At 56.3% G+C, this 57671-nt stretch carries 45 protein-coding genes and 1 pseudogene (1 of these 46 cut by a window edge); 23 read left to right on the plus strand and 23 right to left on the minus strand.

Going from position 1 to position 57671, the window contains the following annotated elements; genetic code table 11:
* A protein-coding gene (locus tag C1A08_RS11360; protein ID WP_101573565.1) for a calcium-translocating P-type ATPase, PMCA-type crosses the window boundary here: on the plus strand, window positions 1–857 show its final stretch. The gene continues 1717 nt to the left of window position 1, outside the view; only the last 857 of its 2574 coding nucleotides appear in the window; its start codon lies beyond the left edge, outside the window; the stop codon is at window positions 855–857.
* 21 nt (window positions 858–878) lie between these two features.
* Here C1A08_RS11360 and C1A08_RS13290 read toward each other — a convergent pair whose 3' ends face one another.
* Window positions 879–1040 (minus strand): hypothetical protein, encoded by a 162-nt coding sequence (locus tag C1A08_RS13290; RefSeq protein ID WP_153497711.1) that lies wholly within the window; start codon window positions 1038–1040, stop codon window positions 879–881.
* A gap of 229 nt (window positions 1041–1269) precedes the next feature.
* On the opposite strand from C1A08_RS13290, the gene C1A08_RS11370 reads away from it, so the two are divergent.
* The 4 genes from C1A08_RS11370 to C1A08_RS11385 all read left to right on the plus strand — a co-directional run bounded on the left by C1A08_RS11370 (window position 1270) and on the right by C1A08_RS11385 (window position 8036).
* Window positions 1270–2517 (plus strand): BT_3928 family protein, encoded by a 1248-nt coding sequence (locus C1A08_RS11370; protein WP_101573569.1) that lies wholly within the window; start codon window positions 1270–1272, stop codon window positions 2515–2517.
* Window positions 2518–2643: 126 nt separating this feature from the next.
* Window positions 2644–3684, plus strand: a complete 1041-nt coding sequence (locus tag C1A08_RS11375; RefSeq protein WP_101573571.1) for an efflux RND transporter periplasmic adaptor subunit — start codon at window positions 2644–2646, stop codon at window positions 3682–3684.
* A 7-nt stretch (window positions 3685–3691) separates the two neighbouring features.
* Window positions 3692–6745 carry an efflux RND transporter permease subunit gene (locus tag C1A08_RS11380; RefSeq protein WP_101573573.1) on the plus strand — a complete coding sequence of 1018 codons (3054 nt, stop codon included), beginning with the start codon at window positions 3692–3694 and terminating at the stop codon, window positions 6743–6745.
* Between the two features lie 13 nt (window positions 6746–6758).
* Window positions 6759–8036 (plus strand): TolC family protein, encoded by a 1278-nt coding sequence (locus tag C1A08_RS11385; RefSeq protein ID WP_101573575.1) that lies wholly within the window; start codon window positions 6759–6761, stop codon window positions 8034–8036.
* An 81-nt stretch (window positions 8037–8117) separates the two neighbouring features.
* On the opposite strand, the gene C1A08_RS13560 is transcribed toward C1A08_RS11385, so the two are convergent.
* The 4 genes and pseudogenes from C1A08_RS13560 to C1A08_RS11400 form a co-directional block, all read right to left on the minus strand.
* The gene (locus C1A08_RS13560) at window positions 8118–8429 is read right to left on the minus strand and encodes an ABC transporter C-terminal domain-containing protein (RefSeq protein ID WP_373419261.1); all 312 of its coding nucleotides are present in this window, start codon (window positions 8427–8429) and stop codon (window positions 8118–8120) included.
* A pseudogene (locus C1A08_RS11390) lies at window positions 8423–10004 on the minus strand (ABC-F family ATP-binding cassette domain-containing protein); the annotation flags it as partial. The pseudogene C1A08_RS11390 and the gene C1A08_RS13560, both read right to left, overlap by 7 nt.
* Window positions 10005–10167: 163 nt before the next feature.
* Window positions 10168–10869 carry an OmpA family protein gene (locus C1A08_RS11395; RefSeq protein ID WP_101573577.1) on the minus strand — a complete coding sequence of 234 codons (702 nt, stop codon included), beginning with the start codon at window positions 10867–10869 and terminating at the stop codon, window positions 10168–10170.
* A gap of 24 nt (window positions 10870–10893) precedes the next feature.
* Window positions 10894–12159 carry an adenylosuccinate synthase gene (locus tag C1A08_RS11400; RefSeq protein ID WP_055203044.1) on the minus strand — a complete coding sequence of 422 codons (1266 nt, stop codon included), beginning with the start codon at window positions 12157–12159 and terminating at the stop codon, window positions 10894–10896.
* A gap of 315 nt (window positions 12160–12474) precedes the next feature.
* Between C1A08_RS11400 and C1A08_RS11405 the strand changes: the two genes are divergently transcribed.
* From C1A08_RS11405 to C1A08_RS11415, 3 genes are all read left to right on the plus strand, one after another.
* Window positions 12475–14475: a tetratricopeptide repeat protein gene (locus tag C1A08_RS11405; protein WP_101573672.1), complete on the plus strand. Its 2001-nt coding sequence runs from the start codon at window positions 12475–12477 to the stop codon at window positions 14473–14475.
* 75 nt (window positions 14476–14550) lie between these two features.
* Complete coding sequence (locus C1A08_RS11410) at window positions 14551–15981, plus strand: MFS transporter (RefSeq protein WP_101573579.1); 1431 nt, start codon at window positions 14551–14553, stop codon at window positions 15979–15981.
* Entirely contained in the window at window positions 15978–16874 is an 897-nt protein-coding gene (locus C1A08_RS11415; RefSeq protein ID WP_055203038.1) for a ComEC/Rec2 family competence protein, read from the plus strand. The genes C1A08_RS11410 and C1A08_RS11415 overlap by 4 nt, the downstream gene beginning before the upstream one ends.
* 160 nt (window positions 16875–17034) lie before the next feature.
* Here C1A08_RS11415 and C1A08_RS11420 read toward each other — a convergent pair whose 3' ends face one another.
* Both C1A08_RS11420 and C1A08_RS11425 read right to left on the minus strand, forming a co-directional pair.
* Entirely contained in the window at window positions 17035–19389 is a 2355-nt protein-coding gene (locus C1A08_RS11420; protein ID WP_257937112.1) for an SLBB domain-containing protein, read from the minus strand.
* Window positions 19390–19462: 73 nt separating this feature from the next.
* The gene (locus tag C1A08_RS11425; protein WP_101573582.1) at window positions 19463–20566 is read right to left on the minus strand and encodes an MraY family glycosyltransferase; all 1104 of its coding nucleotides are present in this window, start codon (window positions 20564–20566) and stop codon (window positions 19463–19465) included.
* Between the two features lie 208 nt (window positions 20567–20774).
* Here C1A08_RS11425 and C1A08_RS11430 point away from each other — a divergent pair, with 208 nt between their 5' ends.
* Window positions 20775–22088 carry a UDP-glucose dehydrogenase family protein gene (locus C1A08_RS11430; protein WP_101573585.1) on the plus strand — a complete coding sequence of 438 codons (1314 nt, stop codon included), beginning with the start codon at window positions 20775–20777 and terminating at the stop codon, window positions 22086–22088.
* 92 nt (window positions 22089–22180) lie between these two features.
* Here the strand turns inward: C1A08_RS11430 and C1A08_RS11435 are convergent, their stop codons facing one another.
* Together C1A08_RS11435 and C1A08_RS11440 are read right to left on the minus strand one after the other, a co-directional pair.
* Window positions 22181–22813, minus strand: a complete 633-nt coding sequence (locus C1A08_RS11435) for an outer membrane beta-barrel protein (protein ID WP_101573587.1) — start codon at window positions 22811–22813, stop codon at window positions 22181–22183.
* Window positions 22814–22856: 43 nt separating this feature from the next.
* On the minus strand, window positions 22857–23504 hold the full coding sequence (locus tag C1A08_RS11440; protein ID WP_101573589.1) for a DUF4136 domain-containing protein: 648 nt from the start codon (window positions 23502–23504) through the stop codon (window positions 22857–22859).
* A gap of 306 nt (window positions 23505–23810) precedes the next feature.
* Here C1A08_RS11440 and C1A08_RS11445 point away from each other — a divergent pair, with 306 nt between their 5' ends.
* The gene (locus C1A08_RS11445) at window positions 23811–25310 is read left to right on the plus strand and encodes a potassium/proton antiporter (RefSeq protein ID WP_101573591.1); all 1500 of its coding nucleotides are present in this window, start codon (window positions 23811–23813) and stop codon (window positions 25308–25310) included.
* Window positions 25311–25321: 11 nt separating this feature from the next.
* On the opposite strand, the gene C1A08_RS11450 is transcribed toward C1A08_RS11445, so the two are convergent.
* From C1A08_RS11450 to hemW, 9 genes are all read right to left on the minus strand, one after another.
* Window positions 25322–25804: a dihydrofolate reductase gene (locus C1A08_RS11450; protein WP_055203025.1), complete on the minus strand. Its 483-nt coding sequence runs from the start codon at window positions 25802–25804 to the stop codon at window positions 25322–25324.
* Entirely contained in the window at window positions 25801–26595 is a 795-nt protein-coding gene (locus tag C1A08_RS11455) for a thymidylate synthase (RefSeq protein ID WP_055203022.1), read from the minus strand. The genes C1A08_RS11450 and C1A08_RS11455 overlap by 4 nt, the downstream gene beginning before the upstream one ends.
* Before the next feature lie 4 nt (window positions 26596–26599).
* On the minus strand, window positions 26600–27346 hold the full coding sequence (locus C1A08_RS11460) for a UDP-2,3-diacylglucosamine diphosphatase (protein WP_101573593.1): 747 nt from the start codon (window positions 27344–27346) through the stop codon (window positions 26600–26602).
* A complete protein-coding gene (locus C1A08_RS11465; RefSeq protein ID WP_101573595.1) occupies window positions 27346–28503 on the minus strand; it encodes a TlpA disulfide reductase family protein in 1158 nt (385 codons plus the stop codon). The genes C1A08_RS11460 and C1A08_RS11465 overlap by 1 nt, the downstream gene beginning before the upstream one ends.
* A 196-nt stretch (window positions 28504–28699) precedes the next feature.
* Entirely contained in the window at window positions 28700–29917 is a 1218-nt protein-coding gene (locus C1A08_RS11470) for a glycoside hydrolase family 57 protein (protein WP_055203018.1), read from the minus strand.
* 25 nt (window positions 29918–29942) lie between these two features.
* Window positions 29943–31232: a glycosyltransferase family 4 protein gene (locus C1A08_RS11475; RefSeq protein WP_316616097.1), complete on the minus strand. Its 1290-nt coding sequence runs from the start codon at window positions 31230–31232 to the stop codon at window positions 29943–29945.
* A gap of 190 nt (window positions 31233–31422) precedes the next feature.
* Window positions 31423–33357, minus strand: a complete 1935-nt coding sequence (locus tag C1A08_RS11480) for an amylo-alpha-1,6-glucosidase (protein WP_180951576.1) — start codon at window positions 33355–33357, stop codon at window positions 31423–31425.
* A 159-nt stretch (window positions 33358–33516) separates the two neighbouring features.
* Window positions 33517–37779 carry an alpha-glucan family phosphorylase gene (glgP, locus tag C1A08_RS11485; RefSeq protein WP_101573676.1) on the minus strand — a complete coding sequence of 1421 codons (4263 nt, stop codon included), beginning with the start codon at window positions 37777–37779 and terminating at the stop codon, window positions 33517–33519.
* Between the two features lie 79 nt (window positions 37780–37858).
* Window positions 37859–38986 (minus strand): radical SAM family heme chaperone HemW, encoded by a 1128-nt coding sequence (gene hemW, locus C1A08_RS11490; protein ID WP_101573677.1) that lies wholly within the window; start codon window positions 38984–38986, stop codon window positions 37859–37861.
* Between the two features lie 87 nt (window positions 38987–39073).
* On the opposite strand from hemW, the gene C1A08_RS11495 reads away from it, so the two are divergent.
* The 3 genes from C1A08_RS11495 (at window position 39074) to C1A08_RS11505 (ending at window position 42106) form a co-directional block, all read left to right on the plus strand.
* On the plus strand, window positions 39074–39490 hold the full coding sequence (locus C1A08_RS11495) for a VanZ family protein (protein ID WP_172970720.1): 417 nt from the start codon (window positions 39074–39076) through the stop codon (window positions 39488–39490).
* Window positions 39491–39649: 159 nt separating this feature from the next.
* Window positions 39650–41257 carry a phosphoenolpyruvate carboxykinase (ATP) gene (gene pckA, locus C1A08_RS11500; protein WP_101573597.1) on the plus strand — a complete coding sequence of 536 codons (1608 nt, stop codon included), beginning with the start codon at window positions 39650–39652 and terminating at the stop codon, window positions 41255–41257.
* 141 nt (window positions 41258–41398) lie between these two features.
* Window positions 41399–42106 (plus strand): hypothetical protein, encoded by a 708-nt coding sequence (locus tag C1A08_RS11505; RefSeq protein WP_101573599.1) that lies wholly within the window; start codon window positions 41399–41401, stop codon window positions 42104–42106.
* Window positions 42107–42197: 91 nt separating this feature from the next.
* Here C1A08_RS11505 and C1A08_RS11510 read toward each other — a convergent pair whose 3' ends face one another.
* Together C1A08_RS11510 and C1A08_RS11515 are read right to left on the minus strand one after the other, a co-directional pair.
* Window positions 42198–42887, minus strand: a complete 690-nt coding sequence (locus C1A08_RS11510) for a zinc metallopeptidase (protein WP_101573601.1) — start codon at window positions 42885–42887, stop codon at window positions 42198–42200.
* A 91-nt stretch (window positions 42888–42978) separates the two neighbouring features.
* Window positions 42979–43758: an SDR family NAD(P)-dependent oxidoreductase gene (locus C1A08_RS11515; protein WP_101573603.1), complete on the minus strand. Its 780-nt coding sequence runs from the start codon at window positions 43756–43758 to the stop codon at window positions 42979–42981.
* Window positions 43759–43891: 133 nt separating this feature from the next.
* On the opposite strand from C1A08_RS11515, the gene C1A08_RS11520 reads away from it, so the two are divergent.
* The 5 genes from C1A08_RS11520 to C1A08_RS11540 all read left to right on the plus strand — a co-directional run bounded on the left by C1A08_RS11520 (window position 43892) and on the right by C1A08_RS11540 (window position 47294).
* Entirely contained in the window at window positions 43892–45142 is a 1251-nt protein-coding gene (locus tag C1A08_RS11520; RefSeq protein WP_101573605.1) for an ABC transporter permease, read from the plus strand.
* Window positions 45143–45151: 9 nt separating this feature from the next.
* Complete coding sequence (gene ubiE, locus C1A08_RS11525) at window positions 45152–45883, plus strand: bifunctional demethylmenaquinone methyltransferase/2-methoxy-6-polyprenyl-1,4-benzoquinol methylase UbiE (RefSeq protein ID WP_101573607.1); 732 nt, start codon at window positions 45152–45154, stop codon at window positions 45881–45883.
* Window positions 45884–45897: 14 nt separating this feature from the next.
* Complete coding sequence (locus C1A08_RS11530) at window positions 45898–46392, plus strand: hypothetical protein (protein WP_101573609.1); 495 nt, start codon at window positions 45898–45900, stop codon at window positions 46390–46392.
* Complete coding sequence (locus C1A08_RS11535) at window positions 46389–46892, plus strand: hypothetical protein (protein WP_101573611.1); 504 nt, start codon at window positions 46389–46391, stop codon at window positions 46890–46892. The genes C1A08_RS11530 and C1A08_RS11535 overlap by 4 nt, the downstream gene beginning before the upstream one ends.
* A gap of 177 nt (window positions 46893–47069) precedes the next feature.
* Window positions 47070–47294 carry a hypothetical protein gene (locus tag C1A08_RS11540; protein WP_172970721.1) on the plus strand — a complete coding sequence of 75 codons (225 nt, stop codon included), beginning with the start codon at window positions 47070–47072 and terminating at the stop codon, window positions 47292–47294.
* A 166-nt stretch (window positions 47295–47460) separates the two neighbouring features.
* On the opposite strand, the gene C1A08_RS11545 is transcribed toward C1A08_RS11540, so the two are convergent.
* Window positions 47461–48642 (minus strand): AIR synthase related protein, encoded by a 1182-nt coding sequence (locus tag C1A08_RS11545; RefSeq protein WP_055202994.1) that lies wholly within the window; start codon window positions 48640–48642, stop codon window positions 47461–47463.
* Window positions 48643–48736: 94 nt separating this feature from the next.
* On the opposite strand from C1A08_RS11545, the gene C1A08_RS11550 reads away from it, so the two are divergent.
* The 5 genes from C1A08_RS11550 to recJ all read left to right on the plus strand — a co-directional run bounded on the left by C1A08_RS11550 (window position 48737) and on the right by recJ (window position 55595).
* On the plus strand, window positions 48737–50293 hold the full coding sequence (locus C1A08_RS11550) for a hypothetical protein (protein ID WP_055202992.1): 1557 nt from the start codon (window positions 48737–48739) through the stop codon (window positions 50291–50293).
* Window positions 50294–50605: 312 nt separating this feature from the next.
* Window positions 50606–51961: an NADP-specific glutamate dehydrogenase gene (gene gdhA / locus C1A08_RS11555; RefSeq protein ID WP_055202990.1), complete on the plus strand. Its 1356-nt coding sequence runs from the start codon at window positions 50606–50608 to the stop codon at window positions 51959–51961.
* A 208-nt stretch (window positions 51962–52169) separates the two neighbouring features.
* The gene (gene lipA / locus C1A08_RS11560) at window positions 52170–53054 is read left to right on the plus strand and encodes a lipoyl synthase (RefSeq protein ID WP_101573613.1); all 885 of its coding nucleotides are present in this window, start codon (window positions 52170–52172) and stop codon (window positions 53052–53054) included.
* Window positions 53055–53061: 7 nt separating this feature from the next.
* A complete protein-coding gene (gene lipB, locus C1A08_RS11565; protein ID WP_101573615.1) occupies window positions 53062–53739 on the plus strand; it encodes a lipoyl(octanoyl) transferase LipB in 678 nt (225 codons plus the stop codon).
* An 89-nt stretch (window positions 53740–53828) separates the two neighbouring features.
* On the plus strand, window positions 53829–55595 hold the full coding sequence (gene recJ / locus C1A08_RS11570) for a single-stranded-DNA-specific exonuclease RecJ (RefSeq protein WP_101573617.1): 1767 nt from the start codon (window positions 53829–53831) through the stop codon (window positions 55593–55595).
* Window positions 55596–55675: 80 nt separating this feature from the next.
* Here the strand turns inward: recJ and C1A08_RS11575 are convergent, their stop codons facing one another.
* Together C1A08_RS11575 and ahcY are read right to left on the minus strand one after the other, a co-directional pair.
* Window positions 55676–56113, minus strand: a complete 438-nt coding sequence (locus C1A08_RS11575) for a hypothetical protein (RefSeq protein ID WP_101573619.1) — start codon at window positions 56111–56113, stop codon at window positions 55676–55678.
* Window positions 56114–56244: 131 nt separating this feature from the next.
* Window positions 56245–57657: an adenosylhomocysteinase gene (ahcY, locus tag C1A08_RS11580; protein WP_257937114.1), complete on the minus strand. Its 1413-nt coding sequence runs from the start codon at window positions 57655–57657 to the stop codon at window positions 56245–56247.
* Window positions 57658–57671: the final 14 nt, after the last annotated feature.

A 57671-nucleotide genomic window follows, 5' to 3' on the forward strand; every position in this document is an offset into this window, starting at 1 on the left:
GCGCGCGGCCGCTGGACAAACAGCGGCTCGTAAGACTGCTGCAACAAAAAGGGGAAGTGGTGGCCGTCACCGGCGATGGCACGAACGACGCGCCGGCGCTGAATTTCGCGCAGGTCGGACTGTCGATGGGTACCGGAACCTCCGTAGCCAAAGAAGCCAGCGACATCACGCTGCTCGACGACTCGTTCAGCAGCATCGCCACGGCCGTGATGTGGGGCCGCTCGCTGTACCGCAACATCCAGCGGTTCGTACTGTTCCAACTGACGATCAACTTCGTGGCGATCATCATCGTACTGTTCGGCTCGATTTTCGGCAGCGAATTGCCGCTGACCGTCACGCAAATGCTGTGGGTCAACCTGATCATGGACACTTTCGCGGCGCTGGCGCTCGCTTCGCTGCCGCCGAGCCGCAGCGTGATGCGCGAAAAACCGCGCAAAAACAGCGACTTCATCATTTCGCGCCCGATGATGCGCTCGATCGTCGGCGTCGGACTGCTTTTCGTCGCCGTACTGCTCGGCATACTGTACTACTTCGGATCGGCAATCACGATCTACGAGCTCTCCGCATTCTTCACGGTATTCGTCATGCTGCAATTCTGGAACATGTTCAACGCGAAGGGATTCGGCACAACCACCCCGATCTGGAAAGCGGTCGGGGGCTGCGCCCCGTTTTTCGGCGTGCTGCTGCTAATCTTGGCCGGTCAATTCATCATCGTAACCTGGGGCGGAAACGTCTTCCGCACGGTCCCGCTCTCCGGCTGCGACTGGCTGACGATCATCGGAGCCACTTCGCTGGTGATGTGGGGCGGCGAGTTGACCCGCGCGCTGAGTTCCCGCCGCAGGCACACAACGAAATAGACCGGGACGCAGAAGGGCAAGCTATCCGACCCCGGCGCACCCGGGAAACAGGCGTGCGAACCACGATTTTCCGGAAGCGATCCGCACCCCATTGCGGTAACAGGCGCCCGCTTCTTCTGCCGGATAATATCCTTCGAACAGGTCGACGATCAGATCGGCTTCGAACAACGTTTCGAAGCCCAATTCAATGGTTTTTTGCACATTGTGGTGCGAACCGACCACGTCGACGATCCACTGCGCGTCGGCAGAAGCGAACGACCCTTTTCAATATCCGATCTACCCTGTTTTCCATACGCTTCCGTTTAGTCCGGCCGGCAATTCCGGCCCTTTCCGCAAAATTAGGAAAAAGGGTATAAAATTGCATATCACCGTTAAAAAACATACATTTGTCAACTAACCAATCACAAACGCCATGAAAAAACATACTTTCCTGACCGGACTGCTGCGATGGATCGTTGCAGGAGTATTTATTTTTTCGGGGTTTGTCAAAGCCGTCGATCCTTGGGGCACGGCCATCAAGTTCGGAGAATATTTCAACGCCTTCGGAATGGGTTGGCTGTCCGGAGCCGAATACGCCTTTTCGATCCTGCTGTCCGCCTCGGAAATGCTGCTGGGATTCTGCCTGCTGTTCCGTATCCGGGAAAAGAGCGTCACGACACTGTTGACGATCCTGCTCGGATTCTTCACGCTGCTGACTTTCGTACTCGCCCTGTGGAACCCGGTGGCCGACTGCGGCTGTTTCGGCGACTTCGTCAAACTGACCAACTGGCAGACCTTTTTCAAAAACGTAATCCTGCTGCTGCTTACCGTCGTCCTGTGGCGCACGGCTTGGAAACAGCCTTTCAGACAGCACAACCGTTACGCCTCGACAGTCGAATGGAGCATGATCTTTTTCTTCGGACTGCTGTCGTCCGGGATCGGACTGTACAGCCTGCGCCACCTGCCTCCGATCGACTTTTTGCCGTTCCGCATCGGCGTGAACATTCCGTCGCAGCTGGAAGGTTACGGCAACGATACGCAGACAACGCTGATCTACAAGGACCGCACGACCGGACAGCAACGCGAATTCGACCTTGCCGATACGACCTGGTACGACACGCTGCGCTGGGAATACGTCGACACCCGAATCGTAGAAAACAACCGCAAGCGGCGAAGCGAAATCCAGGACTTTTCCGTTTTCAACGCCGACGAGAATTATGCGCCGACGCTGCTGGCTTCGACCCGCGAAGTTTTCCTGATCGCGCTGAACCCGATCGACCGGCCGTTGTCTTCGATATGCAGCCGGCAAATCGAACAAACCGTGCGCTATGCCGTGAAATACAACTACCCGGTCGTATGCGTCACCGCCTCGGCGTTACCCGAAGACGGGAAAATAACTTTCGGCGACAGTCGTATCCCGGTTTACAACATGGACGGCACGACGCTGAAAATGCTGATCCGCGCCCGGGCGGGACTCGTACTACTGAAAGAGGGGACGATCCTCGGCAAATGGAACTGCCGCGACATCCCGAATTTCGAACGGGATTACGACGGCCGGACGCCGCTCGAAACGGTCACCGAACGGCGCGACCGCAACAACCGCATCTGGCCGCTGGGCCTCCTTGCAGCCGCCTTGGCGTTCATTTACGTCGCCTATACGTCACGACGCGTCAAAGAATAATTTTTTTCGAAAGTCGATCCGGAATGTCCGCGGCCCGAAAACCGCGGACATTCTTTTCATAACCGTCCGCCGCCGGACGGCATGGCATGATTTTAGCTGAAGGTCAGCCATATCAGACTATCGCTTATGAATGCCAAACTCATTTTCACCGCCGGCATCCTGGTGTCGCTGCAAAGCTGCGGCCATTCCGGGACACAACCCGCGCAACAAGAGATCCGCCCGGTAAAAGTATACGCCACCCAACCGCTCGGCTCGGTCGACAAGGACTTCGCCGGCATGTCCGTAGCCGACGATATTTCGAACCTGGCTTTCCGGATCTCGGGACAGATCCTAAAGATGAACGTCATCACCGGCCAGAGCGTCAAAAAAGGGGATGTAATCGCCGAGATCAACCCGCGCGAGTATTCGCTGCAAATGGAGGCCGACAAAGCCACCTACCTGACCGCCCGGTCGCAAATGGAGCGAAACAAACGGCTGCTCGAGAAGCAGGCGATCTCCCGCCAGGACTACGAAATGGCCGACGCCGCCTACGTCCGTGCGAAATCCGCTTACGAGAATTCTCAAACGACCCTCGCGGATACCCGACTGCGCGCGCCGTTCGCAGGGGCCGTCGAAAAGAAGTACGTAGACAACTACCAGCAGGTGATGGCCGGCGAACCGGTCGTGCGGCTGGTAAACCCGATCACCGAGAGCGTCATGTTCACGATGCCGGAGAGCGGATTGCAGACATTGAAGATCCCCGGCATCCGGTTCTCGGTAAAATTCGACAATTACCCGGGCGTCACGTTCGGCGCGCGGCTGAAAGAATACGTGCAGACCTCGACGCAGGCGACCGGCATCTCCGTCACGTTGACGCTCGAGGGAGAGAACCTGAAAAAATACGACATCGCTCCCGGCATGTCGTGCATGATCAACCTGCGGGTGAACAATCCCGACCGCCCCGGCCTGACGGCCGTACCGCTGACCGCCGTATTCGAACGCAACGACAGCAACTACGTCTGGACGATAGACCGCGAACGCCGCACCCGGCTGAACCGGGTCGAACTCGGCGAGCCGATCGGCAGCGACATGATCGCCGTCGAGAGCGGATTGCTGCCCGGCGACACGGTCGTCACGGCGGGCATCTACCGGATCAATCCGAACGAAACGGTAAAAATCATCAAATAACCGTACCATGAATCTACCCCGCTACTCGCTCGACAACCGCAAGGTTATCTTTTTTTTCCTGGCCATACTGCTCGTCGGCGGCATTGTCGCTTTCACGCAACTGGGCAAAAAGGAGGACTCGCCATTCGTCATTAAAAGCGCGGCGATCGTCACCCGCTATCCCGGAGCGACGCCCGAAGAGGTCGAACAATTGATCACCGAACCGATCGAACGCGAAATCCAGTCGATGCGCCGCGTCTACAAGATCACGTCCGAGTCGTGGTACGGCATGTCGAAAATCATGATCGAACTGCAACCCTCGACGCCGGCCGGCGAGATGCCGCAGATGTGGGACGAACTGCGCCGCAAAATCATGAACGTGCAGCCCGCGCTGCCCGACGGGGCGTCGAACATCTCGGTCAGCGACGATTTCGGCGACGTCTTCGGCATCTATTACGGACTCTCGGCCGACGAAGGATTTACCTACGAAGAGATGCGCGACTGGGCGCAGCGAATCAAGACCGAACTGGTGACGGTGCCCGGCGTGCAGAAAGTCACGCTGTTCGGCGAACAGAACGGGGTGGTGAACGTCTACCTCAGCATGTCGGCCCTCGGCAACCTGTTCATCACGCCCGACGAAGTGATCCGCATCCTCAGCGGGCAGAACACGCTGGTCGGCAGCGGCGAAAAAATGGCCGGCCAGATGCAGATCAAGATCATCGAAACGGGAACTTATAAGAACCTCGACGACATCCGCAACCAGATTCTGACCTCGACCCAGGGTCTTCAGGTGCGCCTGGGCGACATCGCCCGGATCGAAGCGGGCTATGCCGAACCGCCAGGCACACTGATGCGCGTCAACGGCCGGCGGGCCATCGGGATCGGCGTTTCGACCGACCCGGAAAAAGACGTCGTCAAAACCGGCGCGCTGATCGAACGGAAACTGGCCGAGCTGAACCCGCAGATACCGATCGGCATCACGCTACAGACGCTCTATCCGGAAAACCAGATCGCTCGGGAAGCCAACAATACCTTCATCGTCAACCTGATCGAATCGATTTCGATCGTAATCGTACTGATCATGCTGATCATGGGTCTGCGCGCCGGCATATTGATCGGCAGTTCGCTGATCTTCGCCATCGGCGGCACGCTGCTGATCATGCAGTTTCTCGGCGTCGGCCTGAACCGTACTTCGCTGGCCGGATTCATCATCGCGATGGGAATGCTGGTCGATAACGCGATCGTCGTAACCGACAACGCGCAAAACGCGATCCTGCGCGGCGCGCGACGACGGCAGGCGCTGATCGACGGAGCCACCGGACCGCAATGGGGCCTGCTCGGAGCCACGTTCATTGCGATCTGCTCGTTCCTGCCGCTGTACCTGGCCCCGTCGGCGGTCGCCGAGATCGTCAAACCGCTGTTCGTCGTCGTAGCCATTTCGCTGTTGCTGAGCTGGATGCTCGCGCTGAGCCAAACCCCGCTATTCGGCAGCTACATTCTGAAAGAACAAACGCAGGCGGCTCCGCGAGACCCTTACGACCGGAAATTCTACCGCCTGTTCGACCAGTTGCTCGAACGGCTGATCCGCCGGCGCTGGTGGGTCGCGGGGATCATGGTCGCGCTGTTCGCCGGGTCGCTGCTGGTCATGGGAGCCATGCCGCAAAATTTTTTCCCGAACCTCGACAAGCCCTATTTTCGGGCCGACTGTTTCCTGCCCGACGGCTACAATATCCGGGATATGGAACGGAACATAATGCGGCTCGAAGAGTGGTTGTTACGGCAACCGTCCGTTAAGAACGTCTCGGCGACGATGGGCAGTTCTCCTCCGCGGTACTACCTGGCCAGCACTTCGTTCGGCCCGAAACCCAATTTCGGCAACCTGCTGGTGGAATTGACCGCGAAAGACTCGACGGCGGCGGTGGAGGAGCGTTTCAACGCCTATGCCCGCGCCAATTTCCCCGACCTGCTGGTACGCTCGTCGCTGTTCAAACTGTCGCCTGCGGTCGAAGCGGCCATCGAAATCGGATTCATCGGTCCCGACATCGACACGCTCGCCGCGCTGACCGAACAGACCGAAAGGTTGATGCGCGAGATCCCGGAAGTCACCGACACCCGCAGCAGTTGGGGCAACCCGATCCCGGTCTGGGAACCCGTTTATTCGCAGGAAAAAGGGCCCCGGCTCGGCATCACGCGACTCGCGGCAGCCCAGCAGATGACCATCGCCACCTCGGGCTACCAACTCGGCGAGTACCGTCATAAGGATCAGTTCATGCCGATTCTGCTGGTCGACGACGACCGGGCCGATTTCAACCTGAATAACCTGCGATCGGTGCCGATCTACTCGCCGAAAGGCAATGTCTATCCGCTCGAGCAGGTCGTCGACCGTTTTGATTTCGGATTCCGTTACGGCACGATCAAGCGCTACAACCGCGAACGGGTGATGATGGCCCAGTGCGACCCGGTACGCGGAGCCAATACGAAAGCGGCTTTCGGCAAGGTGCTCGAACAAGTGCGGTCGCGGATCGCGCTGCCCGAAGGCTACGACCTGAAGATCTTCGGCGAAGAACAGGGACAACAGGAGTCGAACGCTGCGCTGGCCGCCAACATGCCGCTCACGTTCATACTGATATTCATCACGCTGCTGCTGCTGTTCCGTACCTACAAAAAACCGGTCGTCATCGTGCTGATGGTGCCGATGATTTTCATTGGCGTCGTCGTCGGCCTGTTGGCTACCGGCAAACAGTTCGACTTTTTCGCGATGCTCGGCCTGTTGGGACTCGTCGGCATGAACATCAAGAACGCCATCGTACTGGTCGACCAGATCGGCGCCGAAACGGCAGTCGGCAAAAGCCCCTACGACGCCGTTCTGTCGGCGACCCGATCGAGAATCATCCCGGTCATGATGGCCTCCGGCACCACGATTCTCGGTATGCTGCCGCTGCTGTTCGATTCGATGTTCGGCGGCATGGCCGCCACGATCATGGGCGGACTGCTGGTCGCTTCGCTGCTGACCATTCTGGTACTGCCCGTCGCTTACTGCCTGTTTTTCGGAATCCGTAAACCGGCGCCTGCAAACCCTTAAAACAAACCCCGCAATGCGTACGAAATTCATATACCTATTACTGATCGCAGCCGTATCCGGCTCCGCCGCCGCCCAGGACACGCTCTCGCTCGACGACTACCGACTCCGCGTCCTGCAATACAGCTACACGCTGAAACAGGCCGCCGAGCAGACCCGCGCCGCAGAGGCCGCCGTCCGGGGCAGCTACACCGGTTTCCTGCCTCAACTCAGCGCCGACGGCGACTTTTCGATCAACTTCCGAAAACGTTTTCAGAGCGACCGGCTGCTGAAACCCTATTCGTTTTCGTTGCAGCCGGCTCTGGTACAGCAAATTTACGTCGGAGGAAGCGTCCGCGATAGTTACCGACAGGCGCAGGTGAATCAAGATCTGTTCCGGTTGCAGGAACAGCAATCGGAGCTGGACGTCGCCTACCTGGCCGAATACAACTACTGGAATCTGGCTTCGAACAAAGCGCTGCTGGACATCACGACCCGCTACGAAGCGATCGTCCGCGAAATGTTCAACGTAGTGCAGACGCGTTTCGACGACGGCTACGTAGCCCGCAACGACCTGCTGATGATTCAGACCCGATTGCAGGAAGCTGAATTCAGCCGTATACAGATCGAAAACGCCTACCGTATTTCGCTGCACAATTTCAACATCCTGATGGGAGAAAAACCCGACGCGCCCCGCCATGCGGCCGACTCGATCACGCAATCCGTTCCGCCGTTGCAGGAGATAGCCCCGGAAGAGGCCGTCCCGTCGCACCCGTCCTACCTGATCGCCGGCAAACAAATCGACCTACAACGGTACAACGTCAGACTGGCGGCTTCGCGGTTCAACCCGCAGCTCTCGGCCGGCGTGCAGGGCATTTGGAACACCCCGTCGCCGAACTATCACGGACAGACCCGGATCGACGGGCTGGCATTCCTACGGCTGAACATCCCGATTTTCCACTGGAACGAACGGCGTCACACGGTCCATGCGGCCGAAGCGACGCTCCGCTCGTCGCAGTATGCGCAGGCCGCCGTCGCGGACAACCTTTCGGTAGCGATCTCGAACGCATGGACAAACATCACCGAAGCGAATTTGCAGATCGCGACCGCCCGCTCAAACCTCGACGTCGCACGCGAGAACCTGTCGCTGAACACGTTCAGCTACAACGAGGGGGTACTGACCATCCTCGACGTCATATCCGCGCAACTTTCGTGGTTACAAGCTTATACGAACGCCGTAACGGCCCATTTCAACGAAAAGGTCGCCATTTCGGCCTATAAGAAAGCGATCGGCCGCTACGATTTTTCCAGATAATCCGCACGACCGTCGCCACCGCACGACCGCGGCTTACAGTGCGATTTCCAGAAACAAAGCGGCCATCCGTTTACGCCTTCTCTACCCCGCGATCTCGCTCAATTCGAGCCACCGCATACTTTTTTCGTCAATCAGGGCGATCACCTCGCCGATCCGCACCGATTTGGCGGTAAGCTCCCCGACAGATAGGCTACCGCTGCCGAGCAGTCGCTCCAGCTCGGCCTTTTCCTGCTCCAACTGCGGAATCTCCTGTTCGAGCCGTTCCATCTCTCGGTTTTCCTGATACGTCCGCTTGCGTTTGCCGGACGGCGCGGACGACTGTTTCGGCATTTGCTTTTCCTGTATCTTCTTGTTCTCCCGCGATCCGGCCGCCCGTTCTTCGGACTCTTTCAGCCGTTTCCACTCAAGGTAATCGCTGTAATTCCCCGGAAAATCTTTGATCTGCCCGCCGCCCTGGAAAACCAGCAGGTGATCGGCTACTTTGTCCATGAAATAACGGTCGTGCGAAATTACGATCAAACAACCGCCGTAACCCTGCAAGAACTCTTCGAGCACTTGCAGCGTCATAATATCCAGGTCGTTGGTCGGCTCGTCAAGCACCAGAAAATTCGGATTGCGCATCAGCACCGTGCAGAGGTACAGCCGTCGCCGTTCGCCGCCGCTGAGTTTTTCGACATAATCGTACTGCGTCTGCGCCGTGAACAGGAAATACTGCAAAAATTGCGACGCGCTCAACCGGCGCCCTTCGCCCAGCTCGATATGTTCGGTGATTTCGGTCACCACGTCGATCACCTTCGCGCCATCGTCGAACGACAGCCCGTCCTGCGAATAGTAGCCGAAACGGACCGTCTCGCCGATATCGATCGTCCCGGCATCCGGCTGCACCAGCCCCATCAGCATCTTGATAAAGGTCGATTTTCCGGTGCCGTTGTCGCCGACGATACCCATTTTTTCGTAACGGGCGAAACGGTAGTCGAATCCGTCGAGAATCACCTTGTCGCCGAAACGTTTGGAAAGCCCCCGCACCTCGAAGATCTTTTTCCCGATGTAAGCCGCTTTGACGTCCAGCCGCACATCTCCGCTCTCGCGGCGCTTGCGCAGCCGTTCCTCGAGTTCGCCGAACGACTCGACCCGCGAACGCGCTTTCGTCCCGCGCGCTTGCGGCTGCCGGCGAATCCACTCCAACTCGGTACGGTACAGATTGTTATCGCGCTCGCGTTGCGCATCGGCCGCATCGAGCCGCTGCTGCCGCTTTTCGAGATAAAGGCTGTAATTGCCGTGATACACGTACGCCTGCCGGTCGTCGATCTCAACGATGTCCGAGCAGACCCGGTCGAGGAAATAACGGTCGTGAGTCACCATCAGCAAGCTCAGTCGGGTATGAGCCAGATATTCTTCGAGCCATTCGGTCATCTCAAGGTCGAGGTGGTTCGTCGGTTCGTCGAGGATCAGCAGGTCGGGTTCGGCGATCAGCGCATTGGCCAGAGCGACCCGCTTGACCTGACCGCCGGACAACTGTCCGGTCGGCTGATCAAAATCCTTAATTTTCAACTGCGTGAGGATCTGCTTGACCCGCGATTCGTAGTTCCAGGCATCCTGCGCGTCCATTTCGGCCATCGCCCGGTGCAAAACGTCTTCGTCTGCCGACGCCACCGCCTGTTCGTAGGCGGCAACGGCGCGCAACGCGGGCGAATCGGCCAGGAAACAGGCGTCCAGCACGGTCGTTCCTTCGGGAAACGCGGGATTTTGTTCCAGATAAGCCACTTTCAGATCCCGGCGGAACGTGATCCGCCCCGCCTCGTAATCCTCGCGCCCGGCAATGATGTTGAGCAGAGTCGTTTTGCCCGTCCCGTTCTTCGCAATCAGTCCGATACGCTGACCTTCGCCGACTCCCAGCGACAAATTTTCGAAAAGCACCCGGTCGCCGAACGATTTGACGAGCCCCTCCACCTGAAGATAACTGACCATAAACTCCCTTTTTTCGTACAAAGATAAAAAGTTACGGCCGATTCATCCGGTTTTTCATAGTCAGGTCCGGAAAAATGCAACGGAAAAGAAAACCGGAGAGAAACCGTCGCAAAAAAATCCACCCGTTTCGGAGTGGATTTTAAATCGAACGTTTCCGGCAGAACTACTTCGCAACTTCCTGCTGAGCCTGCTGGATCATGTTATCGTTGGCCGTAATCAGGATCTCCACGCGGCGGTTCTGCGCACGCCCTTCCTCGGTCGAGTTGTCGGCGATCGGCGCATCGTAAGCCAGTCCGCGCGTAGTAATCCGGTTCGGATCGATCTTCTGACCTATCAAATAGTTAGATACGGCCTGCGCACGTTCCTCGGACAATTTCTGATTGATCTCGCGGCTGCCCGTATTGTCCGTATGACCGTAGATCGCCACGTCCGTCTCGGGAGATTGGGCCAGCGAAGAAGCGAATTTCTTCAGCGCCGAACGCGAAGCGTCGCCCAGTTCGCTCTTTCCGGTGGCAAACAGGATCTTGTCGTCGAATGTCACCTTGATGGCGGGCACGTTGTTTTCGTCGGTCACGGTTTCGACCTTCGCGCCCTCGATTTTTTCGAGTTCGGCTTTCTGCTTGTCCATCCGCTTACCGATCAACGCGCCGACTCCCGCGCCGACTCCCGCGCCGACCAGCGTACCGATCGCGGCGCCCTTACCGCCTCCGGCCAACGCGCCGATCCCGGCGCCGGCAACGGCTCCGCCGCCGCCGCCGATCGTAGCGCCTTTACCCGTAGAACTCATGTTCTGAAAAGCCGCGCAACCGGTCATCAGCAATGCCGCCGACAACATGGCGGCCATCGAAAATTTTCCTGTTCTCATATCCGTCGCAATTTACTCCGATACTTATCGGATAATAGTCTCCTCACGGTCGGGTCCCACCGATACGATCTTCACCGGCACGCCCGTCTCTTTTTCGATAAATTCGATATATTCCTTCAGTCGGGTGGGGAACTGATCGTAGTTCCGTATCCCGTTGATGTTGCAGTTCCATCCTTCGAACTCCTTGTATACCGGAACGATCTCCCCGTTGACCTCATACGGGAATTCGGTCGTCTCCTTCCCGTCCACCTTATAGGCTACGGCGACTTTCAGTTTTTCGAAATCGTTCAGCACGTCCGACTTCATCATGATCAGCGCGGTCACCCCGTTCATCATCACCGAATAACGCAGCGCCACCATGTCGAGCCATCCGCAGCGGCGCGGACGCCCGGTGGTAGCACCAAATTCCATGCCGATCCGGCGCATCTTCTCGCCGTCCTCGTCGAACAGCTCGGTCGGGAACGGACCGCTGCCGACCCGCGTGCAGTATGCCTTGAAAATCCCGTACACATTGCCGATCCGCGACGGAGCCACCCCGAGACCGGTGCAAACCCCAGCGCAAAGCGTATTGGAAGAGGTCACGAAAGGATAAGTGCCGAAATCGATATCCAGCATCGACCCCTGAGCCCCTTCGGCCAGGATCGCCTTGCCCTCGTCGAGCAACCCGTTGATTACGTGCTCGCCCTCGATAAAACGGAAACGCTTCAGGTTTTCGATCCCTTCGAGCCACTCCTTCTCGTAATCGGTGATATCGAACTGGAAATCGTATTGCCGCAGCAATTCCAGATGTTTCGCTTTCAGTCGCTGGTAACGCTCTTCGAACGCGGGAGAGAGAATATCCCCTACGCGCAACCCGTTGCGTCCGGTTTTGTCCATGTAGGTCGGGCCGATTCCTTTCAGCGTCGAACCGATCTTGGTCTTGCCTTTGGAAGCTTCGGAAGCCGCGTCGATGATCCGGTGGGTCGGCAGGATCAGGTGCGCCTTTTTGGCGATCAGCAGCTTGCTCTGTACGTCGACGCCGTCGGCCTCCAACGTGGCGATCTCGTCGGACAGGATCACCGGGTCGATCACGACGCCGTTGCCGATGATATTGATCGATCCGTCGCGGAAAATCCCGGAAGGAATCGTGTGGAGCACGTATTTTTTGCCTTCGAAATGAAGGGAATGTCCGGCGTTCGGCCCACCCTGGAAACGGGCGATCACCTGATAGTCGGGGGTCAGTACATCCACCACCTTTCCTTTACCTTCGTCACCCCATTGCAAACCTAAAACAACATCTATTTTTTTCATTGGTACGGTTAGAATAATTTCACAACGCAAAATTGCTTTCAAAGGTACGTAACTTTTTCATAACATAAAAGACGTCCGCAAAATTTAAGCGCTATTTTCGCGCCCGGCAAGAACGCTGGAACGAAGGGCGGTACCGCCCCGGAAACAAAAGCGCGTCAAAAGCGAAATCGGCGAACGCCCGTCCCGCAGCACGGAGCCGCGACGGTTCGATTGCGGACGATACTACTTTCGCCCGTCCGTCCGTTAATTTAACCGGAAAACACTCGGGGGTTTTCGGTAAAATAATTAACTTAGCACCTTAAAACGGGAATGCGAATGCGAAAAATACTGCTGATTCTGTTGTTGCTGGCAGCCGTCGGGCCGCACCGGGAAACAAAAGCGCAACTCAACAAGGCCTACTTTTTCTACGTGGGACAGAACTTCCTGATCGACAGCAAGTATCAGGATGCGATCGAGGTGCTCAATATCCTGCTGCGGGTCGACTCGACCGCCACCGAGGGTTATTTCCTGCGCGGCATCGCCAAATACAACCTCGACGACCTGCTGGGCGCCGAACAGGATTTCACGCTCGCCATCCGCCAGAATCCGGTTTTTACGACCGCCTACCAGTACCGCGCCATCACCCGTTCGCGGCTGGGCAATTACGACGACGCCCTGAAAGATTTCCAGGAAGCCATCGACCTGCGTCCCGACCGTCCCGGCCCCTATTACAGCCGCGGAGTCACCTTCCTGCTGAGCCAACAGTTCGAAAAAGCCATCGCGGATTTCACGACTTTCATCCGCTACGACAACAAGGTCTCGGACGCCTACCTGAACCGCGGCACCAGCTACCTGTACATGAAGGACACCACGCGCGCCCTGGAAGACTACAACCAGGGCATCCGCACCAACTACTACGACCCGAACGGCTACAACCGTCGCGGCTCGCTGTACCTGAGTCAGAAAAAATACGACCTTGCGAAACAGGATTTCGACCGGGCGATCGGCTACGACTCGACTTTTATCCCGGCTTATTTCAACCGGGCGCTGGTCTACTCGAACACCCGGCGGCCGGTCGACGCCATCGAAGATTTCAGCCGGGTGATCGAACTCGACTCGACCAGCGCGCTGACCTATTTCAACCGGGCGATCTTGCGTACGCAGATCGGGGACTACAACAAGGCGCTGGAAGACTACGACCGGGTGGCGCTGTACTCTCCGAACAACGTGCTCGTCTACTATAACCGGGCCGGCCTGTACGCCCAACTGGGCGATTACGACGCGGCCATCCGCGACTATTCGCGCGCCATCGAGCTCTATCCGGACTTCGCCAACGCCTACCTGAATCGCTCGTCGCTGCGTTACGCGACCAAAGACCTGAAAGGTTCGCGCAGCGATAAGGAAACCGCCGACCGGAAAATCGCCGAATACCGCTCGAAGCTGAACGACAGCACCTTCTCGATCTACGCCGACACGAGTCGCCAGTTCAACCAACTGCTATCGTTCGAAAATAATTTCACCGACGAAGAATACCAGCAGGTCAATGCCAAAAGCGCCGACATCGCGCTATTGCCGCTGTTCAAATTCTCGTTAGCACAACCCGACAGCACCCGGAACGCCGAGATTCCGCAGCAGTTCCAGCCCTATTACTCGGAAGAAGCCGAGCGTTTCAAAAAGCAGATCGGCCTGCCGCTGTTGAAATGGGTGAACCGCGACAGCGACGTTCCGCCCGATTCGCTGATCGCGTTCGATGCGGCGAACGGCGATTCGATCCGGACGGGAAGCGACTCATGGCAGATCTATTTCAAACGGGGACTCTCGCAATCGCTGATCAAGCAGTACACCAGCGCCATTTCGAACTATACGGCGGCGATCGACCGCAACCCGTCCAACCCGTTCCTGTACCTGAACCGCAGCACGACGCAAAGCGAGATGATCGACTTCGTCTCGTCGATCGACAACAGCTTCCAGCGGATCGCCATCGAAAGCGACCCGGCCAACCGCCTCAAGACTCAATCGACCCGTACGTACAATTACGACGAGGCGATCGGCGACCTGAACAAGGCGATCAAGCTGTTACCCGATTTCGCCTACTCGTATTACAATCGCGCCAACCTGTACTGTCTGTCGGGACAAATGTCCGAGGCGTTGGAGGATTACACGCGGGCCATCGAGCTGAACCCGCAGTTCGGAGAAGCGTACTACAACCGGGGACTGATCCAGATCTACCTGAAAGACACCCACAAAGGATGTCTCGACATGAGCAAGGCCGGGGAACTGGGTATCCAGCAAGCTTATAAAGTATTGAAAATATACGGGCAGCCGGGCAACAAATAGCCCGGCTACGACGACACCGGCAGCGAACGCGCCGCTTCCGGATCGACGGAAAAAGACTAACAGCAAACCGATCCGATGAAAGAGATCATACGGAAAAAAACGGCCGCGTCGCCCGTCCTGCGCTGGACGGTACTGGGACTGGTATCGTTCACGATGCTGACCGGCTACGTCATCGCCGACGTCATGGCGCCGCTGAAAACCCTGCTCGAACAGCAGCTCGGATGGGACAGCTCCGACTACGGGCTGTTCACGAGCGGTTACGGCTGGCTCAACATCTTCCTGCTGATGCTGATTTTCGGCGGTATGATCCTCGACAAAAAAGGCATCCGTTACGCCGGCGTCCTGTCGGTCGGGCTGATGATCGGGGGCACCCTGCTGAAATACTGGGCAATCACCGCCGACCTCGGCGGAGCGGTCTCGTCGTTTTCGATCGGAGGGCATTCGCTTTTCTCGGTCAAATCGCAGGTGCTGTACGCGACGCTCGGATTCGCCGTTTTCGGCGTCGGCGTCGAAATGATCGGCATTACGGCCAATAAAGCGGTCGTCAAATGGTTCCGCGGACGGTCGCTCGCGCTGGCCCTCGGCATCAACGTAGCGGCGGGACGAATCGGAACCGCGATCGCGATGTTCGGGTCGCTGCCGCTGGCTCGGATGACGGGCAATCCGGGCGCTCCGCTCGCCGTATGCCTGTTGCTGCTTTGCATCGGTCTGCTGAGCTTCCTGGTTTTCTGCGTGCTGGACCGGCGGGAAGACCGGGAAACGGAAACGCTCCCCGGCACGGAAAAAGAGGAAGAATTCAAACTGTCCGACATCGTCAAAATAGCGAAAATCAAAGCTTTCTGGTACATTACGATCCTTTGCGTGCTGTTTTATTCGGCCGTTTTCCCGTTCCTGAAATACGCCACCGAACTGATGATCCAGAAATTCCACGTATCGCCCGGATTCGCAGGCGCGATACCGGCCCTGCTGCCGTTCGGAAACATCTTGCTCACCCCGTTGTTCGGCAGTATTTACGACCGACGGGGACACGGGGCTACGATCATGCTGATCGGCTCGGCGCTGCTGGTCTGCGTATACACTCTGTTCGCAATCCCGGCGCTCACGGCAAACTGGATGGCCGTCGTGCTGGTACTGGTACTCGGAGCCGCCCTTTCGCTGGTGCCGTCGGCCATGTGGCCTTCGGTGACGAAAATCGTCCCGTACCGGATGCTGGGCACCTCCTATTCGATGATTTTCTGGATACAGAACTGGGGCCTGGCCTTCGTCCCGCTGTTGATCGGCGTCGTGCTCAAGAACCATTGCATCGCCGGCACCGTCGTGATCGACGGCGTGGTATCCACGCGCTACGACTACACGCTGCCGATGCTGATCTTCGCCGGATTCGGGGCGCTATCGATCGTCTTCGCGCTGCTGCTGCGCCGTGAAGACGCCCGCAAAGGATACGGACTTGAAAAACCGAACGACGAATTGCAAACGAACTCAACCACTAAAACTCAAATACCATGAAAAGAAGAGATTTTTTACGCGTCACACTGGTCGGAGGCGCCGCAGCGGCGGTAGCGCCGCTCGATTTATGGGGAAAAGGAACCGGCAAATCGGGTTTTACCCTCTGGCAACTTCCTTCTCAGGTAGACACGATCGGAAATTCGTTCGTTTTTCTGACGGACAAAGGGCGCGTCGTCGTCATGGACGGCGGAATGAACGACGAAACGCTTTTCCTGCGGGGATTCATCGCCGCACTCGGCAACGAAGTGGAAGCATGGTTCACGTCGCATCCGCACAACGACCACGTCGGCGCGCTGACCAAGATCCTGCAAAAACCCGACGGCATGAAAATCAATAAGGTATACCACTCCCGTTTCTCCGACTCGCTGCTCGCCTGCGAGGCCCCCTATCAACAATATGCGCTGGACTATTACGAAGCGCTGGACAAATCGGGCATCGAGGTGGCGAACCAGACCGAACCGGGGCTGACCGGACAGATCGACGGCCTGAATTTCAAGATCCTGGGAGTGACCAACGAAGAGTTCCGCACGAACCCCTATAACAATTCCAGCATGATCATCCGCGTGTGGGACAAAGCCAAATCGCTCGTATTCCTCGGCGATGCCGGCGTCGAGTGCGGCAACAAAGCGCTGAACGGCCCCTACCGCAAAGACCTCGACTGCGACTACCTGCAAATGGCCCATCACGGGCAGCAGGGTTGCGACGAAAACTTCTACAAAACGATCGATTTCAAAGCCTGCCTCTGGCCCACGCCGACTTGGGTATGGAACAACGACCAGGGGAAAGGTTTCAACACCGGCCCGCTGAAAACGATCGACACCCGCCGCTGGATGGATGAAAAGGGAATCAAAGAGCACCACGTCAGCTGTCTGGGACTGTTCAAACTCGGGTAACCGAACCCAAAAACGGCATTTTTTAAAGTCCCCGGAATCTTATCCTTCAGATTCCGGGGATTTGCCGTCCGGCCAATCCCGGAACCGAAACAACACCAATCAAAAAAGGGAACCGGAATTTTCTAATTCCGGTTCCCTTTCTGAATTTATATCGCAACTTTTACTTGCTCAGGTTGATGATCGAAGCAACCATCGCCGCCAGAGACGCCGTCGAGGACATCATTCCCATCACGTTAGCCAGCCCGTTCCCCTTGCGCTCCTGTTTCATCGGAACGATCACTTGACAGCCGGGCTCCACTTTCGGATAACGCTTGCAGAGGAATCCGCCGCGGGTAGCCGCCACTTTGCCGTTCATGTAGACGACGAAAGGACGCCTGCGCGCCTCCTGCTTGTAACCGCCGGCCTGATAAATATAATCCTTCACTTTCGACCGGTCGTACACGACGGTATTCTGGTACAACACGGCTCCCGACACGCGCACCGTACTATTGAATTTCGGAATAAAGATGCGGTCGCCGTCCTGCAGGATGATATCGTCGTTAGAACCCGGATTCTTAACGGCCGCCATTACGTCGATCCCCACCGGATAATAATCGGGAATCTCGACGGACTGCGTCGATACGGAATCCTTCCCCTTGTTCGTATTGGCAATCGCCATCACGGCTGCGACTTTGGCGCGGTCGTCGGCAGTCAGCCGCCGCTGCACGCTCGCCCCGACGACATAAGCTTCCGGCGTAAAACCACCCGCTTTCTTGATGATATCGGACAGCCGTTCCCCGGCCGAAGCGAGCACATACTCGCCGCCGAAAAGTATTTCGCCGGTAATCGCCACGCTTTGCTGCTCGGAATATCCCGGAGACCGGCGGATATAGATCTCGTCGAACGGCTCGATCAGAAACCGGCTGTCTTCCGGCGCGATCTTCAAATCTTCCGATATCTCGAAAGAATAATTTTCCGCGATTTTAGGCGAATAGGAAGTCGATTGGGGATCCTTGATCCGGCGGGCCACCTCGATCTTGGCCAGCGAGGCCGATTCCCGCAAACCGCCGCAGATCAGGACGACGTCTTCCACGGTCATCCCCTTGCGGAAAGTAAACGTATGCGGGTTGTTGACCTCTCCCTTCACCGTAACCGTATATTCTTCCCGCAAATCGTAGATATTCGGAATGTAAACCCGATCCAGGTTTTGCAGCGCGATGTCCGTCTGTCCGCCGACGATCTCCCGAACGTCGAACGGGATCACCGTATAATTGTTCGCCATATCCACCCGGGTGATCTGTCCCCGCGAGGCGAACTCGCTGCCCTTCAACCCTTCGGCTTTTGCGATCAACTGCGACAATGTCGCGATTTTTTCGGAAAATTCGTACTCGCCCGGACGCCATACGGCTCCTTCGATCGCAACCATGTTCGCATACATCGGCAGCACCTTCCCGATGCTCACGCTATCGCCGTCCAACAGCTCGAACGTCCCGAAATCGGCTTTATCCACCGTCAGAATGGTCAGCATCCGGCCGCTCTTGCGGTGCACCGTCACGTTGTCGCTGTAAGCATCCCCGGTAAAACCACCCCCGAAATCGATCAGCCGGGCCAGCGTCTCGCCGTCTTTCATGTCGTAAATACGCTCCCGCTTGATCTTTCCCCCGATCGTCACGTGGTTGTCATAAGGCGGCACGATGATCATATCGTTGTCTTCCAGCCGGATATTCGTCTCGTATTTCCCGTTGATCAGGTAGTCGTACACATCCAGATCGGCGATTTGCTTGCTGTTCCGGAAAACCTGAATATGCCGGAGCGACCCGATCCCGTTGACCCCGCCGGCCGAATAGATCGCATTGAACAGCGTCGCCAGCGAAGGCAGCGTATAAGTCCCCGGAGTAACGACCTCCCCGGAAATATTGACCTTGATGCTGCGAATCTGCCCCAGCGACACCTTCACCTGTCCGTTCATGATCTCGTGAATCCGGGATTCGACCCTTTTTTGGGCTTCGGCAACCGTCAATCCGGCCAAATTGATCGGGCCGACCCCCTGGATGCTGATACTGCCTTCCGGGGAAATTTTCTCCTGTACGCGCGATTCCGCCTCGCCCCAGACTTCGATGATCACCTCGTCGCCGGGCCCCAGCACGTAACTGGGCGGAGTAGCCATGTTGTAACTCGGCGCGAAAGTCAGGTTCTTCGTCGAAAATATCTCCTGTCCGAAAACGGTATTCCGGGTGAGGGAATCGACCGAACGGCGCTGAACGGCAGTCTTATCCTCCGATGCCTGCCGCTGATCGGCGGAAGCTTCCCGTCGCACTTCGTTCCCGCCCGTGTCCGCGGACGTATCCGCTCGGGAAGATTGAGAAGAAGAGGGAGAAGTCGCATGCATCGCCGCATTGATCTGGGCGTCCGAAGCTCCCATCGCTTTCGCCTGCTGCACCATTCCCGGCGTAACGACCACCTGGCCCGACGCGCCCGTTAGCATCAACAAGGCCCCTATGAGTAAAGCATAACCTGATTTACGTGTCGAATTCATATGAAATATTATAATTTTATCAAAAAAACGGTTCGGATTAGTAAAACGCAACTGCCCTGATTCTATTATCCGCTCACTTCCCGGTCGGATTTGTTTTGCGATTGCCCAGTATGTCCAGCAAGCGAATCAACAAAATGCCCAGCACGATATCGATCGCAAAGAGCAAATTGATATTCAAATCTTTCAACAAGATGTTCAACAAAATAAAACCGGCCTGCAAAGCGATAATCACCATCGCGCTGCGGAAATGAGTCAGCCCGATCCGCAGCATTTTATGATGAATATGTCTCTTGTCGGGGTAAAACGGGGAGAGCCCCGCCTTGATCCGCACGCAAAAAACGCGAAGCGTATCGAAGGCCGGGATAAACACCATCCCCAGGAATACGGCCGGAGCCGACCGTATGTGAAACATATCGGTATTGATATTCATGTTGTAGAATTCCAACCCGAAAAAAGCGATCAGGTAGCCCAGCGTCAGCGACCCGGTATCCCCCATGAATATTTTCATCCGCTTTCCCGACACGTTGTAAAAGAAAAAGACGCTCACCACGCCGGCGATCCCCATCGTCATCATGCCGTAAACATACAGTTCGTTCCAGCAGAACCATCCGCCCAGCGTCCCCAGGGCGAGCAGGGCAAGCCCCGAACAAAGGCCGTCGATCCCGTCGATCAGGTTATACGCATTGACCAGCAAAACCACCACCAACACCGTCAGGATACAGCCCGCCCATACCGGGATCTGATACAGTCCGAAAAGACCGCCCAAGTTCTCGATTCCTATCCCGCCGAAAATCAGCAGAATAGCCACCGCGATCTGCATCACGAACTTGCTTTTGTACGACACGCCCGACAGATCGTCCGACAGTCCGGTGAAAAAAATGAACGTGGACCCCGCTATCAGGAACATGATCTCGCGGAAAACATCCGTTTCCAGCGCGGTCGCCGTGATATCGTAACCCAGATAGTACCGCAGTCCCATCATCAGCGAAACCGAGAACAGGAAAGCCGGGAAGAAAGCGACGCCGCCCAAACGGGGAATATTCGTATGATGGAGCTTACGTTCGGAAAACTCATCGAAAAGCTTCTTTTTTTTAGCGATCAGGATGATTTTCGGAATCGTCAAACGTCCGACCAGAGCCGAAATCAGAAACGTAGCTATGACAAACAATTTCAACATTGCGTATTCAGTAGAAACAAAGCCTTGCAAAAATACGAATTATGTTTGACATTCTGCCGGTCTGCATTCCATTTTTATTCGTTTCGGCCGAAAACGTCATTTTTCAACGATAAAACCCTGTTTTTATAAAATAAAACGTTATTTTCACCGCTTGTATTGAGCCGGAGCAGGAATACGGGGAACCCTGCTTTTCAAAAACTGTAAATCAATGAGAATTGCGATTGTCGGCAGCGGGTACGTCGGATTGGTATCGGGCACCTGCTTCGCGGAAATGGGGATCAAAGTCACCTGCATAGATACGAATCCGGAGAAGATCGAACGCCTGCAAAACGGAAAGGTTCCGATCTACGAACCGGAACTGGACACGCTGATCCAAAAAAACATGCGGGCGGGACGCCTGTCGTTCGGAACCGATTTGGGCGTGGTCGTCAACAGCGTCGACGTCGTCTTCATCGCGGTCGGCACGCCGCCGGACGAAGACGGGGGGGCGGATCTGAGCCATGTGCTCGACGTCGCGAAAACGTTCGGGGCGAGCGTTTCGAAGTATACGCTGCTGGTCACCAAAAGCACGGTACCGGTAGGCACCGCCGCGAAGGTCAGGGAAACGGTCGAACGGGAACTGGCGGCACGCGGGATCGAAGTCCCGTTCGACGTGGCTTCCAATCCGGAATTTCTGAAAGAGGGAAATGCCATCAAAGATTTCATGAGTCCCGACCGCGTGATCGTAGGAATCGACAGCGAACGGGCCCGCAAACTGATGACCCGGCTCTACCGGCCTTTCCTGCTGAACAACTTCCGTGTGATCTTCATGGACATCCCGTCCGCAGAAATGACCAAATACGCGGCCAACTGCATGTTGGCTACGCGGATCAGCTTCATCAACGACATCGCCAACCTGTGCGAACTGGTCGGAGCCGACATCCACATGGTTCGCAAAGGGATCGGCAGCGATCCGCGAATCGGCAGCAAATTCCTCTATCCGGGCTGCGGTTATGGGGGGTCCTGCTTCCCGAAAGACGTCAAGGCGCTGATTCATACGGCAGAACAGCGCGGATACCGGATGCAGGTGCTCCACGCGGTCGAAAGCGTCAACCAGCAGCAGAAACGCGTGCTGTTCGACAAGTTGATGCGTTATTTCGGCGGCGATCTGACCGGCAAGCGGATCGCGATGTGGGGCGTCGCCTTCAAACCGCAGACGGACGACATCCGCGAAGCTCCGTCGCTGGTGCTGATCGACCTGATCCTCCGGGCCGGCGGCCGGATCACCGTATACGACCCGGTAGCGATGGACGAATGCCGCCGCGTCGTCGGAGACAAAGTCGCCTATGCGAAGGACATGTACGAAGCGGTCGTCGATGCGGACGCCCTGCTTCTGGTCACCGAATGGAAAGAATTCCGGATACCGTCCTGGCCGGTCATCGAACGGACGATGCGCTGTCCGGCGCTGTTCGACGGCCGCAACATTTACGACAAACACGAATTCGACGGCACGTCGATCGTCTACCACTACATCGGGGGCTGATCCGAGGCGGCCCCGTTTCCCGGCTGCAGTTCCGGACAAAAAAACGGCGGAGTCTGTTCAAGACTCCGCCGGATTCATATTTTTGACGGTCGTCAGAATCCCACGCCGATCCGGAAACCGAAATTATTCAACTGGTCGGTCTTGTATTTCAACACCGTCCCGCTGTTGGTCGCATAGCTATAATAAAGAGCGAAGTGAAACCCGAAGCCGGATGCCCCGAACGGGCGAACGTTCAGACCGATTTCCGGCGACATATAGAATCCCCACGTCTTTTCATAGGCTTCCAATATGTAGAAGTTGGAAGAAATGCGCGCGTAATTGGCGCCGAGTTTCAGGGCTACGTAAGGTTCCAGCACGTTCGTCTGCAAGAAACGATAACGTCCGGTGGCGCCGAACGGCAACTGGAAGACCGAATGCTGCTGATCGGTAGTCACCGTCGAAGTCTCGCCGACCGGAAAAGTCTGCCTCGGAATGTACTCGTTGTTGGTATGGTAAGCGATGAACGCACCCACGCCGAAATTATTCGGGAAATAATAACCGCCCTCGAAGTTCATTCCCCAGCCGCTCGATTTATCGGCGAAGCTGGCTCCGAGCGGCACGTTGTACTGCCAGTCGATATTCAGATAGATGTTGTCGTTGCCCTGAGCACGACCGACGGACGGCAGCAACAACGCCGCAACGGCAACCGCTGCCCATCCCGTTAATTTGCTTTTTATGTTTTTCATGATATTCTGCTGTTTTTAAATTCTACATGGGTTGAAACGGAACTTATTCCCCGACTGCGGCACTTCTGACCAGATAGGGGGACTGCACGAACGACTGATTGATAGCCCTTACGGTCAGTTCCATGTTGAACGCGTCCGATCCGCTCAGCAATCCGCTCAGGAAGCTGTTCCAGACGACGGTCAGTTTTCGGTCGGCGCTGGGCGACGTACTCAGGTCGACCATCTCGGTCAGCAGCGAACCGACGCTGTAACTGTACACGACCGGATAAGGGTAATACCAGTATCCCCAATCGCCCCAGTAGCCGGGAAGCCAATAACCGGGATATTCGTTCCACCAATAAGGATTGCGGTAATCCACGAAATAGGCGACGCTCTGCACGTAGCTGATCTGCAAACCGACGTCGGCTTCCGATTTATCGTCCGTACGGACATAACCGCAGGCCTGCATGTTATCCTCATAGGCTTTCAGGATATCGGCGGCCTTGCTGCCCGTCCAGTATTCCGGATCTTTCGTATCGCCGATCACCATCACGCTGTCGGGCATATAATAACGGGTGAAACGGTTGAAATCCGCCTTGCCGTCGTAATTGGTAAACACCAGAAAATCACTGCTCAGATCTCCCAGATCCGGATCCTCCCGACAAGAGGTCAGTGCAAAAACGGCAATCAAAACGTAAATTAATTTTTTCATACTCTTTGCTATTTAATAAGGTTTTCGAATTCTATAAATACTACGACCGAATCTATTTCAAAATCCGTTCCACACTACTTTCGCCCCGTCTGCCGAAACCGCGCCGACCGGCGGCAAATCTCCTCCCGAACTTCCTGCTTTTGCGCCCGAACGCGATGTTTTTTCATTCCCGAAACCGCTCCCCGATAAATCTTTATTTTGTTCCGAAAAGACTTTCTTAAGGCATAAATCTTGCGATGCACGACAAAAATTCGTATCTTTGAGCAGATGAGACGTTTTCTATAATTATTCTAACTTTCGAGAAAGATGGTGCTGGATGCCGGGAATATCCTGTTGGTGGGAGCGGTTTTATTGTTTGTGAGTATTGTCGCGGGAAAAGCCGGTTACAAGTTCGGCGTGCCGATGTTGCTACTTTTTCTCGGCGTGGGGATGGCATTCGGCAGCGACGGCGTAGGCATCCAGTTCAACAGCCCGACGATCGCCCAGTTCATCGGAATGATCGCACTGAGCGTCATTCTGTTTTCCGGGGGCATGGACACCAAGTTCAAAGAGATCCGCCCGGTTCTCGGACAGGGAATCATCCTCGCTACGTTGGGCGTCATGCTGACCACCGCCATCACCGGAGGAGCCATCTACTTGATTACGGATTACCTTTTCCCGAGTTTTTCGCTGACGCTTTACGAATCGCTGCTGCTGGCCGCCGTAATGTCGTCGACCGATTCGGCCTCGGTATTCTCGATATTGCGATCGAAAGGACTGAAACTCAAAGAGAACATGCGTCCGCTGCTGGAATTCGAAAGCGGCAGCAACGACCCGATGGCCAACATCCTGACGATCCTGTTCATCCAGATCATCCAGGTCGGCGAAATGAGTTTCGGCGAGTCGGTTTCGATCCTGCTGTTGCAGATCTCGATCGGGGCCGTCGCCGGATACGTGCTCGGACGCATCTCGTTGCTGCTGATCAACCGGCTGAACATCGACAACCGCTCCTTTTACCCCGTGTTGCTGCTGGCCTGCGTCTTCTTTATCTTTTCGTTCACGAATCTGATTCAGGGCAACGGCTATTTGGCCGTTTACATCGCCGGGCTGGTCGTCGGCAACAACAAAATGCCGCATCATCGCAGCACAGCGACCTTTTTCGACGTCATCGCCTGGCTTTCGCAGTTGGTCATGTTCCTCACGCTCGGACTGCTCGTCAATCCGAAAGAACTGATCCCGGTAATGGCGATCGGGCTGCTGATCTCGGTCGTAATGATCTTCCTGGCCCGCCCGGCGACCGTATTCCTATGCCTGCTTCCGTTCCGCAAAATGAGTACCCGCGCCAAATCCTACGTGTCGTGGGTCGGTCTGCGCGGCGCCGTACCGATCATTTTCGCCACTTATCCGCTCACGGCGGGTATCGAAAACGCATCGCTGATCTTCAACATCGTATTCTTCATCACGATCGTCTCGCTGGTCGTACAGGGCACGACGGTGAACTTCATGGCTAAAAAACTGAAACTGACGGACGACACGGCTTCCAAAAGCCGGAAATTCAACTTCGAAGAACTGCCGGCGGAGATCAAATCCACCCTGTCCGAAATCGACGTGACCGCCGACATGCTGGTCAAAGGCGACCGGCTGATGGACCTGCCGCTGCCGGACGACGAACTGGTCGTGACCGTCAAGCGCGACGACACCTTCTTTATTCCGAACGGACGCAGCAAGCTTTATCTGAACGACAAGCTGATGATCATTTCGCACAGCAAAAAAAATCCGGACACGGAAGTCCCGGATTCCAATACTCCGTCCGAACCGGCATCCTGAATGCCGGAAACCTAACGGCGGACGTAATCCAAAAAAACGAAAGGATGTTCGAACTTTTCGCCGCGTTCGCGACGTTCCTCGCGTACCGGCGTCCAATCGGCCGGATTCCACGCCGGGAAAAGGGTATCGCCTTCGTAATCGGCCTCCACCCGCGTCAGGTAAAAGCGGTCGGCCAGCGGCAACGCCTGGGCATAAATCTGCGCGCCGCCGATCACGAAAATCTCTTCGGACGGATCGAAACGCCGGATCGCATCCTCCAACGAACCGGCGACGACGCACCCTTCGGCGCGGTAACCGGTCTGCCGGGTCACCACGACGTTGATCCGGTTCGGCAGCGGACGCCCGAGCGATTCGAAAGTCTTGCGTCCCATAATCACCGGATGCCCGGTAGTAATCGCCTTGAACCGGCGTAAATCTTCCGAAATATGCCAGATCAGCCGGTTGCGATCCCCGATCACCCCGTTGCGCGCTACGGCCACGATAATCGAGATCATACGGCGATCGGCGCTTTAATAGACGGCCAGGGATCGTAGCCTTCGAGCGAAAAATCCTCGTAGCGGAAGTCGAAGACCGATTTGACGTCGGGGTTGATCTTCATCACCGGCAACGGTCGCGGCGTGCGCGCCAGTTGCAGGTCGACCTGTTCGGTATGATTCAGGTAGATGTGCGCATCGCCGAGCGTATGCACGAACTCGCCGGGCCGCAGGCCGGTCGCCTGCGCGATCATCATCGTCAACAGCGCATACGAAGCGATATTGAACGGCACGCCGAGAAAAACGTCCGCGCTGCGCTGGTAAAGCTGACAGGAGAGTTTGCCGTCCGCCACGTAGAACTGGAACAGCGCATGGCACGGCGGCAGCGCCATCCTATCGATCTCGGCCACGTTCCACGCGCTGACGATCAGCCGGCGCGAGTCCGGATTGCTGCGGATCTGGTCGACCACCTGCGCGATCTGGTCGATATGGCTGCCGTCCGGCGCGGGCCAACTGCGCCACTGGTATCCGTAAATAGGTCCGAGGTCGCCGTTGGCATCGGCCCATTCGTCCCAAATCGTCACGTTGTTGTCGTGCAGATAGCGGATGTTGGTATCGCCGCGCAGGAACCACAGCAGCTCATGAATAATCGAACGCAAGTGCAGCTTTTTGGTCGTCAGCGCCGGAAACCCCGCTCCGAGGTCGAAACGCATCTGATAGCCGAACGTGCTGATCGTACCGGTACCCGTGCGGTCACCTTTCACGGTGCCGCAGGTCTTGATATGGCGGAGCAGGTCGAGATATTGTTGCATGTCGTTATGATGTTGTCGGATAGCTGTTCAGCGTAAATCCGTTTTGATCCAGTTTGCCGTAAGTGGGGCGGTCGATCCACTCGCCGAGGAATGCGATCCGGCTGCCGCCCGCGAGCGGAACGATCTCCGCGCAATGAATATGCCCGCAAACGAACAGGTCGATCCCCGGATGTTCTTTCAGGAAATCGGAGGCGAAACGCACGATCGGCTCTTCTGCGCCGCGGAACGCATGCCGGATCGGTTTCGCCTTACGGTTCGAACCGCTCCACCAATGGCCGAAACGCATCGCCGCATTCGGATGGACGAATGTCGAGAAAACCCACTGGATCGCCCGGCTGCGAAACACCCGGCTCAGCAGCCGTCCCCCGCGCCCCCGCTTACCGAACACATCGCCGTGTCCGATGAAAACCCGTTTCCCGGCCAACGCGAGAATTTCGTAATCGGCTCGGTGCAGTACCACCCCGCACTCGGTCTGCAAGTAGTCGAACGCCCAGAGGTCGTGGTTACCGGGAAAAAAATGGACGGCGACCCCTCGGTCGGTCAGTTCCGACAGTTTTCCCAGCAGCCGCGTGAACCCTTTCGGCACGACGCGCCGATACTCGTACCAGAAATCGAAAACATCGCCCACCAGAAAAATCGCCTCGGCATCCGCAGACACTTCGTCGAGCCAGCGGACGAACAACCGCTCGCGCGTAGCGTGCGTCTGCCCCACCTTGAGGCCCAAATGGATATCCGATGCGAAATAGTACATTACCTGACCAGTTCGGCGACTTTATTTTTCAGTTGATCCCCGAAAAGGTTACGAGCCACGATCGCACCGTCGGAACTGATCAGCACGTTCGACGGCACGGCCTGGACGTTATAGCTCATGGCCGCGATACCGCCCGTGCCGCGCGGATCGAACACGTTGATCCACGGGAGCTTCTGATCCTGCACCACCGTCACCCAGTCGGCTTTCTCGTCGTCCAGCGATACCTGATAGATGGCCAGTCCTCGGTCTTTATAAGTTTTATACAGCTCCCTCATTTCGGCGTTTTGCACCGGATAGCGGGAATCCCGGGTCGACCAGAAACTGACGAGGATTGTTTTTCCGTCCAGCGAAGACAACTTCTGATCCTTGCCGTACACATCCTGCAAGTCGATTTCCGGATAATTCAGCGCGTTCCCCGACTGGTTCTGTATCCGGTCGGCCAGTTCGAGCACCTTTTTCCGCTCTTCGATCTCTTTTTGAAGCACCTTCACGCGCGAAGCATCGGGATAGCGCACCGACGACGAATCCGCGACGATCCGGTAATAGATCAGATCGGTTTTTTCATTGAACAGCCACGGGTCGTCCGGCAACCGTTGGTACAGCGCATAAACGGCAGCCATCGACGAAGGATGGGCCATAATGAAAGCGATGTGCTCGCGCTTGATCCGGTAATACTCCGCCAGGTACTGATCCAGCAGGTTTTTCCGCCGCTTTTCGGTATCCGCCACCACGGGCGTATTCCGGTAAATCTTCGACAACGAATCGAGCGTCGCGACGCCGTTGCCGTACTGCGTATTGAACTGCTTGAGCAACTGCGACTCCTCGGAGCCTTCGACCGTGTAGTTCCGGGCCAGGTCGCACAGCGAGTTGACCTCGATCCGGTCTCCGGGCGTCACGATCAGCGGAATCGCACTGCCGTCGCAAAGCAGGTTGTAAAATACGGGGCCTTTCTCGGGCAGCTTCACCCGAAAACGGAAATCGCCCCCTTGGTCGATAACGGTCGAATCCACGATCCGGCGTCCCTGCGTCGTAACCATTTCCAGCAACACGGTATCGTGAGACAGTCCCGAGAAAGAGCCCTGGACACGCGCTTTGCGATCCTGTCCGCAAGATGCGATCAACACGGTCAGGGTAATGACCGAAAGAATCTTTTTCATACAGTTTCCTCTCGTATTATCAATACGGTCGTCACGGCCGGGCCGAAGCACGAAACCCGTGACTTTTTTAAAGTTACAAAAATAGATTAATTTTCTCACAATATAAAACGATTTTCCCGGCATTTATAGTATCTCCGAAACAAAGCGGGCCGGGTTTCGAAACCCGGCCCGCTTTGCAGAACAGCGTTCCCGCCCGTCAGGCGGGAACCGATTCCTGCATCGTTTCCTTATATTTCCGGTCGACCTCGATCTCGAAATCGCTCAGCACGTTCATGTAATTGATGAACGCTTCGTAAGGCGACTCGTACGGGTTGAAATAGCTGTGAACGTCGCCGTCCGAGAACCATTTCGTCGCCATGTAATAAAAATGATCCGACACCTGCATGAAATTCCACGCATGGTAAAAATCGGGATGATTGATCGCCCGGATCTTATCTTTCAACGCATAAAGTTTTTTGAACGCTTCGTTCTGGAGTTCGTTGCCGAGCCAGGCCGTAATGTCCCGCTCCTCGTCGGCCCACGAAATCGGGTAGGGAGCGTGCAAGATAGCCACCGGCTGGAACTTTTTGGATACCTCGGTCGGCGTGGCGAACTTCAGCGACCCGGTCGCCAGCGCTGCATTCGGCAGGTGTTTCATGAATTCGAAGATCCCGCTGTCGGCCTTCTGATGCTCCCCGAACGTCTCGTAGTCCATAAACAGGTTGATCACCTCGCCCGGAAGTTCCGGATTGTTCAGCCAGCTCACGTATTTCTCGGCCGTCAGCGGCCACTGCGACCATCCCCGGTCAGAAAAACGGAACGCAATATCGTCGCTCAGCTTGAAATTCCGCAGCAGCAGGTGCAACTTCTGGTCAATCGCATTGGCATAGACGTAATTCGGACTTTTCCATCCCAGAACGTGCTTGGCGCCTTCGGCCAACATCGTGCGGAACCCCATCGAAGCGACCACTTCACCGATATGATCCGAATAGATCAGTTCGGTATTGCGAAAAGCCGTGGGCTTTACGCCGAATTCCTTCTCCATCAACGCACAGTGCTGCTTCACCTGAGCCACGAATTCGTCCCGGTCGGCCAGCGCCGCCAGCGAATGCGAATACGTTTCGGCCAAGAACTCGACGCAGCCCGTACGCGCCAACGCCTGGAAGCTGTCCAGCACTTCGGGCGCATACATCCTGAACTGTTCGACCGCGATCCCGGAAATCGAAAAACTGACTTTGAACTTTTTGCCGTTTTTGCGGATCAGTCCGGCTAACAGCTCGTTCATCGGCAGGTAGCATTCCCGCGCCACTTTCTGCATGATCGCACGATTGGCGTAATCGTCCAGGTACTCGTGGTCCTTACCCATATTGAAAAAACGGTACTTTTTCAGTCTCATCGGCTGATGTACCTGAAAATAGATGCAGATTGTTTTCATAACCTCGTATTTTATAGTCCGTCCCTTATCCGACCAAACTGCGGTAAACATCGAGCACTTCGCCGGCCGCGTTGTCCCATTTCAGATTAATCACTTCGCTTTTCCCCTTTTCGGCCGACATCGCCGCCAGCGACGGATATTTCAACAGGCCGTAAATCGCGTCCGCCATCGCGTCCACATCCCAATAATCGACCTTGATCGCGTAATCGAGCACTTCGGCCACTCCCGACTGTTTCGAAATGATCACCGGGACGTTCGACTTCATCGCTTCCAGCGGCGAAATTCCGAACGGTTCCGACACCGACGGCATCACATACACATCGCTCATACCGAACATCTTTTGCACTTCGTCCCCGCGCAGAAACCCGGTAAAATGGAACCGGTCGGCAATCCCCAGCTTGGCGACGCGCCGGATCACATGGACCAACATATCGCCGCTGCCCGCCATGACGAAACGGACGTTCGGCAACCGTTTGAGCACTTTGGCCGCCGCCTCGACGAAATAGTCGGGGCCTTTCTGGTAGGTGATCCTCCCGAGGAACGTCACGATCTTATCCTCCACGTTCCGTTCGCTCTCCCCGGAATCCCGCTTGTCGAAACGCACCGCATTGTGCACGGTCACGACTTTGTCCGCCGGAATCCCGTATTTCTCGATCACGATGTTGCGCGTCAGGTTGCTCACGGCGATCACGCGGTCGGCGGCTTCCATGCCGGCCCGTTCGATGTTATAGACCGACTGGTTGACATGCTCGCCGCTACGATCGAACTCGGTCGCGTGCATGTGTACTACCAGCGGCTTGCCGGACACCCGTTTGGCGGCGATCCCCGCATAGTAGGTCAGCCAGTCGTGCGCATGGATCACATCGAACTCCCCGGCCCTATCCCGAGCGATCTGCGCGGCGACCATCGCATAGCGCGCCACTTCCTCCATCAGGTTCGGCCCGTACTTCCCGGAAAAAGCATAACGCTCTTTCCATACGTCGTGTCGCCCGGGCAACTCCCCGGTTTCGCGGAACTGCCTCGAATAATCGTCGAACTCCTCGGGAGACACATAGGGCACCATATTGGAATCCACATGGATAAACGTCAGCTTCTCCCAAATTTCTTTCTCCCGCGTATCGTCCGCGGACACTTCCACGTCGCTCGCGTTGACGACCCGTACGAAACGGCCGTCCTCGTCCCCGTAAGCCTTCGGCACCACGAAGATCACCCCGACGTCGTGCTTGGCCAGTCCCCGGGTCAATCCGTAGCATGCGGTTCCCAGTCCTCCCGCGATATGCGGCGGAAATTCCCATCCGAACATCAATACTCTCATCTGCTTTATGGTTTTTATTATTTTATATCAATTCAATTCGTTTTCCTCTTTTCCACACCGACCCATAAACAGCGGAGCTTTTTCTGAAATTTTCCGGAAAATCCGGTTTGCCGGCCTCAACCGTTCCTTCAAAAAACAATTCCCTTGCAAACAACCTGCCGTCCGGTTTCCGCACCCCCTTTTCCCGGCTTTATTTTTTAGATTTACACTCCTGTATCATCTGGTCGATCCGCAAAACGGCGCCTACGCTCCACGCCTGCGAAACGGAACCCCTCGGACAGTGCGGAGGATCTCCGTCGTAAATCTCATTGATCGAAGCGATTCCGCTGACACTGATATCTTCTTCGAAATTTTTCAGAATATCCTCCGCTTCGTTCAGGAACTTCTTCCCGTGCATATCGAAGCCGGCCTTCACATAGTGTTCCAGCAACCAGGGCCATACGGTTCCCTGATGGTATGCGCGGTCGCGGGTCGGCTGATCTCCGCCGTAGTGCCCTTTGTAAAGGGGATTGCGCGGCGAAAGCGTCCGCAGCCCCTTGGGCGTCAACAGGTGACGATGCACTTTGTCGATCACGTCGAGCTTCATCGCGTCGCTGAGCATACCGTACGGCAGCGAGCAGGCGATGATCTGGTTCGGCCGGATAAATCGGTTCTGCCCCTGTTCGTCCACATAATCCGCCAGGAACGACTCTTCCGGATACCAGAAAAGCCCGACGAACGACTCCTTGATCCGTTCGGGCATCCGCTCCCAACGGCTCACGAAATCGGTATCCTTATTTTTCCGCGCCAGTTCAAGCGTATAACAAATCGCATTGTACCACAATGCGTTGATCTCTACTTGATAGCCCTCGCGTCCCGTCACCGGGCGGCCGTCCACGACGGCGTCCATCCAGGTCATCGCATAATTCGGATGCGCGGCCCATACCAGTCCGTTCTCGCGCACCTGCACCCACTCGCCTCCGCGCATATACGACTCCAGGATCTCTTTCATCGGCTTGCCGTAGGCCTTCCACAGCTTACGTCCGCCGCCGATATGCTTTTCGAGGCATTGCAACGTCCAGAAAAACCACAACGGAGCGTCCACCGAATTGTAGGCGCTGCCCATATTCGGAAACATGCCGTCTTTCATCTCGCGCACCATCGTATCGATCACCTCGCAACACGACTCGACGCCGCCCTGGGTCAGCGTGATGCCCGGCAGCGCGATGAACGTATCGCGTCCCCACCGGCCGAACCACGGATATCCGGCCACCACTTCGGTCTTATCGCCGTGACGCACGATGAATTGCCTGGCCGAATGCCGCAGACACGACAAGAAATCGATCTTGTTCGACCGACGCGCCAACTCTTCCATGAAATCCTTTTCGAGCGTCGCCGGATCGACCTCCTCGGTCGAACACGAGAAAATAACGCTCTGCCCCTTGACGATATCCGTTTCGAAATAACCGGTCGTCAACAGGTCCTCGTGCCCCGGATAACCGCGATCGATCTCCTCGGCATATTCGAAGTTATAATACCAATCCGGCGCAGCGACGAATTCGCATGGAACGTTCGTCTGCATATGCAACCACGGAAATCCCTCGTAGAGCCGGCTCCGCACGCCGCCGGGAATCGGGTAGCTGCGACCGTCCGCGAACAGGTTGGCCTTACTCAGCCCGTGCCGGTCGCGGAACGCCAGGAAGGGCCGCAGCCTCAACTGCGTATCCGAGCGGGCGTCCAGCAACGTATAACGGATCAGCAACTGCGTCCGCGAATGAATCCACAGCAACTCTTTTTTCAGCACGACCCCGCCCACGCGGTACGTAATCGCCGGCGTCGGCGTATAGGTAAAATCGGTAATATACTTATGCCCCCGGGGTTCGTACACGCCGGGAAAACGGTGGATCGCCAGGTTGAACGTCTGATCGTGCTGAACGACCGTTTCATCCACCGACGACAGCAGCACGTAATTATTCTCGTCGTCATCGTCTTTCGGGCACACCATCAGCCCGTGGTATTTCCGCGTATTGCAGCATACGATCGTCGTACTCATATACCCTCCCGCGCGGTTGGTACTGAGCATCTCGCGCTGAAGCGAATACTCCAGATTCCCCAACTCGTTTTTGTCGAAATGCAAAACTGCCATATCCTCCATTTATTTTCTATATCTACGCGTAAATTTAAGAAAAAATTGCGCGAAATCCAATAAAAATTTGCGGCGCCGAAAAGCCTTTCCGACAGCGAGGGAGCGCTCTTCGCCGACACGCTCCTCATCGAACGCGTCGTTCGGACATCAGGCTGATTATCAACCCCATTTCACCAGAGCGAAATCCATCCGGTGCGGCAGTTTCGCGTTCTTCGGGAACACGCGGATCGCCATATCGAACGAACCGGTCGCCTCGGGGGTGGACTGGATCGAATAATAGGCCTGAGTACCCTCCTCGCGCACGAAATTCAGTTCGCGTTTGGCGACCACCCGCACGTTGCCGTCGATGATCTGGTCGGAAAGAATCATTTCCACGCCGATGTCCTCCGGAGCGAGCCCGTCGATGTCCACGATTACCTCGATGTCGTAACTATGCCCGATCAAGATGGCCTCTTTGCCCATGTCGAGCCGCTTTACGCTGATCACATGCACCTTGTCCCACCGGCTGCTGACCCGCCGTTTCCAGGCCGCGATCTCGCGCGCCTGCGTATAGTCGTGGGCTACCATCTGCTGGTTCCGGTCGTACAGCTTATGGTAAAAACGCTCCTCGTAATCGGTCAGCATCCGATTGGTCGTAAAGTTGGCCGCAATATCCGCCACGCAGATCTTGACCGATTCGATCCAGTCGTTCGGAATGTTCTCCTCGTCGCGGCGGTAGTATTTCGGCACGATCTCCTCCTCGATCGTATTGTAGATCAATTCGGCGTCCATTTCGTCCTGGAAACCCTGGTCGTCGAACGTCCGTTCCATCGGCAGCATCCATCCGCCGCCTTTGCGATATCCCTCGACCCACCAGCCGTCCAACACGCTGAACTGCATCACGCCGTTCATGACGGCCTTTTCGCCGCTGGTGCCGGACGCTTCCAGCGGACGGGTCGGCGTATTGAGCCATACGTCGACACCCTGCACCATCCGGCGGGCCAACTCCATATCGTAATTCTGCAGGAAGATGATCTTCCCGGTAAACTGCGGCATCGCGGCCACTTCGACGATCCGTTTGATCAGGTCCTGGCCGGGTTTGTCGTTCGGATGCGCCTTGCCGGCGAAAATGAACTGCACGGGACACGTCGGATTGTTGACGATGTTGTTCAGCCGATCGAGGTTCGTAAAGAGCAGGTGCGCGCGTTTGTACGTGGCGAAGCGGCGTGCGAAACCGATCGTCAGTACGTCGGGCTTCAGCGCCTCCTGAATCCGGATCATCTGCCGCGGCGAGTCGAACCGGAACTGCTTCGGATCGCTGACGCGTTTTTTGATATGGTCGATCAGCTTGTTTTTCAGCACGAGACGGGCGTCCCACAACTCCCGGTTACTGATATTATGCACTTTCTGCCATGCCGAGATCTTGTAATCCTTTTCGAGGAACCCGTCCCCGAAAAACCGGGCGTACAGCCGGCGCAGGTTCGCGGCGCACCAGGTCGGGAAATGCACTCCGTTGGTCACGTAGCCGATATGCAGCTCGTCCTTGAAGTACCCCGGCCACATGCCGCCGAGGATCTCCTTGCTGACCTCGCCGTGCAGCCAGCTCACCCCGTTGACCTCCTGCGAAAGGTTGCAGGCCAAAAAACTCATCGAGAACTTTTCGTTCGGATCGTTCGGATTCGTCTTGCCGAGGTTGATGAATTGCTCCCACGTGATCTCCAGCCGGTCGGGGTAGTGGGACATGTACTGCCGGATCATCGATTCGGGGAAAGCGTCGTGTCCGGCCGGAACCGGCGTATGCGTCGTGAACAACGACGACGAACGCACCACCTCCAGGGCTTCGCTGAACGACAGCTTTTTATTGTGGATCAGGTTGCGGATCCGTTCGATCCCGGTGAAAGCCGCATGGCCTTCGTTGCAATGGTACACATCCTGCCGAATGCCCAGCGCCCGCAACGCCCGGATACCGCCGATGCCGAGCAGCATCTCCTGCTTGAGCCGGTTTTCCCAGTCGCCGCCGTACAGGTGGAACGTAATCGAACGGTCCTCCTCCTGGTTCAGGTCGTGATCGGTATCGAGCAGATACAGCTCGGTGCGCCCCACGTCGCAGCGCCAGATGCGCGCCGTAATGTCCCGTCCCGGGAAAGCGATCCGGATATCCATCCAGTTCCCCTCCTCGTCGCGCACCGGCGTGATCGGCAGCTTCAGGAAATTCTGGGCCTCGTAGCTGGCTTCCTGAGCGCCGGAAGCCGACAACCGCTGCGTGAAATAACCGTAACGGTACAGCAATCCGACCGCCACCATCGGCACGTTCTTGTCGCTGGCTTCTTTCAGGTAATCTCCGGCCAGAATCCCGAGTCCGCCCGAATAGATTTTCAGCGAACTGTGCAGTCCGTACTCCATGCTGAAATAGGCGATCTTCGGCCCTTCGGCATCGGCTTTCTGCCGCATATAATCCTCGAACTGCGCGTACACCGCATCCATCTTGCCGAGGAATATTTCGTCTTTTTCAAGCGCCAGAATCCGCGAATAGGTCAGCTTGTCGAGAAAGTCGATCGGATTCTTTTCGCATTTGACCCACAGCGCGTTGTCGATGTATTCGAACAGCTCGTAAGCGCTCATCGTCCACGACCACCACAGGTTTTTCGAAAGTTCTTCCAACGGACGCAGTCGTTCGGGCAGCTTGCGTTCGACCATCAGGCGCGTCCACGACGGGGTATTGCTAACCAACTGTTGTTTGACGAAGTTGATCTGCTCGGTATGCGCGCCGCCCCCGTCGTATGCGGCGCGGTTGTTCCGCGTCGTCGCCCGGTCGTTGGCCTTCCGGTACGCCTCGTAATAAAATTCGATCAGGTTTTTCCACAGCGCGATCTTCGATATCTCAAGGGCCGACACCCGGTACGAATCGTATTGCTGCCGATCCATCGCGCAATAATTTTTCAGCGCGTCCGAGATGGCCGCAACTACTTCCGAATCGTTCGTATCGTTGCGCGCGATCACGTCGACGCCCTTGTGTTCTTTCAGTTTGCCGTCGACCCACAGGCCGAACCCGGTCAGCGACGTAGTGATCGTCGGCACCGAGAAAGCGATGCTTTCCAGCGGAGTATACCCCCACGGCTCGTAATAGGACGGGAATACCGTCACGTCCATGCCGCACAGCAATTCGTAGTAGTGTTTGTTGAAAATCCCGTCGTCTCCGTTCAGATACGAAGGCACGAACACCAACTGTACCGGACACGCCGGGTCCATCAGGCGGGAATTTTTGATCCGGCCGATGATCGGGTCCCACTCCGGAGCCGAAAGATAATGCGTCGTATTGCGCAGCACGTTCGGATCGATCGGGTTGTTCGGATCGTTCAGGTGCGCCTGCAAGTCTTTGCGCGGCCCGTTGTTTCCGGCCGGCACGGTTACGTAGGCCAGCACCGGACGTTGCAACGAATCGTCTTCGGAGAGCTTCAACAGCGAATCGACGAACACGTCCAGTCCCTTGTTCTTGAACTCGTAACGCCCGCTGGTTCCGACGATCAGCGGTTCGCGGTCGTATTTGACGCCGAGACAGGCTTCGGCGACTTCGATCATCGCCTTGCGCGCCGAAGCGCGTTTCTCGAGCAACTCGGCCTCTTCCCAGACAATGTCGTCCTCGAAGCCGTTCGGCGTAACGACGTCGACCTCTTTGCCGAGCAGATAGCGGCACTCGCGCGCCGTCAGGTCGCTGACCGTCGCGAAACAGTCGAAATTGGCGGCCGACGTCTTTTCCAGCGAATGTTTGGCAACCACGTTGAACCGCCGCGCCAGTTCGTCGGCGTTCAACCGCGTCATATCGCCGTACAGCGGCAGTCCGTTGCCGGCGATACAACGCCCCATGACCGTCGCATGGGTGGTAAATACCGTGGCGACGTAAGGCGAATGTTTCTGTAGGTACAATCCGCCGCTGGCCGTCATCCATTCGTGGAAATGAGCCACCACCCGGTCGGTCGCCGAACAGAAATAATTCACGTAGCTCTCGATCACTTTGCCGGCGGCCGCCCCGAACAGCACGGGCTCGATATAATCCCACTGCCCGCTGATCGAATCGACCCGGTAACTCTCCCACAGGAATTTCAACACATCGTCCTTGCTCGAGAAAAACTGGCTGAAATCGACCAGGATCGTCAACGGCTTCCCTTTGACTTTCCACCGGCCGGTCTTGACCCGTATGTTATGATTGGCGAACAGCACTTGTTTCCACTCCTTGAGCAGCGCCGGGTCCTCCTCGAATTCGAGGTTGACATCCTCGCGGTGCACGTCGGGTCCGATCAGGATGTAATGGTCTCCCAGCTGTTTCGAAATTGTCAACGCTTTGGTTGCGATCACGGTATGGATGCCGCCGACCTTGTTGCACACCTCCCAACTCACCTCGAACAGATAGTCGGGCATCTTCTTAACTTCTTCGTTGTTTGACATTTTCATCTATTTTTAGATATACTTGATTTTCAATTTAACGTTCCTAACAAAGATACGTTTTGTTTCCGGAATCCCGGCGTCATTCCACATAAAAAAGATCGGATATCACCGTATCCGAAATCAGATAGTGTTCAAACGGAATGCGATACGCGGAGCCCGTGCGTACCAGCGTCCCTTCGGCCAGAAATTTAACGGCCAGCCGCGTGAAATATTGCAATTTCCGTGCCCCGAATCGACGTTCCAGCACGTCGGCGTCGAGCCCCGACGCCGTCCTCAGCGACGTCATCACGAACTCGTTGTAGGCGGCATGTTCCGACAGCGTTTCGCTTTCGAAATGCTCCTGCCGCGGTTCGCGCTCCAAGTAGAGCCGCACGTCCGCCGCATTCCACTGCCGGAGCGCCCCGTCGAACGAGTGCGCCGACGGCCCGACGCCGAGGTAACGGGTGCCGTTCCAGTAATTGCCGTTGTGCTGCGATCGGAATCCCGTCCGGGCGAAATTCGAAATCTCGTAATGTTCGAACCCGGCTCCGGTCAGCATCTCGTGCAACAAGCGGTACTGCGCTACGCTCCGTTCCGGATCGATTTCGCGCAACGCGCCGCGGCGCAGGCGTTTGCCGAAAACGGTTCCCGGCTCGACCGAAAGATGATAGGCCGAAATATGCTGTACGCCGAGCCGGATCGCCTGTCCGACGTTTTGTTCCCACTCCGCGAGGCTCATCTGCGGGATGCCGTAAATCAGGTCCACCGTCAGGTTTTCGAAGCCGGCCCGCTGCGCCTCCCCGACGGCCCGCACGGCCGATGCCGCATCGTGGCGCCGGTGCATCCACCGCAAATCGCGGTCGATGAACGACTGAATTCCGATGCTGAGCCGATTCACGCCCTCGACTCGCAGCGCGGTCAGCCAATCCGCCGTCAGGTCGTCCGGATTGGCTTCGACGGTTACCTCCTGCAGCCCGGATACGTCGTAAACGTCCCGAATACGGCCGATCAACGCCCCCAGTTCCGACGGCGTGCAGAGCGACGGCGTGCCGCCGCCGACGTAAACCGTCCGCACCGGTTCGCCCTGCAGAAAACCGGCACGACAGGCCAACTCGTCCGCAACGGCAGCGAGCACGGCCTCTTTTTTGGCAAGCAACGTGCAGGAATAAAAATCGCAGTAATGGCATTTACTTTTGCAAAACGGGATATGAATGTAAATGCCGGCCATAAAATCTGGGGTATTAAAACAATCCGTACGGTTATTATGCATACCTTTGCGGGCGGTTTCCGCACGGATTCCGATGATTACAAAAATATGGAAAAAAAGAGACATATAAAGGTCGCCGGGGTCCTTTTTTTCGTCTGGACGGCGGTAATTCTCTACGGGTCGCTAAGTCCGGGCGACGATTTGCCCCCGATGGGATGGTTGGCCCGGATCCCCCATTTCGACAAGATCGTCCACTTCTGTTTCTATCTCGGACAGGTGCTTCTGTTGCTGCTGTGGCTGCAACCGTCGCGCGGAAACCGGATCTGGGTCGCCTTGTGCGCCATTATTTTTTCCGGAACCATCGAACTGCTGCAAGGGGAGTACTTCGACCGGAGCGCCGACTGGCTGGACTTCGCGGCCAATTCGGCCGGAGCGCTGGCGGGGATTCCGCTCGCCCGGCTGGCCGAACGACTGATTTTTAAAAAAGATTCCGGGAACGAAACGCCCCCGAACAACGACAATTAACTGCTTAACAGAAATTTATCGGAGCGAACCGATAATAATTTTTTTTAATATTTTAATTGTTATTTTGGTAACAATACGTATCTTTGCCGCTGATTACCGGATAAAACCGGACTGAACGATACTTCCGAAAGAGGAGCATTAACTAAATAAATTAAAATTATGTCAAAGATTGATTTGAGCAAGTACGGGATCACGGGCGTTACCGAGATCGTACACAATCCCTCTTACGATCAACTGTTCGCAGAGGAGACCAAACCGGGTCTGCAAGGTTTCGAAAAAGGACAAGTAACCGATATGGGAGCCGTAAACGTGATGACCGGCGTTTACACCGGCCGCTCTCCGAAAGATAAATTTTTCGTGAAAGACGCCGTAACCGAGAACACGATCTGGTGGACTTCCGACGAATACAAGAACGACAACAAGCCGATCAGCGAAAAGAGCTGGAAAGTGCTGAAAGACATCGCCACCGACGAGCTTTCGAAAAAACGCCTGTTCGTCGTCGACACGTTCTGCGGAGCCAACGAAAACAGCCGCCTGAAGATCCGCTTCATCATGGAAGTGGCCTGGCAAGCTCATTTCGTGACCAATATGTTCATTCGCCCGACCGCCGAAGAGTTGGCCGACTACGGCGAACCCGACTTCGTCGTACTGAACGCGTCGAAAGCCAAAGTGGAAAACTACAAGGAACTGGGGCTGAACTCCGAAACGGCGGTCGTATTCAACCTGACCGAAAAGATGCAGGTCATCATCAACACCTGGTACGGCGGCGAAATGAAAAAAGGCATGTTCTCTTACATGAACTACCTGCTGCCGCTCAAAGGCATGGCTTCGATGCACTGCTCGGCCAACACCGACCTGAAGGGCGGCAACACCGCAATCTTCTTCGGGCTGTCCGGCACCGGCAAAACCACCCTTTCGACCGACCCGAAACGTCTGCTGATCGGCGACGACGAGCACGGCTGGGACAACGACGGCGTCTTCAACTTCGAGGGCGGCTGCTACGCGAAAGTGATCAACCTCGACAAGGATAGCGAACCGGACATCTGGAACGCCATCAAGCGCGACGCGCTGCTCGAAAACGTAACGGTGCGTGCGGACGGTTCGATCGATTTCGCCGACAAATCGGTAACCGAAAACACCCGCGTTTCGTATCCGATCTACCACATCGAGAACATCGTTAAACCGGTTTCGAAAGGCCCGGCTGCCGAAAAGGTGATCTTCCTGTCGGCCGACGCTTTCGGCGTGCTGCCTCCGGTTTCGATCCTGACCCCGGAACAGACCAAATACTACTTCCTGTCCGGCTTCACCGCCAAACTGGCCGGAACCGAACGCGGCATCACCGAACCGACTCCGACCTTCTCGGCCTGCTTCGGCGCAGCCTTCCTGTCGCTGCATCCGACCAAATACGGGGAGGAACTGGTGAAAAAAATGCAGGCTTCCGGCGCAAAGGCCTATCTGGTTAACACCGGATGGAACGGAACCGGCAAGCGTATTTCGATCAAGGACACCCGCGGAATCATCGACGCGATCCTCGACGGTTCGATAGACAAGGCTCCGACCAAAAAGATGCCGTACTTCGACTTCGAAATTCCGACCGCGCTGCCGGGCGTAGACCCGAAGATCCTCGATCCGCGCGACACCTATGCGGAAGCCGCGCAGTGGGATGCCAAAGCCAAAGACCTGGCCGAACGTTTCATCAAGAACTTCAAGAAATTCGAAGGCAACGAAGCCGGCAAGAAACTGGTTGCCGCCGGCCCGAAACTTTAAGACGAGAATCCTTTATAACCGAAAAAATCCCGGCGCAAAAACGCCGGGATTTTTTTCTTCGGCCCGCATCCGATCTCCGCGCCAAAATCATTACCCTTAGTCGTTAGACAAACCTGCGTCCGGCCCCGAAACCGCCGGAACATGAAACGAACCCAACCGATGAATCTGTTTGAAACCGAAACGTGGAGAGCGTTTTTCCCGAACTTTATCGCCGTAGTGGCCAGTATCGTCCTGACTTTCGGGACGGACAGGGCCATCCAGGAGTACAACCACCGTCAGGACATCCGGGAAGTCATCGCGGTGCTGAAAGCGGATGCACGCGAATCGTTCGAGTATTACCGGGAAACCGCCGACAACTGCCGCCGCATCTGCGCTTCCACCGACCGCATCGTACGGGCCGGCGACCGCTACGACACGTTGCCGCCCGAAATGCTCGGAAAATTCCTGACGCTGTTGCTCGAAAAAAACGTATTCACCTCCACGTCGGCCTCGGAAGACATCCTGAAACAATCGGGGACGATGCAGTACATGGAGCCCGAACTGCTGTCGGTCATCGACGATATCCGGCTGGCCGAGAATTCGATCAACGACGCCATTGCGGGATGCGTATCGGATATGGAAACGATACGCACGGGCCTGTACATGGATTCCCGCCGCTTTCCCGAAGCGCTCCGGGATACGCTCCCGTCGGGAGAAGGAACCGTGGCGGCCGTAAGGTTCGTGATGGAGTATCCGCCTTGCCACAACTACACGGTCAAAAATCCGTTCGGCGACCTGGCCCGGTCGATCGAAAAGAGTTGCGCCGACCTGGAAGATGCGCTGAACCGGATCACGGAGGCAGGATACTGACGATCGCGCGGCGCATCCCGCCATCGGGACAAAAATTTAAGGGACGGTTTTTCGAAAAACCGTCCCTTATCGATTCATGCGATCGAAAATCTTACTGCCTTCGGGCGATCCCGATATAGTAGATCAGCGTCACGACCGCCGACAGAGCCGCGACCAAATAGGTGCGCGCCGCCCATGCCAACGCCTCTTTCGCCTGCGCGGCCTGTTCGCCCTTCAACGTGTAGCTGCCGGTCAGCCATTCCATCGCGCGAGCCGAAGCATTGTACTCGACCGGCAGGGTGATGAGACTGAAAACGGCCGATACGGCGATCATACCGATCCCGATCCAAAACAGCGCCGGATAGGTATTCAGCAGCAACATTCCGGCAATAATCACCCACATCGCCCACTGCGACGAAAAACTAACCACCGGCACCAGCGCCGAACGCATTTTCAGCGGAGCGTACTCGCGGGCGTGCTGCACGGCATGGCCGCACTCGTGGGCGGCTACCGCCGCCGCGGCCACACTGTTGCTGCTATAAACCGACTCGCTGAGATTGACGGTCTTCGTGGCCGGATTGTAGTGATCGGTCAGGTGCCCCGGCGTCGAAACCACCTTCACGTCGTAAATCCCGTTGTCGTGCAGCATCCGTTCGGCCACGTCCTTACCGGTCAGACCGCCGGGAAACATCACTTTGGAATACTTTTTAAAAACCGATTGGAGCTTCGCCTGCACGATAAAACCGACGATCGCAATAACGATCAGCAACACCCATTCCGCATTGATTGGTCCTAAATACATTTTTCAACTTTTTTCTTTGTGCACGCTGCAAGACGTGCGGTTTCAACTTATGATCTGTTTTTAAGAATAAAACGTTTTTGCTCGCGCTTTATTACGTTGTTTCGGATTCCTGTTTCCGGAAAGTCATATAGGCATTGGCCTGCTGCGACGGCATTACCTCGATGTCGTTGATATTGACGTGCGGCGGCAGCGAAACGACCCATGCGACGATCCCGGCAATGTCGTCGCCGGTCAGCGGTTCGACGCCGCGGTACACCTCCGCGGCCCGTTTCTTATCCCCGTGGAAACGCACCGTCGAAAATTCGGTATCGACCATACCGGGACGGATCTCGGTCACTTTGATCCCGTGACTCAGGAAATCCATCCGCATCCCCTGTGAAAGCGCGTGCACGGCATGCTTCGAAGCACTGTAAACGGCTCCGTTCTCATAAGCCTGCGTTCCGGCGATCGAACCGAGGTTGACGATATGCCCTCCCTTGCCGCGCCGGATCATCCACCCCGACACGACGCGGGTCACGTACAGCAACCCTTTGACGTTCGTGTCGATCATCCGTTCCCAGTCGTGCGGGTCGCCCTCGTCGAGGTGCTCGAAACCGGACGCCAGTCCCGCATTGTTGACCAGCAGGTCCACTTCCCGGAAACGGTCGGGCAACGCGCTCAGCGCGCCTTCGGTCTGAAAACGGTCCCGGATGTCGAATCCCAGCACATGCACTTTCACGCCGTACTCTCTTTCCAGTTCGTCGTTGAGTTTCTGCAAACGGTCGGTGCGCCTCCCGGTGATTACGAGGTCGTACCCCAGCCGCGCCAGTGCGCGGGCGGTGGCAGTCCCTATTCCCGAGGAAGCGCCGGTAACCAAAGCTGTCTTTTCCATAACGGCATTTTATTAATACGGTAGCGTTTTTTCGCCCGTTCTGCGCGCAGGCGCAAAAACCAACCTCCCGATTATATGCAAAAATACGAAATTTTACGTTACTTTGTAGCTTTTAAACTATTTTACGGCGGATATGGGCAGACTGAACCTCGAATATTTCCTGGCGCGGCGAATCGCGACGCAAACCGGCGGGCGCAAAAACAACGTGATGGTGCGCATCGCCACGCTGAGCGTCGCGATCGGCATCGCCGTAATGATCATATCGCTCAGCGTGATTTTCGGATTCAAGCGAGAGATCGCCGCGAAACTGAGCGGATTCGGCTCCCATGTTCAGATCGTCAACCTCGACGGGAACGTTTCGTACGAAACGGTTCCCATTTCGAAAAACCAGCCGTTCCTGTCGCAAATCCGCAGCGTGCGGAATTTTTCGGGAATGTATCCCTATGCCGTCACGATCGGCATTCCGCGCGGAGAACGCGCGATGCAGGGCGTCGTACTGAAGGGAGTGGACAGCACGTACGACTGGTCGTTTTTCCGACAAAACCTCGTGGAGGGCGAACTGCCCGACGTGCAAAGCGGCGTCCGCACCAAGGATATCGCGGTCTCCCGTTCGCTGGCGGACCTGCTCGAAGTTTCGGTCGGGGATCCGCTGGAAATGCTGTTCATCCAGGATCCGCCGCGGCGCGACCTCTTCCGGGTCGCGGGCATTTACGACACGCAGTTCAGCGAAATAGACCACATGATGGTGCTGACCGACCTACGCAACGTCCAGCGACTCAACGGATGGGATTCGACGCAGATCACCGGGTTCGAAATCGCCACGTCCGATTTCGGACGGCTGGAGCCTTTTACGGACGACGTCTACCAAGTCGTTTTCGACAACCTGACGGGAGACGAACACGACTCGTTGCGCGTCATCAACATCCGGGAGCGTTTCCCGATGATCTTCGACTGGCTCGACGCGCACAACGTCAACGCCGGAGTCATCATTACGGTGATGCTGCTCGTGGCGCTGTTCAACATGATCGCCGCCCTGCTGATCATCCTGCTCGAACGCACGTCGATGATCGGCACGCTGAAAGCGCTCGGCATGGGGAACCGCGCCCTGCAGAAGATGTTCGTGATCCGCTCGTCGTTCGTCATTATAAAAGGAATGTTTTGGGGCAACGTGGTCGGCATCGGCCTGTGTCTCTTACAGCACTGCACCGGATGGATTTCGCTGAGCCAGGAGGGATATTTCCTGACCACCGTACCGATTTTCATCGACTGGGGGTGGCTGGCGCTGCTGAATGCCGCGACCTTCCTGTTCATTGTAGCGCTGCTGGCTTTGCCGACGATGATAATTTCACTAATTTTGCCGGAGAAAACGATCCGCTTCGAATAGTGCCGAACGATGAAACCCTATAACCAGACGGAAAGCAAAAAAGAACAGGTGCGAACGATGTTCGACGGGATCGCCCGCCGGTACGACCTGCTGAACCACTTGTTGTCGCTCGGCATCGACCGGGGATGGCGCCGCCGGGTGGTGCGAATGGTGCGCCTGCACCGGCCCGCCGAAATCCTGGATATGGCGACCGGCACGGGCGACCTGGCCATCATGCTGGCCGAAGCGTGTCCCGCAGCGCAGATCACCGGCATCGACCTCTCCGAACGGATGCTGGCCATCGGCCGCGAAAAGGTGGAACGGAAAGGACTCTCCGGCCGCATCCGGCTGTCGCAGGGAGACGCCGAGACGCCCCGATACGGCGAAGGAAGGTTCGACGCCGCCACCGTAGCGTTCGGCGTCCGCAACTTCGAAGACTTGCCGGGCGGAATGACCGGCCTGTACCGGGCCCTGAAGCCCGGCGGAAGGCTTTACGTGCTGGAATTCGGTATGCCGCAGAACCGGATCTTCAGAGCCTGTTACGGATTCTACTTTCTCCGGGTGCTGCCCCGGATCGGCGGAATGATCTCGAAAGACGGCGCGGCCTACGCCTACTTGCCCGAATCGGTCGGCGAATTTCCCTACGGGAAACGCTTCACCGAAATTCTCCGCGACGCGGGCTTCCGCAACGCGCGTTTCAAAAACCTGTTCGGCGGCGTAGCGCAGATTTACAGCGCCGAAAAGCCCGTTTCATCGACGTAAAAACAATCAAGCCCATGAAAAAACTGATTATCCTGCTGCTGATACTGCCGATCGTTTCGTGCGTACGGGTCGAAGATCTCTCCTACGACGGAATCGAATCCGTACAAGTCCAGTCCGTAGGCACTTCCCAGACGGCCATCGACCTGTTCGTACGCGCGTCGAACGGATCGGGAACGAACCTCACGGTCGCGCGCGCCGAACTGACGCTGGAAAAGGGCGACCGAACGCTGGTTCAGGCCCGGGTGGACGAAAAGGTAAAACTGCCTCGCAAATTCGACGGTACGGTGCGCGTTCCGGTCAACGTGCGTTTCGAAGGCGGTATGCTCGGCGCGATCGGCGTAATGAGCACGCTGTCGCGGGGCGTCCAAGGAACGACCGTCTCCGGCGTCGTCGTAGCCCGGGCCGGCCTGATGCGCAAAAAATACGTAATCGAGGATATGGAGACCGAACGCTTTCTCAGGCAGTTCGGGATCAAGCTTTCCGACATCCTGCAAAATATCGATCTATGAAAAAGTTCATGACGATTCTGCTGCCGCTCGCCGCTGCCGCAGCCACGGTCGCAGCCCAGGGACTGGGCGGGTTTAAAAACCAACTGGCCGCACCGGACGGTTCCTACGGCAGCCGCATACAGATTACCGAGCACGGCACGGCCGCTTCGGCCGTCAGTTCGATGCAGACGAACCAGTCCGGCGTCAAAATACGCGGATATCGGGTACGCATCTTTTCGGACAACAGCCAGAACGCGCGTTCGGCGGGGCAGAATGCGCTCAGCCGCTTTCGGGAGTTATATCCGGGCATACCGGCCGACATGACTTACGACACTCCTTATTTCAAGGTCACCGTCGGCAACTGCCTGACTGCGGAAGAAGCGACCATCCTGTGGGGAAAGATCAAAGACGCTTTCGACCGCGCATTCGTCGCCCGCGAAGAGATTCCGTTGTCGTCTTTCAAGGAGAGCCAGTCGCTTCTCCCCGACAGTTCCGCCGGGAATGCCGCCGCAAAAGAGTAATATTCGGGGCTTTCGATCCCGGCGCCGCTTCGGTTATACGAAAAATATCCGACAAAACCAAATTTTTTACCGGGAAAATTCATTTTTCGGCAAAAATTTCACTGGATAACTGTTCCAATAACCAATCATTTTTATACCTTTGCGCCTGAATAATTCAACCAATTAATTCTTGTCACTATGAAAACTTTTACTAAATCTGTAATGATGCTCGCAGTTGTTGCTGCCTGCGTTTCTTTCGCTTCTTGCGGTAACGCCGGCGCTGAAAAAGCCAAAGCCGACTCGATCGCCGCTGCCAAGGCTGCCGATTCGATCGCTGCCGCCGAAGCTGCTGCTGCCGCCGCTGCCGCTGCTGCTGCCGATACGACCGCTGCCGCTGCCGACACGGCTGCTGCCGCTCAATAATCGCGGGCGTTTTCGGACGCTTACAGATAAAAAGTAAAGGATCTTCCAGGAAGACCCTTTATTTTTTTGCCCCAAAAAAGAAACCGGCGGTTTCCGACCGAAAAGCAAGCCGGCTTCCCCCGATCGGGGGAAGCCGGCTTGCCGTTTTCTTCAAACGGATCCCGTCCTATTTATAATAATCGAACGTCCCGTTCTGATGCGTAATCGTCACCGAAGCCTTATCGGCCGCTTCGACACGACCGACGACCTGCGCATCGACCCCGAAGCTTTTCGAAATCCGGATCAGGTCGTCCGCCACGGCTTCGCTGTCGACGTAAAGCTCCATCCGGTGTCCCATGTTGAACACGCTGTACATTTCGCGCCACGGCGTCTGCGATTCCCGCTGGATAATCCGGAACAGCAACGGCGTTTCGAACAGATTATCCTTGACCACGTGCAACTTGTCGATAAAATGCAGAATTTTGGTTTGTCCGCCGCCGCTGCAATGGATCATGCCGCGAATATCGCCGCGGTGCTCCTGCAACATTGCCCGGACAACCGGAGCGTATGTCCGCGTCGGCGACAGCACCAGTTTGCCGACCGTCAGCGGACATCCCTTTACGGTATCGGTCAAACGGTATTTACCGGTATAAACCAAATCTTTGGGAACCTCCGGATCGAACGTTTCCGGATACTTCTCGCCGACGATCTTCGCAAAAACGTCGTGCCGGGCCGAAGTCAATCCGTTGCTGCCCATCCCTCCGTTGTATTCGTCCTCGTAGGTCGCCTGTCCCGACGAACTGAGTCCGACGATATAACAGCCGCTGCGGATATTCGCATTGTCGATCACGTCGCTGCGCCGGGTACGCGCCGTTACGGTGCTGTCGACGATAATCGTCCGCACCAAGTCGCCCACGTCGGCCGTTTCGCCCCCGGTCGAATAGATCCCGACCCCCAGTTCGCGCAAGTGTTGCAAAAACTCTTCGGTGCCGTTGATCACCGCGGCGATCACCTCGCCGGGGATCAGGTGCTTGTTCCGCCCGATGGTCGACGACAGCAGAATGTTGTCGGTCACGCCGACGCACAGCAGGTCGTCGGTATTCATGACGACCGCGTCCTGCGCGATGCCTTTCCACACCGACAAGTCGCCGGTTTCCCGCCAGTAAGCGTAAGCCAACGCCGATTTGGTGCCGGCTCCGTCGGCATGCATGACGAGACACGACCCGTCGTCGCCCGACAGAAAATCCGGAATGATTTTACAAAACGCCTTGGGGTAAAGCCCCTTGTCGATGCTTTTGATCGCAGCGTGCACGTCCTCTTTCGACGACGAAACCCCGCGTCCCGCGTAACGTGATGATGATTCAGACATAATTTCAGTTCGAATAATGCGTTACAAAGATAGCCATTAAATTTCGGTTTGTCTGTATTTTTTCGTAATTTTGCTTGTTACAAATCCGAAAAAGATGAACATCGTAACTGGAAAACAAGAGTCCGTATACGACCTGATCCGGAGCATGAGCAAGGCGGAGAAGCGCAACTTCAAACTCTACGCCACCCGCCTGTCCGGCAACCAGGAAGCGAAGTTCATTTCGCTTTTCGACTGCATGGACGCGTTGGACGAATACGACGAAACGAAAATCCTCCAGCGCTGCCCGATCAAGAAGGAACAGCTGCCGAACATGAAGGCGCACCTCTACAAACAGATCCTGGTCAGCATCCGGCTGCTCGACGCGCAACGCACGGTTCCGATCCAACTTCGCGAACAGATCGACTTCGCCCGCATCCTGTACGACAAGGGATTGTTCCGGCAAAGCACCAAGATCCTCGAAAAGGCGAAAGAACAGGCGCTGTTCTACGAACAGTACACGCAGGCTATCGAAATCATCGAGTTTCAGAAAAGGCTCGGGACGCTGAGCGTCTCCCGCGGACTGGTCGCCAAAAGCGAAACGGTCAGCCGGCAAGTCGCCGAATTGTGCACGCGGATCAAAAACATCAACGAACTGTCGAACAGCGGGTCGCAGCTCTACGGGCTCTACCTGCAACTGGGATACGCCCGTACGCAGAAAGACCTCGACATGATCGTCCAGGTCTACGGCCCGACGCTGGCGAAATACGACGACGAACGGCAGCTTTCGTTCACCGAAAAAGTATACCTGTACCAGGCGCAGGTCTGGTACAACTACATCCGGCACGATATGCTGACGTGCTACAAATACGTCTGTCGCTGGATACTGCTGTTCGACAGCGCGCCGCACATGAAAGAGCTGATGTACGATCTCTACCTGCGGGGATACTCCCGGCTGCTTGACGGACTCTATCTGCTGCGCAGCTACCGGCGGTTCATCCAGAAATTGGACGACTTCGAAGACGAAGCCGACTCGATCGCCGCCATCAACGACAACGCCCGGATGATCTGGCAGCAGATCATTTACGTCAACCGCATCAACAAGCATTTCTGGGAAGGCACATTCGCGGAAGGCATCCGGACGATCCCGGAAGTGGAGCGGTATATCCGCGACTACGGGACCGAGTTGGATATCCACCACCGGATGGTGCTTTGCTACAAAATCGCCTGCCTCTATTTCGGACACGGCGACTACCGCAAGTGCATGGACTACCTCGGAAGGATCATCAGCACGCGCGATCCGCGCATCCACCGCGATCTGCAATGCTACGCCCGCATCCTGAACCTGATCGCCTCTTACGAAGCGGGCATCGACTACAACCTGGACTACCAGGTGCGCTCGGTGTGCCTGTTCCTGGTCAAGATGAACGACATGCACCAGGTGCAACAGGAGATCATGGCCTTCCTCAAACGGCTCAACTCGATGTACGCCACCAACCTGAAAGAAGAGCTGCGCCAACTGTACGAACGGCTCAAACCGCTCGAGCACCACCCGTTCGAACGCCGGACGTTTTATTACCTCGACATTTTGTCGTGGCTCGAGAGCAAACAAAAGGGGAGTTCGGTCGCCGAGATCATTCGCAGGCGGTTTCTCGAAGAGAACGGCGGGAAATAGCCGGCACGAAAAATGCGGACGGCGTAAAATCCCGTCGCAGCGCGCATGTTAAATTGTAATTTAAAAAAAATAATTTTTTTTTATCCGCTGACAATTTTCGGCCAGATTTCGCAAAAGGCTTATCATTTGAAATCAATACCGGAAATTTAAAAAACATTTAGTAACGAATCGAACCGTTATATTTTTAACACCGGTACGATCCGCCGGCCGAATGCCCGATCGTCGTTTGCCGTTCTGATATTATTCACCTATTTTTACGGTCGCAAACACCGACAGTGCGAAAAAACAAATCTCTATAAAATTCCGAATCCTATGGAAAAACACGTTCAAAAGTATGTCGACGATTTCATGGCCGATATCATCGCCAGAAATCCGGGTGAAAAAGAGTTTCACCAGGCCGTACACGAGGTCGTAGAATCGCTGGCCCCGTACATCCTCGAAAATCCCGTGCTCCAGAAAATGAAAGTCCTGGAACGCATCGCCGAACCCGAACGAATCGTGATGTTCCGCGTTCCGTGGCTCAACGACAAGGGGGAGATCGAGATCAACAAAGGCTACCGCGTCGAAATGAACAGCGCGATCGGCCCCTATAAAGGCGGCATCCGTTTCCACTCGTCGGTAAACCTGAGCATTCTGAAGTTCCTCGCCTTCGAGCAAACCTTCAAAAACAGCCTGACGACGCTGCCGATGGGCGGCGGCAAGGGCGGCTCGGACTTCAACCCGAAAGGCAAGTCCGATAACGAAGTAATGCGCTTTTGCCAGTCGTTCATGACCGAACTGCAACGTCACATCGGAGCAAACACGGACGTGCCGGCCGGCGACATCGGCGTGGGCGGACGCGAAATCGGCTTCATGTTCGGCCAGTACAAGCGGCTGCGCAACGAATTTACCGGCACGCTGACCGGCAAGGGCCTCGGCTGGGGCGGCAGTCCGCTGCGTCCGGAAGCCACCGGGTACGGCACCTGCTACTTCGCCCAGGAGATGCTGGCTACGCGGGGCGAAAGCTTCAAAGGCAAGACCGTAGCGATTTCCGGATCGGGCAACGTGGCGCAGTACGCCTGCGAAAAGGCGACCCAGCTCGGCGCCAAGGTCGTAACGCTTTCCGATTCGTCGGGATACATCTACGACCCGAAAGGCATCGATGCCGATAAGCTGGCCTATGTAATGGAACTGAAAAACATTTTCCGAGGCCGCATCAAAGAGTACGCTGAAAAATATCCGGAAGCCACCTACTACGAAGGACAGCGTCCGTGGAGCGTAAAATGCGACATCGCGATGCCGTGCGCCACGCAGAACGAACTGAACGGCGACGAGGCCCAAACGCTGATCGCAAACGGCTGTTTCTGCGTTGCCGAAGGCGCCAACATGCCCTCTACGCCCGAAGCGATCAAGGCCTTCCTGGACAACAAACTGCTGTACTCGCCGGGCAAGGCGTCGAACGCCGGCGGCGTAGCCACTTCCGGCCTCGAAATGACGCAGAACTCGATGCGTCTGTCATGGTCTCCGCAGGAAGTCGACCAGAAACTGCACTCGATCATGAAAGACATCCACGCCGCTTGCGTGAAATACGGCACCGGCCCCGACGGATACGTCAACTACGTCAACGGCGCCAACATTGCCGGCTTCATGAAAGTGGCCAACGCCATGCTGGCCCAGGGCTGCGTATAAGATCCTTTACTTTCCTGATATTAAAAACGTTCCCGGATTTCCGGGAACGTTTTTTCGTTTCGCGCGGCAGGAAGCGCCGGCAGCAAAAACAAACGATAAAAAATCATCCCGAATCCGACGTTCCGTCGCAATTTATTATCCCGAAACAGGCTCGATTTTGAAAAAAAACGTTACATTTGTAGCAATTGGAAAGTAAATAAAATTAAAAATGCCTGATTGTCATGATGAGGTAACGCGACATAAAAAACCGGACTGGCTGAAAATCAAGCTCCATAACAGTAGTAATTTCGGCGAAGTAGCTCGCATCGTACAGGAACATGGGCTGCATACGATATGCAGCAGCGGACGATGCCCCAACCAAGCCGAATGCTGGAGCCGCAGAACAGCGACTTTCATGATCCTGGGTGAAATCTGTACCCGTTCGTGCAAGTTCTGTGCGACAGCCACCGGAAAACCGTTACCGCCCGACCCGGATGAGCCGCAGAAACTCGCCCGTTCCGTTCGATTGATGGGATTGAAACATTGTGTCGTCACTTCCGTAACGCGTGACGATCTGCCCGACGGCGGAGCCGAAATATGGGCGGAAGCGGTACGGGCCGTTCGCCGCGAAAATCCGGATACTTCGATCGAATTGCTGATTCCCGACTTCGATGCGCGGGAAGACCTGATCGACACGGTGATCGCCGCCAAACCGGATATTATCGGACACAACGTCGAAACCGTCGCCCGGCTGACTCCGCAGGTGCGCTCGCGCGCCCGTTACGAAGTCAGTCTCAAAACTTTGTCGCATATCGCGCGGTCGGGCTGCCGAACCAAAAGCGGCCTGATGGTCGGTCTCGGCGAAACCGACGACGAAGTGCTCGCCGCGATCGACGACCTGGTCGCCAACGGCGTCCGGATTATGACGATCGGCCAATACCTGCGGCCCACGCTGAAACACCTGCCGGTCGCCGATTACGTAACTCCTGAAAAATTCGCAACTTACAAGGAAGAAGCGCTGCGACGCGGTATGCTTTACGTCGAAAGCGGCCCGATGGTGCGTTCGTCCTACATGGCCGAGAAGGCGATGCAATGTTGCGGAAGCAAAAAATAAACGAAACATGGAAACCGTTACCAGCAAATACGTCGGACGGACGGAATACTCCGCAGCCTGGGAAGAGCAGAAACGCTTCTTCAACGCCCTGCTGGACGCCAAACGAAACGGTGGCGGACAAGCGGAGCAGGTACTGCTCTTCGTCGAACACCCGCACGTCTATACGCTCGGCAAAAGCGGGCACGCGTCGAACCTGCTGGTCGACGACGGTTTCCTGAAACGGATCGGGGCCACTTATTTCCAGACCGACCGCGGCGGGGACATCACCTACCACGGTCTCGGACAGTTGGTCGGCTATCCGATTCTCGATCTCGAACGGCTCGGCACGAACCTGAAGGATTATATTTGGACGATCGAGGAGAGCGTGATCCGGACGATCGCCGAATACGGTATCGCCGGCGGACGACTCGCCGGCGCGACCGGCGTATGGATCGAAGGAGATTCCCCGCGCGCGCGAAAAATCTGCGCGATCGGAGTCAAAGCGTCCCGTTACGTAACGATGCACGGCTTCGCGCTGAACGTAACGACCGACCTGCGCTATTTTTCGTACATCAATCCGTGCGGATTCGTCGACAAAGGAGTCACGTCGATCGAAAAGGAGACCGGGATGCGGCCGACGCTGGAAGAGGTCGCCCGCAAATTCGCCGCGCATTTCGGACAATTGCTCCGCTGCGAGGTACGGTGACGGCACGCGGGAAGGGCCGGGGCCCGTCGCCCGGGAAACAGGGACGGATTAAAATTTGATTAATAAGCAATTAATAAATAAAAAACGTTATGTCAGCAGAAAAAAGATGGGTACTCAAGCCCCAAGGGGATGCTGCGAAGGTGGCCGCGCTGGCCGCCGCGCTCGATATCCCGCCGGTGCTTGCCAACCTACTTGTTCAGCGTGGCATCGAAACCGAAGAGGAAGCATGGCAATTCTTTAACCCGAAACTGGAGAACCTGCACGATCCGTTCCTGATGAAGGATATGGACCGCGCCGTCGAACGGATCGACAAAGCCGTCAAACGAAACGAGCCGATCATGGTCTACGGCGATTACGACGTAGACGGAACGACCGCCGTCGCGCTGGTCTATTCGTTCCTGCGCCGGTTGGGACTCTCGTCGCTGCTGTTCTACATTCCCGACCGCTACACCGAAGGCTACGGCATTTCGGTCAAAGCGATCGACTACGCGCAGCGCAAGGGCGTGGGGCTGATCATCGCGCTCGACTGCGGGATCAAAGCGACGGAAAAGGTCGCCTATGCCAAGACCAAAGGAATCGACTTTATCATCTGCGACCATCACCTGCCGGGGGACACCATTCCCGAAGCGGTGGCGGTGCTCGACTCCAAGCGGCCCGACTGCAACTATCCGTTCAAGGAACTGTCGGGATGCGGCGTAGGGTTCAAAATGCTACAGGGGTATTGTCAGTTCAAAGGATTGCCTTTCTCGGAAGTGGAATGCCTGCTCGACCTGGTAGTCGTTAGCATCGCCTCGGACATCGTGCCGCTGGTAGGCGAAAACCGGATTCTGGCCTATTACGGCCTCAAACGCCTGAACGAAAAGCCCGGCAAGGGCCTTTCGTCGATCATTAAAATCTGCGGCCTCGACAAGCATGTCATCACCATCGACGACATCGTATTCAAGATCGGGCCGCGTATCAACGCGGCGGGCCGCATGGAAGTCGATTCCGACGACGAGAACGCCGCTCCGTCGGGCGGACACTCGGCCGTATACCTGATGGTGGCGCGCGACGAAGAGGTCGCCTCCGAATACGGGGCCTTCATCGACACCTGCAATCAGGACCGCAAGAACATCGACCGTTCGATCACACAGGAAGCCCACGAGATCATCGAAAGCCGGCCGGAACTGAAAAACCGCAAAAGCACGGTGATCTATAATCCGAAATGGATGAAGGGGATCGTCGGCATCGTGGCCTCCCGGCTAATCGAGACTTACTATCGGCCGACCGTCGTACTGACGATGAGCAACGGGTACGTCACCGGTTCGGCGCGCAGCGTGCCGGGCTTCGACCTGTACCAGGCCGTCGAATCGTGCGCCGACCTGTTGGAAAATTTCGGAGGACATATCTATGCGGCAGGCCTGACGATGCGGCCCGAAAACGTGGAAGAGTTCACGCGGCGGTTCAACGATTATGTCGAGGAGCACATCGATCCCGAAATGCTGATCCCGCAGGTGGAGATCGACTCGGAATTGCTGTTCAGCGACATCACGCACAAATTCCGGACGACGTTAAACCGTTTCCAACCGTTCGGCCCGGAAAACAACGCGCCGGTATTCGTAACGCGCGGCGTCAGCAACCGCGGCGACGCCCGGTTGGTCGGGGCGGAGCAGGAACACCTGAAAATGGACCTGATCCAGGGACAGAAACCGAACACATCGATCCCGGCCATCGCGTTCCAGCAACCGACCCATTACGAGCATGTGCGTTCGGGCAAATGCATCGACGTCTGCTATTCGGTCGTCGAGAACCACTACCGGGGCACCGTGTCGGCCCAACTGCGAATCAAAGACATCAAAAAAACGCCCGTAAAATAATTTTCCGAGGAAAAACGCAAGAGACTGCCCCGCAATGCGGCGACAGTCTCTTTTTATTGCAAACGGGCATCGTTTCTCCGTTATTTCAGCACCCTGACCCAGACCTCCCGCACTTCGATCTGATCGTCGAGCACTCCCGATATCCGCATCGTATCCCGCTCTACGCCGATTTGATAGACGGCCTGTTTCCCGATAAAACGGACCATCCCCGGCAAGCCGTAATCGATCGTTTCGGTATAGGTATCCCCGTCGAGCCGGTAGGTTCCGCCGGCCCCGTTGAAGACCGTTCCCTCGGCATCGGACATCAGCATCCATGAAAAATGTCCGTCGGTAATCTGCTTGATCTCGGTAAATTCAGCCGGAAACTCTTTCATCGCCGAATCCCGGGCCGGATTGTTCCGAACGAGCCTCCAGACGCCCGTAATATTCGTTTCCTCTGGAGATACCTGCCCCTTGCATGCAATGCCGGATATCGCCAAAGTAAACAAGGTCAGAATTAAAACCGCTTTTGTTTTCATAACGAATAATTTTAAGGTTTTCGGTATTTCAAATTTTAAAAAAATATTCCTATAATCCAAACACATATACAAAAAAGCGACTCCCCGTCCGAGAAGTCGCTTCCGATAGAGCGATGAAATACCGTTTTATCCTAATACCGGTAGAAATCGGCCTTGTAAGGACCTTCGACCGGCACGCCGATATAATCGGCCTGTTTCTGCGTCAGTTTGGTCAGGTGCACGCCGAGGTTCTCCAGATGCAGCCGAGCCACCTCTTCGTCGAGGTGCTTTGGCAGGCGGTAAACGTTCACTTCCATCTTTTCGGTCCACAGCTCGATCTGCGCCAGCGTCTGGTTCGTAAACGAATTGCTCATCACGAACGACGGATGGCCGGTCGCGCAACCCAGATTGACCAAACGCCCTTCGGCCAGCACGAAAATGGCGTGTCCGTCGGGGAACGTATACTTGTCGACCTGCGGTTTGATCTCGGTGCGCGCGATCCCCGGATAGGCGTTCAGCTTATCCATCTGGATTTCGTTGTCGAAATGCCCGATGTTGCAGACGATCGCCTGATCGCGCATTTTTTCCATGTGTTCGACCCGCAGGATATCGCAGTTGCCGGTCGTCGTGACGTAAATATTGCCTTCGGGCAGAGCGTCTTCGACCGTCTTCACCTCGAATCCTTCCATCGCGGCCTGCAACGCGCAGATCGGGTCGATCTCGGTCACGATCACCCGTGCTCCGTAAGAACGCATACTCGCGGCGCAGCCTTTGCCCACGTCGCCGTAACCGCATACGACCACCACCTTGCCGGCGATCATCACGTCGGTCGCCCGTTTAATCCCGTCGGCCAGCGATTCGCGGCAACCGTACAGGTTGTCGAACTTGCTTTTGGTCACCGAATCGTTCACGTTGATGGCCGGAAACAGCAACTCGCCGCGGGCCTGCATCTGATACAGCCGGTGCACGCCGGTCGTAGTCTCCTCGGAAACCCCTTTCAACGCCTCCACCGTGCGGTGCCATTTGCCGTTGTCCTCGGCTAACAATTTTTTCAGAACGTCGAGAATCACCGCCTCTTCATGGTTGGACGGAGCGTAATCGAGCGTTTTCGGATCGTTCTCGGCCGCATATCCCTTATGAACCAGCAGCGTAGCGTCGCCGCCGTCGTCAACGATCAGATTCGGACCTTTGCCGCCGGGAAAACTCAACGCCATCGCCGTACACCACCAGTATTCTTCGAGCGTTTCGCCCTTCCAGGCGAACACCGGCACGCCGGCCTCGGCGATCGCGGCGGCGGCATGATCCTGCGTCGAAAAAATATTGCAACTGGCCCACCGCACGTCGGCTCCCAACTCGACCAGCGTCTCGATCAGCACGGCCGTCTGGATCGTCATGTGCAGCGACCCCATCACGCGGGCCCCCTGCAACGGTTTCTGCGCACTGTACTTCCGGCGGACGGCCATCAGTCCGGGCATCTCTTTCTCGGCGATCTCGATCTCCTTGCGTCCCCAGCCGGCCAACGCGATGTCGGCCACTTTGTAAGGCAAATTCAAATCCAACAACATATTCCGTATTTTTT

The sequence above is a fragment of the Alistipes sp. cv1 genome, assembly GCF_900240235.1.
Classification (GTDB): Bacteria; Bacteroidota; Bacteroidia; order Bacteroidales; family Rikenellaceae; genus Alistipes_A; species Alistipes_A hominis.

Bases quoted from the DNA above. Each gene is read 5' to 3' on its own strand.
- C1A08_RS11370 (WP_101573569.1), top strand. From the start codon at position 1,270: ATGAAAAAACATACTTTCCTGACCGGACTGCTGCGATGGATCGTTGCA.
- C1A08_RS11375 (WP_101573571.1), top strand. From the start codon at position 2,644: ATGAATGCCAAACTCATTTTCACCGCCGGCATCCTGGTGTCGCTGCAA.
- C1A08_RS11380 (WP_101573573.1), top strand. From the start codon at position 3,692: ATGAATCTACCCCGCTACTCGCTCGACAACCGCAAGGTTATCTTTTTT.
- C1A08_RS11385 (WP_101573575.1), top strand. From the start codon at position 6,759: ATGCGTACGAAATTCATATACCTATTACTGATCGCAGCCGTATCCGGC.
- C1A08_RS11395 (WP_101573577.1), bottom strand. From the start codon at position 10,869: ATGAGAACAGGAAAATTTTCGATGGCCGCCATGTTGTCGGCGGCATTG.
- C1A08_RS11400 (WP_055203044.1), bottom strand. From the start codon at position 12,159: ATGAAAAAAATAGATGTTGTTTTAGGTTTGCAATGGGGTGACGAAGGT.
- C1A08_RS11405 (WP_101573672.1), top strand. From the start codon at position 12,475: ATGCGAAAAATACTGCTGATTCTGTTGTTGCTGGCAGCCGTCGGGCCG.
- C1A08_RS11410 (WP_101573579.1), top strand. From the start codon at position 14,551: ATGAAAGAGATCATACGGAAAAAAACGGCCGCGTCGCCCGTCCTGCGC.
- C1A08_RS11415 (WP_055203038.1), top strand. From the start codon at position 15,978: ATGAAAAGAAGAGATTTTTTACGCGTCACACTGGTCGGAGGCGCCGCA.
- C1A08_RS11420 (WP_257937112.1), bottom strand. From the start codon at position 19,389: ATGAATTCGACACGTAAATCAGGTTATGCTTTACTCATAGGGGCCTTG.
- C1A08_RS11425 (WP_101573582.1), bottom strand. From the start codon at position 20,566: ATGTTGAAATTGTTTGTCATAGCTACGTTTCTGATTTCGGCTCTGGTC.
- C1A08_RS11430 (WP_101573585.1), top strand. From the start codon at position 20,775: ATGAGAATTGCGATTGTCGGCAGCGGGTACGTCGGATTGGTATCGGGC.
- C1A08_RS11435 (WP_101573587.1), bottom strand. From the start codon at position 22,813: ATGAAAAACATAAAAAGCAAATTAACGGGATGGGCAGCGGTTGCCGTT.
- C1A08_RS11440 (WP_101573589.1), bottom strand. From the start codon at position 23,504: ATGAAAAAATTAATTTACGTTTTGATTGCCGTTTTTGCACTGACCTCT.
- C1A08_RS11445 (WP_101573591.1), top strand. From the start codon at position 23,811: ATGGTGCTGGATGCCGGGAATATCCTGTTGGTGGGAGCGGTTTTATTG.
- C1A08_RS11450 (WP_055203025.1), bottom strand. From the start codon at position 25,804: ATGATCTCGATTATCGTGGCCGTAGCGCGCAACGGGGTGATCGGGGAT.
- C1A08_RS11455 (WP_055203022.1), bottom strand. From the start codon at position 26,595: ATGCAACAATATCTCGACCTGCTCCGCCATATCAAGACCTGCGGCACC.
- C1A08_RS11460 (WP_101573593.1), bottom strand. From the start codon at position 27,346: ATGTACTATTTCGCATCGGATATCCATTTGGGCCTCAAGGTGGGGCAG.
- C1A08_RS11465 (WP_101573595.1), bottom strand. From the start codon at position 28,503: ATGAAAAAGATTCTTTCGGTCATTACCCTGACCGTGTTGATCGCATCT.
- C1A08_RS11470 (WP_055203018.1), bottom strand. From the start codon at position 29,917: ATGAAAACAATCTGCATCTATTTTCAGGTACATCAGCCGATGAGACTG.
- C1A08_RS11475 (WP_316616097.1), bottom strand. From the start codon at position 31,232: ATGAGAGTATTGATGTTCGGATGGGAATTTCCGCCGCATATCGCGGGA.
- C1A08_RS11480 (WP_180951576.1), bottom strand. From the start codon at position 33,357: ATGGCAGTTTTGCATTTCGACAAAAACGAGTTGGGGAATCTGGAGTAT.
- glgP (WP_101573676.1), bottom strand. From the start codon at position 37,779: ATGTCAAACAACGAAGAAGTTAAGAAGATGCCCGACTATCTGTTCGAG.
- hemW (WP_101573677.1), bottom strand. From the start codon at position 38,986: ATGGCCGGCATTTACATTCATATCCCGTTTTGCAAAAGTAAATGCCAT.
- C1A08_RS11495 (WP_172970720.1), top strand. From the start codon at position 39,074: ATGGAAAAAAAGAGACATATAAAGGTCGCCGGGGTCCTTTTTTTCGTC.
- pckA (WP_101573597.1), top strand. From the start codon at position 39,650: ATGTCAAAGATTGATTTGAGCAAGTACGGGATCACGGGCGTTACCGAG.
- C1A08_RS11505 (WP_101573599.1), top strand. From the start codon at position 41,399: ATGAAACGAACCCAACCGATGAATCTGTTTGAAACCGAAACGTGGAGA.
- C1A08_RS11510 (WP_101573601.1), bottom strand. From the start codon at position 42,887: ATGTATTTAGGACCAATCAATGCGGAATGGGTGTTGCTGATCGTTATT.
- C1A08_RS11515 (WP_101573603.1), bottom strand. From the start codon at position 43,758: ATGGAAAAGACAGCTTTGGTTACCGGCGCTTCCTCGGGAATAGGGACT.
- C1A08_RS11520 (WP_101573605.1), top strand. From the start codon at position 43,892: ATGGGCAGACTGAACCTCGAATATTTCCTGGCGCGGCGAATCGCGACG.
- ubiE (WP_101573607.1), top strand. From the start codon at position 45,152: ATGAAACCCTATAACCAGACGGAAAGCAAAAAAGAACAGGTGCGAACG.
- C1A08_RS11530 (WP_101573609.1), top strand. From the start codon at position 45,898: ATGAAAAAACTGATTATCCTGCTGCTGATACTGCCGATCGTTTCGTGC.
- C1A08_RS11535 (WP_101573611.1), top strand. From the start codon at position 46,389: ATGAAAAAGTTCATGACGATTCTGCTGCCGCTCGCCGCTGCCGCAGCC.
- C1A08_RS11540 (WP_172970721.1), top strand. From the start codon at position 47,070: ATGAAAACTTTTACTAAATCTGTAATGATGCTCGCAGTTGTTGCTGCC.
- C1A08_RS11545 (WP_055202994.1), bottom strand. From the start codon at position 48,642: ATGTCTGAATCATCATCACGTTACGCGGGACGCGGGGTTTCGTCGTCG.
- C1A08_RS11550 (WP_055202992.1), top strand. From the start codon at position 48,737: ATGAACATCGTAACTGGAAAACAAGAGTCCGTATACGACCTGATCCGG.
- gdhA (WP_055202990.1), top strand. From the start codon at position 50,606: ATGGAAAAACACGTTCAAAAGTATGTCGACGATTTCATGGCCGATATC.
- lipA (WP_101573613.1), top strand. From the start codon at position 52,170: ATGCCTGATTGTCATGATGAGGTAACGCGACATAAAAAACCGGACTGG.
- lipB (WP_101573615.1), top strand. From the start codon at position 53,062: ATGGAAACCGTTACCAGCAAATACGTCGGACGGACGGAATACTCCGCA.
- recJ (WP_101573617.1), top strand. From the start codon at position 53,829: ATGTCAGCAGAAAAAAGATGGGTACTCAAGCCCCAAGGGGATGCTGCG.
- C1A08_RS11575 (WP_101573619.1), bottom strand. From the start codon at position 56,113: ATGAAAACAAAAGCGGTTTTAATTCTGACCTTGTTTACTTTGGCGATA.
- ahcY (WP_257937114.1), bottom strand. From the start codon at position 57,657: ATGTTGTTGGATTTGAATTTGCCTTACAAAGTGGCCGACATCGCGTTG.